The sequence below is a fragment of the Sphingomonas trueperi genome (genome assembly GCF_040545965.1).
GTDB classification, from domain to species: Bacteria; Pseudomonadota; Alphaproteobacteria; order Sphingomonadales; family Sphingomonadaceae; genus Sphingomonas; species Sphingomonas trueperi_C.
Genome location: NZ_JBEPMV010000004.1, coordinates 110194 through 165196, shown reverse-complemented (window position 1 = coordinate 165196; position 55003 = coordinate 110194). Strand labels below are relative to the sequence as shown.

The 55003-nt window shown below is 67.6% G+C and carries 55 protein-coding genes (2 of these 55 running past the window's edge); 29 read left to right on the top strand and 26 right to left on the bottom strand.

Going from position 1 to position 55003, the window contains the following annotated elements:
* The 6 genes from atpD to ABIC35_RS12390 form a co-directional block, all read right to left on the bottom strand.
* A protein-coding gene (gene atpD, locus ABIC35_RS12415; protein WP_121072227.1) for a F0F1 ATP synthase subunit beta crosses the window boundary here: on the bottom strand, window positions 1–1383 show its 5' portion. It extends 90 nt beyond the left edge of the window; 1383 of the gene's 1473 nt are visible here — the first part of the coding sequence; it begins with the start codon at window positions 1381–1383; its stop codon lies beyond the left edge, outside the window.
* A 27-nt stretch (window positions 1384–1410) separates the two neighbouring features.
* Entirely contained in the window at window positions 1411–2286 is an 876-nt protein-coding gene (locus ABIC35_RS12410; protein ID WP_121072225.1) for a F0F1 ATP synthase subunit gamma, read from the bottom strand.
* A gap of 14 nt (window positions 2287–2300) precedes the next feature.
* Complete coding sequence (gene atpA, locus ABIC35_RS12405; protein WP_121072223.1) at window positions 2301–3830, bottom strand: F0F1 ATP synthase subunit alpha; 1530 nt, start codon at window positions 3828–3830, stop codon at window positions 2301–2303.
* A 10-nt stretch (window positions 3831–3840) separates the two neighbouring features.
* Window positions 3841–4395: a F0F1 ATP synthase subunit delta gene (locus ABIC35_RS12400; protein ID WP_121072221.1), complete on the bottom strand. Its 555-nt coding sequence runs from the start codon at window positions 4393–4395 to the stop codon at window positions 3841–3843.
* A gap of 235 nt (window positions 4396–4630) precedes the next feature.
* Entirely contained in the window at window positions 4631–5344 is a 714-nt protein-coding gene (locus tag ABIC35_RS12395) for a PEPxxWA-CTERM sorting domain-containing protein (RefSeq protein WP_121072219.1), read from the bottom strand.
* Window positions 5345–5571: 227 nt separating this feature from the next.
* Complete coding sequence (locus tag ABIC35_RS12390; protein ID WP_121072217.1) at window positions 5572–7074, bottom strand: DEAD/DEAH box helicase; 1503 nt, start codon at window positions 7072–7074, stop codon at window positions 5572–5574.
* A 289-nt stretch (window positions 7075–7363) separates the two neighbouring features.
* Between ABIC35_RS12390 and ABIC35_RS12385 the strand changes: the two genes are divergently transcribed.
* Entirely contained in the window at window positions 7364–7747 is a 384-nt protein-coding gene (locus tag ABIC35_RS12385) for a PilZ domain-containing protein (RefSeq protein ID WP_220667319.1), read from the top strand.
* 520 nt (window positions 7748–8267) lie between these two features.
* Here ABIC35_RS12385 and ABIC35_RS12380 read toward each other — a convergent pair.
* Together ABIC35_RS12380 and ABIC35_RS12375 are read right to left on the bottom strand one after the other, a co-directional pair.
* Window positions 8268–8558 (bottom strand): hypothetical protein, encoded by a 291-nt coding sequence (locus tag ABIC35_RS12380; RefSeq protein WP_121072213.1) that lies wholly within the window; start codon window positions 8556–8558, stop codon window positions 8268–8270.
* A 3-nt stretch (window positions 8559–8561) separates the two neighbouring features.
* A complete protein-coding gene (locus tag ABIC35_RS12375) occupies window positions 8562–8741 on the bottom strand; it encodes a hypothetical protein (protein ID WP_220667318.1) in 180 nt (59 codons plus the stop codon).
* 103 nt (window positions 8742–8844) lie between these two features.
* Here ABIC35_RS12375 and ABIC35_RS12370 point away from each other — a divergent pair, with 103 nt between their 5' ends.
* Together ABIC35_RS12370 and ABIC35_RS12365 are read left to right on the top strand one after the other, a co-directional pair.
* On the top strand, window positions 8845–9024 hold the full coding sequence (locus tag ABIC35_RS12370; RefSeq protein ID WP_141988124.1) for a hypothetical protein: 180 nt from the start codon (window positions 8845–8847) through the stop codon (window positions 9022–9024).
* A gap of 45 nt (window positions 9025–9069) precedes the next feature.
* Window positions 9070–9447, top strand: a complete 378-nt coding sequence (locus ABIC35_RS12365; RefSeq protein ID WP_436286779.1) for a glycine zipper 2TM domain-containing protein — start codon at window positions 9070–9072, stop codon at window positions 9445–9447.
* A gap of 37 nt (window positions 9448–9484) precedes the next feature.
* Here the strand turns inward: ABIC35_RS12365 and ABIC35_RS12360 are convergent, their stop codons facing one another.
* Both ABIC35_RS12360 and ABIC35_RS12355 read right to left on the bottom strand, forming a co-directional pair.
* Entirely contained in the window at window positions 9485–11119 is a 1635-nt protein-coding gene (locus tag ABIC35_RS12360; protein ID WP_121072209.1) for a glycoside hydrolase family 43 protein, read from the bottom strand.
* Window positions 11116–12366, bottom strand: coding sequence for an MFS transporter (locus ABIC35_RS12355; protein WP_121072207.1), 1251 nt, complete (start codon window positions 12364–12366; stop codon window positions 11116–11118). Before ABIC35_RS12355 ends, ABIC35_RS12360 begins: the two co-directional genes overlap by 4 nt.
* A 138-nt stretch (window positions 12367–12504) precedes the next feature.
* Here ABIC35_RS12355 and ada point away from each other — a divergent pair, with 138 nt between their 5' ends.
* On the top strand, window positions 12505–13548 hold the full coding sequence (gene ada / locus ABIC35_RS12350; RefSeq protein WP_121072205.1) for a bifunctional DNA-binding transcriptional regulator/O6-methylguanine-DNA methyltransferase Ada: 1044 nt from the start codon (window positions 12505–12507) through the stop codon (window positions 13546–13548).
* 1 nt (window position 13549) lies between these two features.
* Here ada and ABIC35_RS12345 read toward each other — a convergent pair whose 3' ends face one another.
* The 3 genes from ABIC35_RS12345 to ABIC35_RS12335 all read right to left on the bottom strand — a co-directional run bounded on the left by ABIC35_RS12345 (window position 13550) and on the right by ABIC35_RS12335 (window position 18914).
* Complete coding sequence (locus ABIC35_RS12345; protein ID WP_354278461.1) at window positions 13550–15100, bottom strand: S1C family serine protease; 1551 nt, start codon at window positions 15098–15100, stop codon at window positions 13550–13552.
* Window positions 15101–15156: 56 nt separating this feature from the next.
* Window positions 15157–16662, bottom strand: a complete 1506-nt coding sequence (locus ABIC35_RS12340) for a tetratricopeptide repeat protein (protein WP_354278460.1) — start codon at window positions 16660–16662, stop codon at window positions 15157–15159.
* An 86-nt stretch (window positions 16663–16748) separates the two neighbouring features.
* Window positions 16749–18914 carry a primosomal protein N' gene (locus ABIC35_RS12335; protein ID WP_121072201.1) on the bottom strand — a complete coding sequence of 722 codons (2166 nt, stop codon included), beginning with the start codon at window positions 18912–18914 and terminating at the stop codon, window positions 16749–16751.
* A gap of 77 nt (window positions 18915–18991) precedes the next feature.
* On the opposite strand from ABIC35_RS12335, the gene ABIC35_RS12330 reads away from it, so the two are divergent.
* The 3 genes from ABIC35_RS12330 to fsa all read left to right on the top strand — a co-directional run bounded on the left by ABIC35_RS12330 (window position 18992) and on the right by fsa (window position 20611).
* Window positions 18992–19444 carry a hypothetical protein gene (locus ABIC35_RS12330; protein WP_121078947.1) on the top strand — a complete coding sequence of 151 codons (453 nt, stop codon included), beginning with the start codon at window positions 18992–18994 and terminating at the stop codon, window positions 19442–19444.
* A 63-nt stretch (window positions 19445–19507) separates the two neighbouring features.
* Window positions 19508–19924 carry a hypothetical protein gene (locus ABIC35_RS12325; protein WP_147425804.1) on the top strand — a complete coding sequence of 139 codons (417 nt, stop codon included), beginning with the start codon at window positions 19508–19510 and terminating at the stop codon, window positions 19922–19924.
* Between the two features lie 33 nt (window positions 19925–19957).
* Window positions 19958–20611 carry a fructose-6-phosphate aldolase gene (gene fsa / locus ABIC35_RS12320; RefSeq protein ID WP_121072197.1) on the top strand — a complete coding sequence of 218 codons (654 nt, stop codon included), beginning with the start codon at window positions 19958–19960 and terminating at the stop codon, window positions 20609–20611.
* Between the two features lie 21 nt (window positions 20612–20632).
* Here the strand turns inward: fsa and cas5 are convergent, their stop codons facing one another.
* Window positions 20633–21190, bottom strand: a complete 558-nt coding sequence (cas5, locus tag ABIC35_RS12315) for a CRISPR-associated protein Cas5 (RefSeq protein ID WP_121072195.1) — start codon at window positions 21188–21190, stop codon at window positions 20633–20635.
* Between the two features lie 287 nt (window positions 21191–21477).
* Here cas5 and ABIC35_RS12310 point away from each other — a divergent pair, with 287 nt between their 5' ends.
* A complete protein-coding gene (locus tag ABIC35_RS12310) occupies window positions 21478–22371 on the top strand; it encodes a tyrosine recombinase XerC (RefSeq protein ID WP_121072193.1) in 894 nt (297 codons plus the stop codon).
* A 55-nt stretch (window positions 22372–22426) separates the two neighbouring features.
* Here ABIC35_RS12310 and ABIC35_RS12305 read toward each other — a convergent pair whose 3' ends face one another.
* The 5 genes from ABIC35_RS12305 to ABIC35_RS12285 form a co-directional block, all read right to left on the bottom strand.
* Window positions 22427–24286, bottom strand: coding sequence for a glycoside hydrolase family 2 protein (locus tag ABIC35_RS12305; protein ID WP_354278459.1), 1860 nt, complete (start codon window positions 24284–24286; stop codon window positions 22427–22429).
* Between the two features lie 82 nt (window positions 24287–24368).
* Window positions 24369–25481 carry a cell division protein ZapE gene (zapE, locus tag ABIC35_RS12300; RefSeq protein WP_121072191.1) on the bottom strand — a complete coding sequence of 371 codons (1113 nt, stop codon included), beginning with the start codon at window positions 25479–25481 and terminating at the stop codon, window positions 24369–24371.
* 83 nt (window positions 25482–25564) lie between these two features.
* The gene (locus ABIC35_RS12295) at window positions 25565–26347 is read right to left on the bottom strand and encodes a succinate dehydrogenase iron-sulfur subunit (protein WP_121072189.1); all 783 of its coding nucleotides are present in this window, start codon (window positions 26345–26347) and stop codon (window positions 25565–25567) included.
* A 99-nt stretch (window positions 26348–26446) separates the two neighbouring features.
* Window positions 26447–27022 carry an ATP-dependent Clp protease proteolytic subunit gene (locus ABIC35_RS12290; protein WP_121072187.1) on the bottom strand — a complete coding sequence of 192 codons (576 nt, stop codon included), beginning with the start codon at window positions 27020–27022 and terminating at the stop codon, window positions 26447–26449.
* A gap of 70 nt (window positions 27023–27092) precedes the next feature.
* The gene (locus ABIC35_RS12285; protein WP_121072185.1) at window positions 27093–28067 is read right to left on the bottom strand and encodes a C13 family peptidase; all 975 of its coding nucleotides are present in this window, start codon (window positions 28065–28067) and stop codon (window positions 27093–27095) included.
* A gap of 117 nt (window positions 28068–28184) precedes the next feature.
* On the opposite strand from ABIC35_RS12285, the gene ABIC35_RS12280 reads away from it, so the two are divergent.
* Complete coding sequence (locus tag ABIC35_RS12280) at window positions 28185–29570, top strand: PQQ-dependent sugar dehydrogenase (RefSeq protein ID WP_121072183.1); 1386 nt, start codon at window positions 28185–28187, stop codon at window positions 29568–29570.
* 15 nt (window positions 29571–29585) lie between these two features.
* Here the strand turns inward: ABIC35_RS12280 and ABIC35_RS12275 are convergent, their stop codons facing one another.
* Genes ABIC35_RS12275 through ABIC35_RS12265 form a run of 3 tightly spaced genes read right to left on the bottom strand, consistent with a single transcriptional unit; the run spans window position 29586 to window position 31140 of the window.
* Window positions 29586–29891, bottom strand: coding sequence for a polyhydroxyalkanoic acid system family protein (locus tag ABIC35_RS12275; RefSeq protein WP_183049254.1), 306 nt, complete (start codon window positions 29889–29891; stop codon window positions 29586–29588).
* Window positions 29888–30304, bottom strand: a complete 417-nt coding sequence (locus ABIC35_RS12270) for a VOC family protein (RefSeq protein WP_121072181.1) — start codon at window positions 30302–30304, stop codon at window positions 29888–29890. The genes ABIC35_RS12275 and ABIC35_RS12270 overlap by 4 nt, the downstream gene beginning before the upstream one ends.
* A 38-nt stretch (window positions 30305–30342) precedes the next feature.
* Complete coding sequence (locus ABIC35_RS12265) at window positions 30343–31140, bottom strand: aspartyl/asparaginyl beta-hydroxylase domain-containing protein (RefSeq protein ID WP_220667317.1); 798 nt, start codon at window positions 31138–31140, stop codon at window positions 30343–30345.
* A gap of 184 nt (window positions 31141–31324) precedes the next feature.
* On the opposite strand from ABIC35_RS12265, the gene ABIC35_RS12260 reads away from it, so the two are divergent.
* A complete protein-coding gene (locus ABIC35_RS12260; RefSeq protein ID WP_121072179.1) occupies window positions 31325–34192 on the top strand; it encodes a M16 family metallopeptidase in 2868 nt (955 codons plus the stop codon).
* A gap of 33 nt (window positions 34193–34225) precedes the next feature.
* Here the strand turns inward: ABIC35_RS12260 and ABIC35_RS12255 are convergent, their stop codons facing one another.
* The 3 genes from ABIC35_RS12255 to ABIC35_RS12245 are packed head-to-tail and all read right to left on the bottom strand — an operon-like array spanning window position 34226 to window position 38792.
* The gene (locus ABIC35_RS12255; protein ID WP_121072177.1) at window positions 34226–36010 is read right to left on the bottom strand and encodes an AMP-dependent synthetase/ligase; all 1785 of its coding nucleotides are present in this window, start codon (window positions 36008–36010) and stop codon (window positions 34226–34228) included.
* A gap of 46 nt (window positions 36011–36056) precedes the next feature.
* Window positions 36057–37775, bottom strand: coding sequence for a gamma-glutamyltransferase (ggt, locus tag ABIC35_RS12250; protein WP_183049253.1), 1719 nt, complete (start codon window positions 37773–37775; stop codon window positions 36057–36059).
* A gap of 39 nt (window positions 37776–37814) precedes the next feature.
* Window positions 37815–38792 (bottom strand): quinone-dependent dihydroorotate dehydrogenase, encoded by a 978-nt coding sequence (locus tag ABIC35_RS12245; protein ID WP_354278458.1) that lies wholly within the window; start codon window positions 38790–38792, stop codon window positions 37815–37817.
* Between the two features lie 238 nt (window positions 38793–39030).
* On the opposite strand from ABIC35_RS12245, the gene ABIC35_RS12240 reads away from it, so the two are divergent.
* The 19 genes from ABIC35_RS12240 to ABIC35_RS12150 all read left to right on the top strand — a co-directional run bounded on the left by ABIC35_RS12240 (window position 39031) and on the right by ABIC35_RS12150 (window position 54712).
* Window positions 39031–39963, top strand: coding sequence for an AraC family transcriptional regulator (locus tag ABIC35_RS12240; protein WP_121072173.1), 933 nt, complete (start codon window positions 39031–39033; stop codon window positions 39961–39963).
* Between the two features lie 43 nt (window positions 39964–40006).
* Window positions 40007–40519, top strand: a complete 513-nt coding sequence (locus tag ABIC35_RS12235) for an SUF system Fe-S cluster assembly regulator (protein ID WP_121072171.1) — start codon at window positions 40007–40009, stop codon at window positions 40517–40519.
* Window positions 40519–41982, top strand: a complete 1464-nt coding sequence (gene sufB / locus ABIC35_RS12230; protein ID WP_121072169.1) for a Fe-S cluster assembly protein SufB — start codon at window positions 40519–40521, stop codon at window positions 41980–41982. Before ABIC35_RS12235 ends, sufB begins: the two co-directional genes overlap by 1 nt.
* A 91-nt stretch (window positions 41983–42073) precedes the next feature.
* Window positions 42074–42493, top strand: a complete 420-nt coding sequence (locus tag ABIC35_RS12225; RefSeq protein ID WP_121072167.1) for a hypothetical protein — start codon at window positions 42074–42076, stop codon at window positions 42491–42493.
* 5 nt (window positions 42494–42498) lie between these two features.
* The gene (gene sufC, locus ABIC35_RS12220) at window positions 42499–43242 is read left to right on the top strand and encodes a Fe-S cluster assembly ATPase SufC (RefSeq protein ID WP_121072165.1); all 744 of its coding nucleotides are present in this window, start codon (window positions 42499–42501) and stop codon (window positions 43240–43242) included.
* Complete coding sequence (locus ABIC35_RS12215) at window positions 43239–44321, top strand: SufD family Fe-S cluster assembly protein (RefSeq protein WP_183049252.1); 1083 nt, start codon at window positions 43239–43241, stop codon at window positions 44319–44321. Before sufC ends, ABIC35_RS12215 begins: the two co-directional genes overlap by 4 nt.
* A 2-nt stretch (window positions 44322–44323) precedes the next feature.
* Entirely contained in the window at window positions 44324–45529 is a 1206-nt protein-coding gene (locus tag ABIC35_RS12210; RefSeq protein WP_436286782.1) for a cysteine desulfurase, read from the top strand.
* A complete protein-coding gene (locus tag ABIC35_RS12205) occupies window positions 45526–45996 on the top strand; it encodes an SUF system Fe-S cluster assembly protein (RefSeq protein ID WP_121072159.1) in 471 nt (156 codons plus the stop codon). The genes ABIC35_RS12210 and ABIC35_RS12205 overlap by 4 nt, the downstream gene beginning before the upstream one ends.
* 139 nt (window positions 45997–46135) lie before the next feature.
* Window positions 46136–46495, top strand: a complete 360-nt coding sequence (locus tag ABIC35_RS12200; protein ID WP_121072156.1) for a HesB/IscA family protein — start codon at window positions 46136–46138, stop codon at window positions 46493–46495.
* Between the two features lie 28 nt (window positions 46496–46523).
* On the top strand, window positions 46524–47495 hold the full coding sequence (gene trhO, locus ABIC35_RS12195) for an oxygen-dependent tRNA uridine(34) hydroxylase TrhO (protein ID WP_121072154.1): 972 nt from the start codon (window positions 46524–46526) through the stop codon (window positions 47493–47495).
* Window positions 47496–47573: 78 nt separating this feature from the next.
* Window positions 47574–48149, top strand: coding sequence for a NifU family protein (locus tag ABIC35_RS12190; protein ID WP_121072152.1), 576 nt, complete (start codon window positions 47574–47576; stop codon window positions 48147–48149).
* 46 nt (window positions 48150–48195) lie between these two features.
* Window positions 48196–48789, top strand: coding sequence for a malonic semialdehyde reductase (locus ABIC35_RS12185; protein WP_121072150.1), 594 nt, complete (start codon window positions 48196–48198; stop codon window positions 48787–48789).
* Between the two features lie 32 nt (window positions 48790–48821).
* Entirely contained in the window at window positions 48822–49463 is a 642-nt protein-coding gene (gene tsaB / locus ABIC35_RS12180) for a tRNA (adenosine(37)-N6)-threonylcarbamoyltransferase complex dimerization subunit type 1 TsaB (protein WP_121072148.1), read from the top strand.
* Window positions 49460–49936 (top strand): ribosomal protein S18-alanine N-acetyltransferase, encoded by a 477-nt coding sequence (gene rimI, locus ABIC35_RS12175; RefSeq protein WP_121072146.1) that lies wholly within the window; start codon window positions 49460–49462, stop codon window positions 49934–49936. The genes tsaB and rimI overlap by 4 nt, the downstream gene beginning before the upstream one ends.
* Before the next feature lie 110 nt (window positions 49937–50046).
* The gene (locus ABIC35_RS12170) at window positions 50047–50463 is read left to right on the top strand and encodes a MucR family transcriptional regulator (protein ID WP_064310290.1); all 417 of its coding nucleotides are present in this window, start codon (window positions 50047–50049) and stop codon (window positions 50461–50463) included.
* Between the two features lie 135 nt (window positions 50464–50598).
* Window positions 50599–51021, top strand: a complete 423-nt coding sequence (locus ABIC35_RS12165; protein WP_066724328.1) for a Fur family transcriptional regulator — start codon at window positions 50599–50601, stop codon at window positions 51019–51021.
* Window positions 50999–51892: a lysophospholipid acyltransferase family protein gene (locus tag ABIC35_RS12160; RefSeq protein WP_436286778.1), complete on the top strand. Its 894-nt coding sequence runs from the start codon at window positions 50999–51001 to the stop codon at window positions 51890–51892. The genes ABIC35_RS12165 and ABIC35_RS12160 overlap by 23 nt, the downstream gene beginning before the upstream one ends.
* A gap of 106 nt (window positions 51893–51998) precedes the next feature.
* Window positions 51999–53309: a tRNA (N6-isopentenyl adenosine(37)-C2)-methylthiotransferase MiaB gene (miaB, locus tag ABIC35_RS12155; protein ID WP_121072144.1), complete on the top strand. Its 1311-nt coding sequence runs from the start codon at window positions 51999–52001 to the stop codon at window positions 53307–53309.
* Between the two features lie 53 nt (window positions 53310–53362).
* Complete coding sequence (locus tag ABIC35_RS12150; protein WP_121072142.1) at window positions 53363–54712, top strand: alginate export family protein; 1350 nt, start codon at window positions 53363–53365, stop codon at window positions 54710–54712.
* 37 nt (window positions 54713–54749) lie between these two features.
* Here the strand turns inward: ABIC35_RS12150 and ABIC35_RS12145 are convergent, their stop codons facing one another.
* A protein-coding gene (locus ABIC35_RS12145) for a PEPxxWA-CTERM sorting domain-containing protein (RefSeq protein ID WP_354278457.1) crosses the window boundary here: on the bottom strand, window positions 54750–55003 show its 3' end. 352 nt of this gene lie beyond the right edge of the window; 254 of the gene's 606 nt are visible here — the last part of the coding sequence; its start codon lies off the right edge, out of view; its stop codon occupies window positions 54750–54752.

The following is a 55003-nucleotide window of genomic DNA, read 5'->3' as shown; positions in this document are numbered from 1 at the left end:
CTCGCCGTCGACCACCGCCTTGAACGAGCGCACCGTGTCTTCCAGCTGCACGAAGGCGCCCGGAATGCCGGTGAACACTTCGGCGACGTGGAACGGCTGGCTGAGGAAGCGCTGGATCTTGCGGGCGCGGGCGACGGTCAGCTTATCCTCTTCGGAAAGCTCGTCCATGCCCAGGATCGCGATGATGTCCTGCAGCGACTTGTACTTCTGCAGGATGGCCTGCACCGCACGTGCCGTCTCGTAATGCTCCTGGCCGACGACGCGCGGCTCGAGCACGCGGCTGGTCGAGTCGAGCGGATCCACCGCCGGGTAGATGCCCAGCTCGGAGATGGCGCGGTTGAGCACGGTCGTCGCGTCCAAGTGGGCGAACGAGGTTGCCGGCGCCGGATCGGTAAGATCGTCGGCGGGCACGTACACGGCCTGCACCGAGGTGATCGACCCCTTGGTGGTGGAGGTGATGCGCTCCTGCAGCGCGCCCATGTCGGTCGACAGGGTCGGCTGATAGCCCACTGCCGACGGAATGCGGCCGAGCAGTGCCGACACTTCCGCGCCCGCCTGGGTGAAGCGGAAGATGTTGTCGACGAAGAACAGCACGTCCTGGCCTTCGACGTCGCGGAAGTACTCAGCGATCGTCAGGCCCGACAGCGCGACGCGGGCACGGGCGCCCGGCGGCTCGTTCATCTGGCCATAAACGAGCGCGACCTTCGAGCCCTCGGTGATGGCGTTGCCGTCGGCGTCCTTGGCGATAACGCCGGCGTCGAGGAACTCGTGATAGAGATCGTTGCCCTCACGGGTACGCTCGCCCACGCCTGCGAACACCGAGGTGCCGCCATGGCCCTTCGCGATGTTGTTGATCAGCTCCTGGATGAGCACGGTCTTGCCCACGCCGGCGCCGCCGAACAGGCCGATCTTGCCGCCCTTCGCGTACGGCGCGAGCAGATCGATCACCTTGATGCCGGTGACGAGAATCGCGCTGTCGGTCGACTGGTCGATGAACTCAGGCGCCTTGGCGTGGATCGGCGCGCGCAGATCGGTGCTGACCGGACCACGCTCGTCGATCGGCTCGCCGACGACGTTGAGGATGCGGCCGAGCGTCGCCGGGCCGACCGGAACCTGGATCTGGTTGCCGGTGTCGGTCACGGTCTGGCCGCGGGTCAGGCCCTCGGTGGCGTCCATCGCGATCGTGCGGACGGTGTTCTCGCCCAGATGCTGTGCGACTTCGAGAACCAGGCGGTTGCCGTTGTTCTGGGTCTCCAGCGCCGAAAGGATCGCCGGCAGGTTGTTCTCGAACGTCACGTCGACGACCGCGCCGATCACCTGGCTGATGCGGCCGACATTGTTGGTGCCCGTGGTCGGGGTCGTGTCTACAGCGGCGGTTGCCATTGTTGCTTTCCTTGCTTCGTGCAGCTTTTAGAGCGCTTCGGCGCCCGAAATGATTTCCACCAGCTCGGTCGTGATCGCGGCCTGGCGGGAACGGTTATACTGGATCGTCAGACGATTGATCAGGTCGCCGGCGTTGCGCGTGGCGTTGTCCATCGCGGTCATCGACGCGCCCTGCTCGCTGGCCTGGTTCTCCAGCAGCGCCTTGAAGATCTGCACCGTCAGGTTGCGCGGCAGCAGATCGGCGAGGATCGTCTCTTCGTCCGGCTCGTACTCGACCGAAGCACCCGCACTCGCCACCGTCGTCTCCGGCACCGAGACCGGGATCAGCTGCTGCTCGGTCGGCACCTGGGCCAGCGCCGAGCGGAAGTGCGAGTAGAACAGCGTCGCCACGTCGAACTCGCCCGCGAAGAAGCGGTCGGTCACGTCCTTGGCGATCACACGCGCCTCGTCATAGCCCGGCGTCCGCACGGCAGTCGTGTCGAACTGGCCGACGATCATGCCGGGGAAGGTGCGGGCGATCACCGCGCGGCCCTTGCGGCCGACGAGGTAGAACTTCACCGTCTTGCCCTCGGCGATCAGCGTGCGCGCCTTGAGGATCGCCGCCTTGACGATGTTGGCGTTGAACGCGCCCGACAGCCCCTTGTCGCCATTGGCGATGATGAGCAGCTGCGTGTCCGCCTTGCCGGTGCTGGCGAGGAGACGCGGCGCATTGTCGCTGGCCCCCACCTTGCTGGCGAGGCTGGCGACCACGCCCTCAAGGCGCTGGGCATAGGGACGCGCGGCTTCTGCGGCGGCTTGCGCCTTCCGCAGCTTTGCCGCCGCGACCATCTGCTTGGCCTTGGTGATCTTCTGGGTCGACTTGACCGAGGCGATCCGGCCCTTGAGTTCCTTGAGGTTGGCCATCCGGCGGCAGTCCCTTAGGCGAAGGTCTTGGTGAAGGCGTCGAGCACGGCCTTCACCTTGTCCCGCGTACCGTTCTCGAAGGCCTTGGTGTCGCGGATCTCGGCGAGCACCTCGGCATGCTGCGAACGGAAGTGCGCGAGCATCGCGGCTTCGAAGCGGACCACGTCCTTGACCGCGACATTGTCGAGGTAGCCGTTGGTGCCGGCGAAGATCGAGATGGTCTGCTCTTCGAACGACAGCGGGCTGAACTGCGGCTGCTTGAGCAGCTCGGTCAGGCGCGCACCCCGGTTCAGCAGCTTCTGGGTCGAGGCGTCGAGGTCCGAACCGAACTGCGCGAACGCGGCCATTTCGCGATACTGGGCCAGCTCGAGCTTGATCGAGCCCGACACCTTCTTCATCGCCTTGGTCTGCGCGGCAGAACCCACGCGCGACACCGACAGACCCACGTTGATGGCCGGACGGATGCCCTGGTAGAACAGGTTCGTCTCGAGGAAGATCTGGCCGTCGGTGATCGAGATCACGTTGGTCGGGATGTAGGCCGACACGTCGCCCGCCTGGGTCTCGATGATCGGCAGCGCGGTCAGCGAGCCGTTGCCGTTGGCGTCGTTCATCTTCGCGGCGCGCTCGAGCAGGCGGCTGTGGAGATAGAACACGTCGCCCGGATAGGCTTCGCGGCCCGGCGGACGGCGGAGCAGCAGCGACATCTGACGATAGGCAACGGCCTGCTTCGAAAGATCGTCATACACGATCACGGCGTGCATGCCGTTGTCGCGGAAGAACTCGCCCATCGCGCAGCCCGTGTAGGGCGCGAGGAACTGCAGCGGGGCCGGCTCCGACGCGGTCGCGGCAACGACGATCGAATACTCCATCGCGCCATTCTCTTCGAGCTGGCGGACGATCTGCGCGACGGTCGAGCGCTTCTGGCCGACGGCGACGTAGATGCAGTAGAGCTTCTTGCCTTCGTCGCCCGAGCTGTTCGGGCCCTTCTGGTTGATGAAGGTGTCGATCGCGACGGCGGTCTTGCCGGTCTGGCGATCGCCGATGATCAGCTCGCGCTGGCCACGGCCGATCGGCACCAGTGCGTCGATCGCCTTGAGGCCGGTCTGCACGGGCTCGTGCACCGACTTGCGCGGGATGATGCCCGGCGCCTTCACTTCGACGCGGCGACGCTCGGTGTACTCGATCGGGCCCTTGCCATCGATCGGGTTGCCCAGGCCGTCGACGACGCGGCCGAGCAGGCCCTTGCCGACGGGGACGTCCACGATCGTGCCGGTGCGCTTGACGGTGTCGCCTTCCTTGATCTCGGCGTCCGAGCCGAAGATCACGACGCCGACGTTATCGGCCTCGAGGTTGAGCGCCATGCCCTGCACGCCATTGGCGAATTCGACCATCTCACCGGCCTGGACATTGTCCAGCCCGTGGATGCGCGCGATGCCGTCGCCGACGGACAGCACCTGGCCGATTTCCGAAACCTGCGCTTCGGTGCCGAAATTGGCGATCTGGTCCTTGATGACCTTCGAGATTTCTGCGGCGCGGATATCCATCTTCTTGCCTTCAGCCTTTCATCGCGTGCGCGAGGGAGTTCAGTCGGGTCTTGATCGACGAATCGATCATCTGGCTGCCGATCTTCACGACCAGGCCGCCGAGCAGCGAGGGGTCCACCGACAGGTCGACCGAGACCTCGCGGCCGATACGGGTGCGAAGCTGCTGCTTGAGCGCGTCGACCTGTTCGGCATTGAGCGGGTGTGCCGAGGTCACTTCCGCGGTCGTCTCGCCGCGGTGGCTGGTGGCCAGCGCGCGGAAGGTGCGGATGATCGCCGGCAGCTGCGCCAGACGGTGGTTCTCGGCGAGCACGCCGAGGAACTTGGTCGTCGTCGCATCCAGGCCCATCACGCCCGCCGCAGCCGCGACGGCCTTGCCGGCGTCCTTGCGGCCGATCAACGGGCTGGTGGTGAGCGCCTTGAACTCGGGCGATTCGTCGAGCGCCGCCCGCACGGTCGCAAGGCTCGCTTCGACGGCCTCGATGGCCTTGGCGTCACGTGCCAGCTCGAAGAGCGCGGTTGCGTAGCGTCCGCTTAGGCTGGCCTGAATACCGCCGGAATTCTCCACGCGATTCGTTTCCTCTCGGAGGGTCGGAAGTGACCCCATGCACAAAAGGGGGGCGACGCAAACTGCGCCCCCGATGGGTTGCCGGGCTGCTAGCATCGCGCTTGGCCGTATGCAACCCGAGTCGCCGAAACGTCACAGGCTGGTTTCATGTTTGCGTTTCGACGTGTCTGGAAGCGCCCAAGAAAAAGGGCAGGCGATGGCCTCGCCTGCCCCGAAATCATGGGATTAGCCGGCCTCAGGCGACTCGCAGCGCCGCCGCACGCTTGCGCCGGAACATGCCGCCGACCAGCGCGAAGCCGCCGATCATCGTCGCCCAGCTGGCCGGCTCGGGCACGGCGCTGAGGAACACCTGGCTCTGCTGGTCCTTGGAGAAGAGCAACTGCAGCTTGTGGCCGGCGATCGCGGTCCAGCCGCCGGTGGTGATCTGGGTCAAGTAGCTGTTGGCGAGCGCACGGGCATCATCGCTGTTGCCGCCGACGGTGTAGAACTGGCCGCTGGTGGTGTCGTAGTTGCCGCCATGCTCTTCGAGGATCTCCCACACCGCCAGCTGGGTGGCGGCGGAAATCGTCTTGCGGGCGAGCAGGTCCTGTTCGTTGCCGAGCAGCACCTCCGAATGGGTGAGCAGGGTGAGCAGCTGCTGCTGGCGGGTGACGTCGCCGAGCACGGCGGAGATGCCGGTGCGCTCGAAGCTGCCGGTGCCGATCGCGGTGAAGGCGTCGGCGCAATAGGTGAGGAACTCCACCGTCTTGCCGTTCTCGGTGCCGGTAAAGCGGAAGCGGCTCATGCCCGGCCAGTTGCCGACGAAGCCGGTGGGGGTGTAGACCATCTGGTCCGCGGCGAGATAGCCGGGATCGTCGTCATAGCCGGTGATCACCACCGTCGCATGGGCGGCTGCCGGCACCACCGCGCCGAGCGCCAGGGCTGCGGCCATCAGGGCATTGCGCATCATCGTCTGTTCCCACCTGTTGTGGGGACGAGCGCTAGCGGGCGCGCGGGGGGCGGGGCTAGCTTATTGAAACTGGTGAATGACCGGCTTTGGCACAGCCGTGCCGGGTTGGGACGGGTGCGGCGCGTCCCGGCTCCTAAACGCGAAAGACCGCGCCTTTCGGCGCGGCCCCTCCACCACGCGGCTGCGCCGCGCGGTCCCCCTCCCCGTGCCGGGGAGGAGTTTAGGTGTCAGCGCGAGCGACCCGCGCCGCCGCCCTGGCCGCGATTGCCGCCGCCGGGGCGACCCTGGCCGCTGCCGGCCGGACGCGCGTTGAACTTGCGCTTCGGCGCACCCGGACCGCGACCGGCGCCAGCACCCGCACCGGCGTGGCCGGCACCTTCCGCGCGACGCGGCTGGTCGCTGCGCGGACCGCCCTCGGCGCGGCGCGGCTCGCCGCTACGCGGTGCATCGCTGCGCGGACCGCCGCGACCGCGACCGCCCGGCTGGCCGTCGCCACGACGACCCGACGCGTGCTGCATCGCGCGGCCGTTGCGGCCGTTCTGCTCGTCGCGGCTTGCCGGCATCGGCGAACGAGTCGACTTGATCTTGTCGGCCTCGGCCATGAAGTTCTCCGGCAGCGGCTGCACGGTGAGTTTCTGGCGGGTCAGTCGCTCAATGTCCTTCAGGTACGGACGCTCGTCATCGGCGCAGTAGCTGATCGCGATGCCGTCGGCGCCGGCGCGCGCGGTGCGGCCGATGCGGTGGACATATTGCTCCGGCACATTCGGCAGCTCGAAGTTGAACACGTGGCTGACGCCCGACACGTCGATGCCGCGCGCGGCGATGTCGGTCGCGACCATCAGCTTGACCTTGCCCGAGCGGAACTCGCCCAGGGCGCGCTCACGCTGGGGCTGGCTCTTGTTGCCATGGATCGCGTTGGCGGCGATGCCGTTGCCGGCGAGCAGCCGCACGACGCGGTCGGCACCATGCTTGGTGCGGGTGAAGATCAGCGCGCGATCGATGTCGGGGTTGCGCAGCTGGATCGTCAGCAGCGCCTGCTTCTCGGCCTGCGTCACATAGGTGACGAACTGCTCGACACGCTCGGCGGTGGTGGCGACCGGGGTCACCTTCACTTCGACCGGATTGTGAATGAACTGGCTGGCCAGCTCGCGGATCGTCTTCGGCATGGTCGCCGAGAAGAACAGCGACTGGCGCTTGGTCGGCAGCTCCTTCACGATGCGGCGCAGCGCATGGATGAAGCCGAGGTCGAGCATCTGGTCGGCTTCGTCGAGCACCAGGATCTCGATGCCCAGCAGGATCAGGAAATGCTGATCGAGCAGGTCAACGAGGCGGCCCGGCGTGGCGACGAGGATGTCGACGCCGCGCGCCAGATCGGTCTTGTTCTTGTGGACCGAAGTGCCGCCGAACACGGTGGCGATGCGCAGGCCGGTGCCGCTGGCATAATGCTTGGCATTGTCGGCGATCTGGGCGGCGAGTTCCCGCGTCGGCGCGAGGACGAGCATGCGGCAGCCGCGCGGCTGCGGACGCTTGGCGCTGGCGATCAGGCGATCGATCGAGGGGAGCATGAACGCCGCGGTCTTGCCGGTGCCGGTCTGGGCGATGCCGAGCAGGTCGCGGCCTTCGAGCAGCGCGGGGATCGACTGCGCCTGGATCGGCGTCGCGTCGGTATAGCCCTTGGCGGCGAGCGCAGCCAGGACGGTCTCGGAAAGGCCGAGTTCTTTGAATTGCATGGTAGTACCTTATAGATGCGGCCGGCGCGCACGCATCTTCAAAGGGCGCACGCGAAGGCGGGGTCAACAAGTGACGCCCCGCGTGATTTGGGAAGCCGATAAGCGACGAAGCAGAGCCTAGCGGAGCAGGTCCCCGTCTGGGGCGCGCCGCCGATCACGCTGCATATAAATGCCTCGTCGTGAAGGTGCATATGGCAGTGATGCTGCGCCGCGTCAAGAAGCGTGTGGGCGTTGGTCAGGCGTTAACCCCGTTTGTCGTAGAGGCGGAGCTTCCGGGGCAAGGGAACAGGTGCTGGTGCTCGTCGCGAGGCTGGAAGTTTGGGGAAGCATGGACGCGCGCGGCGCGGTGCGCTTCCTGGTGTATCGGGAAACCACCGTGCGCGGCATGGACGGCCGTCCGTTCGACGCGGTGGTCGAGAATTTCTCGCGTACCGGCTTCCTGTTCAACGCCGAGGTGGCGCTGCCCGAGGGCACGCTGATCTGGATCGGCATGTCCGGCGCCGGCGCGCGTGAGGCGCGGGTGGTGTGGCGCGAGGACACCCGCCACGGCTGCGAATTCCTGATGCCGCTCAGCCAGCGCGACCTGCAGCATGCGTTCCGCAGCCGGGAGCGGATGGTGGAGGATCTGGAGGCGCGGCTGCGGCGGGCGAGCATGTTGCGCGAGGGAGAGTAGGGGGCTGGGTCGTCGAGGTTGAGCATCCAGAGGGCGCGCTCCTCTATGTCGTAGCCGTCGAGGAGCCACGCGCCTATAACCCGAACGCAAGAGTTAAACGTCACCTTTTGAGCGTGCACCAAGCTTTGTCGCCGAGCGCCAATGGAGAATATGATGCTTCATGCTGGAGCGTGCGATTTTTGCAGTCAGCAAGGCTGGCTAGGATTCTACCTTTGCGGTGACCACGAAACCATCGTCCTTCTCTGCGACGAGTGCGAGACCGTGTATTTGTCTCCGGAGGATAGCGATAGAGGGAGTCGCGCGCGAGTATCGGATACCCTGCCATATATCGTTGAGCCGATTAATGTCCCCATCGCGGGCGGACGCGATGCGACAAACGCTGAGGTGACGGCGAGAGGGTGGGGCGCTCGTATAGAGGGGTATACCGGCACCACCTCGTCGGAATTATAGTTTTTGGGGCGCGATGCCGCGCCTAGGTGCGCTTTAGCGGTCGTCAAATATCTGGGTCAGTTCGAGACTTTTAGAAGTAATCTGACATCACGAAAAGGTACGTCGAAAGCGCCCCCGCATCATCGGAGAGATCCGCAATCATCCGCACATCGCCCCACTTGCTGATGGCATACGCCCAGTCGGCCTCTAGCGACTGCTCGGGCGGGACCGAAATGTCCTTGGCGCGAAAGAAGAACCAGCAGTTGGGCGCTTCTGCATGCTCCTCGCGAAGATATGCCTCGCGATCCCCGGCGAGGCTCCGCAGGCACGCGCGAGCGAGCGTCTCGGCAAGAACGCGCGCAGAGGCGATGTCGATAGCCATGATCTAGCTTATAGTGGGATCCGCCTCAAACGCCCGCTCGCGATACGCGAACCAATCGAAATCCGCCGCCGTCCCCGTGCTGCCCCTGTCTTGGCAGGCCATGCCGATGAACGCGCCGATGAAGTTGGGCAGGCCGCGCGGCGCCTCGCCGCAAGTGCGCCTCGCGCCTCGCCATGATGGCAACCTCGGCGTCCCTTGCGACAAAATGCGACAATTCAACCGTGGTTAATTCAGAAACCCGACATGCGCTGTCGTGTTCTTTCTCGCTCTCACAATGGAGGACGAGATGACCATCAAGCATATCGGATCGATCGGCGCCATGTTCGCCGCCGCCATGATCGTGTCGGCACCGGCCGACGCCGCACCCCGCCACTATGGCAAGAAGCAGGTCTGCAAGGTCGAAGTCCGCGGCCATGGCCATCACAAGAAGCGCGTGCGCGTCTGTCACTGGGTTCGCCACCGCTGATCGCGGGTAGTTTCCAGATCACGACATAGAGGGAGATCCCGCGACATGAAGAATATGATCACATCGACCGTCAAAGCCCTGGCCTGTGCAGGCCTTATCGCCTCGGCGAGCGCACCGGCAGTCGCTGCACAGCACGATCAGCGCTGGCACGGCGAGCAGAAGAACTGGGATCCGGCCCGATCCTATCGCGACACCAATAGGTCGCCGCGACGGCTTTCCCGAAACGACCGCATCTATCGCGGCCGCGACGGCAGGACCTATTGCAAGCGCTCCGACGGCACGACCGGCCTGGTGATCGGCGGCGTCGCGGGCGGCGTGCTCGGGAACGTCGTCGGCGGCGGGACGCTGGGGACGCTGCTCGGCGCAGGCGGCGGCGCGCTGCTCGGCCGCCAGATCGACAAGGGCAACGTCAAGTGTAAGTGAGCCGTGGGAGGCGCTACGGCGCCTCCCGCCTCCAGGCCTAGCCGGTCGTCGGGTCCGGCGAAAACGCCCGCTCCCGATACGCAAACCAATCGAAATCCGCCGGTGTGCCCATGCCGCCCATGTCCTGGCAGGCCATGCCGATGAAGGCGCCGGTGAAGTTGGGCAGGCCGGGGGCGCTCGCCTCGTCGGAGAGGATCGAGGCGTCGAACAGTTCGGGGAGCCAGTGCCAGGCCTCCGCCCCCGCCATCCGCCAGCCGAAGCGCAGCCGCTCGTAATCCACTTCGCAGCGGAGCTCGACCGGCCCCGCCGGCAGCGGGATCGGCGCGGTGAAGGCGTCGCCCTGCGGCGCGTCGGGCAGCGCTGTCATCACGCGGAGATGGCGGCCCACCTCCTCGTCGTGGCTGACATGGAGATAGTGGAACTTGGTGCTGTTGTAATAGACGACCAGCCCCGCTGCCTGCTGGAAATCCTGCGGTTCGAAGTCGAGCACACAGCGGGTCGAGGTGCAGAAGGCCTGGAGCCGCCGCGCGACCAGCGCCTGGGTGAACACGCTGCCGATCGTCTCGCGCCCGAACAGGCGGAGATGGCCGGGTCGCGCGGTGAGGCTGAAGATCCGGTTGGGCTCGGGGGTGCGCAGCCATTGCAGGTCGATCGGCAGCGTGGCCGAATCGAAGTCGTGGCGCTCCTCGGTCGGCCGGGCGGGCGAGGGCGTGTTGCTGAGCGCGGGCACTTCCAGCTCGGGCAGGCCGCGGCCGTCGCGGGTGTAGAGCCAGCCATCCTCGGCCCAGCGCATCGGCTGGATCGCAGTCTCGCGGCCGAGCACGCAGCGCCCGCGACTCGGCAGCGGGCGCCCGCACAGATAGGCGAGCCAGGGTTCGCCCTCGGCGGTGTGGACCAGATCGGCATGGCCGGCGCGCGCCAGCACCGCATCGGGGCGGGTTCGGCTGGAGAGGATATAGGTGTCCGGATGCAGCTCGTACGGTCCGGTGATCGCCCGCGACCGCGCCATGGTGACGGCATGGTTCCAGCCGGTGCCGCCCTCGGCGGTGAGCAGGTAATAGAACTCCCCGCGGCGATAGAGGTGCGGCGCCTCGGTCAGCCCGAGTGCGGTGCCGGGGAAGATGTTGGTGCGCGCGCCGACCAGCTTCTCTGTCGCCGGATCATATTCCTGCAGCACGATTCCGGCGAAGCGGTTGCGGCCGGGGCGATGGTCCCAGAGCTGGTTCACCACCCATTTGCGGCCGTCGTCGTCATGGAACATCGAGGGGTCGAACCCGCTCGAATTGAGGTGGATCGGATCGGACCAGGTGCCGTCGATGGTGTCGCAGGTGACGAGGTAATTGTGGAAGTCGCGCAGCGATGCGCCCGAGGCGCCGCCCATCGTCGTGCGGCCATAGCGCTTCACGTCGGTGTAGAGCAGGTGGAAGCGCGTGCCGTCATGGGTGAGGCAGGGCGCCCACACCCCGCAGCTGTCCGGATCGCCGCGCATGTCGAGCTGTGACGCGCGCACCAGCGGCCGGGCGACCAGCGTCCAGTTGGCGAGGTCGCGGCTGTGGTGGATCTGCACGCCGGGGAACCACTCGAAGGTCGAGGTCGCGATGAAATAGTCGTCGCCGACGCGGCAGATCGACGGATCGGGGTTGAAGCCGGGAAGGATCGGATTGCGGATCATCGGGGCGCCTTGACGAGGGTCCAGAGAAGAAGGGCGGCGACGAGGTCGAGCAGCCCGAGGGCGATGAAGAAGGGGCCGTAGCCGAGCGAGGCGACCAGCCCGCCGATCAGCAGCGTGAAAATGAGGATGCTGCCATTGGCGAAGGTGCCGGCAAGGCCGGCGACGGTGCCGAGCTCGTTGCGCGGGAACAGGTCGGTCGCCATGGTGATGACGGTGACCGAGAGGGTCTGGTGCGCGAACCCGCCGAGGCAGAGCAAAGCGACGGCCGCCCACGCATTCTCGACGCTGGCGACGAACACCATGCCGGTCATCAGCAGCGCGCCGAAGGTGAAGGTCCAGCGCCGCGCGTTGATCAGGCTGATGCCCCGACGCTGGAGGAACAGCGCCAGCGCGGGTCCGAACATGCAGCCCAGGTCCGCGGCGATGAAGGGGAGGAAGGCGGAGACGGCGATCTCGCCCAGGTTGAAGCCGCGAACCTTCACCAGATAGAGCGGCATCCAGAAGGTGAGCGTCCCCCAAGTCGGGTCGGCGAGGAAGCGCGGAAGGGCGATGCCCCAGAAGTTGCGCTGGGTGAGCAGGCGGAGCGGCGAGGGGCGTTCGGCGCGTTCCTGGATATGGGCTTCCTGGCCGCTGAGGATCAGGTCGCGTTCCTGCTCCGAGATGCTCGGATGGGTCTGCGGCGTGCGATAATTGACCAGCCACAGCAGCGCCCATAGCAACGCCAGCACGCCGGTGACGACGAAGGCCGCGCGCCAGTTCCACAAGGCGATCGATCCCGCCACCAACGGCGCCGCCAGCGCCGCGCCGGCCGAGGCGCCGAGATTGTAGATGCCGCCGGCGAAACCGCGCTCGCGCGCCGGGAACCACTCCGAGACGACCTTGAGGCCCCCGGTATGCGAGGTGCCCTCGGCAAAGCCCAGCATCCCGCGCAGCGCGAACAGCCATTGCCAGCTGAACGCTAGGCCATGCGCCATGCTCAGCAGCCCCCAGCCCGCGGCGAACAGCGCCATGCCCGAGCGCAGGCCGACCACGTCGAGGATATAGCCGACCACCGGCTGCAGCATGATGCCGCCCTGGAAGGCGGCGGTGATGTAGGAATATTGCTGCTCGTTGATGTGGAGATCGACCATGAAGCTCGGCGCGGCGACCGCCAGCGTGCTCCGCGTCAGATAGTTGAGCATCGTGCCCAGCATGACGATGCCGATGATCCACCAGCGCAGCGCGCTCGTGCGGTGCCAGAAGGACATGCACTCTCCAAACTTCCGCGCCGACACGCGTGTTAACGTTAACGTTGCCAGCAAAGCGCGCCGACTGCAAGAGCCGGGGCGGCTTTGCGCGCAAGCGACGGGATGCCGCAACTACGCCAATGGGCGTATAGCGAGTGCATGACCGATGCCGCTGCCCTGCACGATGCCCGCTGGAACGCCTTCGCCGCGCGCGACCGGGCGCAGGATGGCCGCTTCGTCGTCGCGGTGACCACCACCGGAATCTACTGCAAGCCGAGCTGCCCGGCGCGGCGGCCGCGGCCGGAGAATGTCCGCTTCTTCGATGCGGGATCGGATGCGGCGGCTGCGGGCTTCCGCGCGTGCCTGCGCTGCAAGCCGGACGAGGCGGCGCGCGATGCCACTGCCGTAGCGCGTGCCACCGCGCTGCTCGATGCGGCGGAGGAGACGATCGGGCTCGAGGCGCTGGCCGCGGCGGTCGGCTATGCGCCGCACCATTTCAACCGGCTGTTCAAACGCGCGACGGGCGTGACCCCCGCCGCCTATGCCCGCGGCCTGCGCGCCCGGCGGGCGGCGGCGGCACTCGACGAGGAGGACAGCGTGACCCAGGCGATCTATGCCGCCGGCTATTCGGCCCCCAGCCGCTTCTATGCCGAGGCAGGCGCGCGGCTCGGCATGGTGCCGAGCGCCTGGCGCGCGGGCGGGGCGGGGGTGACGATCCGCTGGACGCTTGCCGACACCAGCCTCGGCCCGCTGCTCATCGCCGCGACCGACAAGGGCCTGTGCCGCATTGCCTTCGACGAGGATGCGGACATGCTCGCCCGCCGCTTCCCCGCCGCGACGGTGGTGCCCGGCGACGCCGACTTCGCCGCGCTGGCGGCCGAGGTGGTGGCGCTGGTCGAGGACCCCAATCGCCAGCGCGACCTGCCGCTCGACGTGCAGGGCACCGCCTTCCAGGAGGCGGTGTGGCAGGCGCTGCGCACGATCCCGCCGGGCGAGACGCGCAGCTATGCCGAACTCGCGGCGATGGCCGGCAACCCTGGCGCCGTCCGCGCGGCGGGCACGGCGTGTGGGGCGAACCCGGTCGCGCTCGCCATCCCCTGCCACCGCGCCCAGCGGGGCGACGGCAGCATGGGCGGCTATGCCTATGGGCTGGAGCGCAAGCGCACGCTGCGATCGCGCGAAGGCGTGCGCGAGCGGAAGTAGCCTACTGCGCCCCGCCCGGCGCGCAGTGATAGACCAGCTTCTCGTTATAGGCCGGCGGCAGCGTCGCGCGCATCAGTTGCTGGAGGCTGGCGAGGCTCGCGCGCTTGGCTTGGTCGGCGGTGCACTGGTTGACCGGCACCACCGGCTTCACGTCGCGCACCTTCTGCATGTCCGCCGCCGAGAGGAAATAGCGCGTGTCGGTGAGCGTGCTGCTGTCCGGATCGAACTCGCGCACCGTCACCGTCTGCTCGTCGGCGGGGACGAGCACGCGCTGCCAGCGGCGGCCGGATTCGGCGTACTGCGTGCCGCCGTCGATGCAGCCGTCCGGCCCGACATTCAACTTCACCGCTTCGCCGGGCGAGACGGTGATCCGGCTGCGATCGGGCTGGAGCGTGCAGACCAGCGGGCCCTCCGCCGCATCCGCGGGCAGCTTGGCCTCGGCGGTCTGGTTGCCCTCGCCCGGCGCGGCGATGCTCGCCTCGTCGAAACTTGGGCGCAGCACGAACAAGGCGACCGCACCGAGCAGCAGCGCGCCGCCGCCCACCGCGGTCCAGATGCCCGGGCGCTGCTGGTCGCGCGAGAGCAGCAGCCCCGCCGCACCCAGTGCCAGCGCGCCGAACACCAGCAGCACCGCGGCACCCGCCATATAGGTTTCGCGCGCGGACTCGTTGGCCGCCCGCGCCTTGTCGATCGCCGCTTCGCGCGCACGTGCGGCGGCGGATTCGGCTTGCGCATTGCGGTTGGCGATGTCGGCGCGGTCCTTCTCCTCGGCGGCCTTGTCGAGCGCATTGCGCTGCTCGACGCTGATGCACGGCGCCGCGATCGAGACGAAGGGCTGCTTGGCCTGGGTGAGGAAGGCGGTCAGTTCGGGGTACGAGATCGCGAAGGCAAAGGTCGAATCGCCTCCCTCGCTGTTGGTGATCGCCGAGTTGACGCCGAGCACCCGTCCGCACGCATCGAGCAGCGGCCCGCCCGAATTGCCGCGCGCGATGTTGGCGGTGTGGAGCAGCACCGAAATGCCCTCCAGCGTCCGCGTGCCGGCAAAGCCGCCCTGCGAGCGCACCGGCGATTGCGGGGTAATGAAGTCGGCGGCAGAGCGCGCCGTGGCGACGTCGACATTGCCCGGATAGCCGAGCGCGAACAGCGTTTCGCCATCGGTCACCGCGCCGCTCGATAGCGCGAGCGTCGGCAGCTTGGCGCCGCTGAACTCGATCAGCGCCAGGTCGCGCTTGGTATCGATCGCGATCAGCTTGCCCTGGAAGGACTTGCTGCCTTCGGACGGTACCACCCCGATCACCACGTTGCCGGGATAGCGCGAGGCGAGTTCGACGACATGCGCGTTGGTGACAACCCGGTTGGGCGCGACCGCGAAGCCGCTGCCATGGCCGAAGCCGACCACTTCGTCGTCGGCCACCGCGATGGTGACGATCCGCACCACGCCGCGCCCTGCCGCCGAGATGTCGTCGGCATGCGCCGGCACAGTCCAGGCGAGCAGCATCGCCACCAGCATGATCACCTGCCGCATGCGCGGAAACACCCCGGTTCTAGCCATGGCCCGCGCTTTCGGCGAAAAGTGCCGCGGGTTCAAGCGGCGCCGCGCCAACGCCGCTACTTCGCGCCGGCAGCCGCCGGTGCTGCAAAGACACCCGCCCGGATCTGCGCGTCAATCTTATCGATCATTCGGGAAGCCGCCGCGCCAGCGCCGGAGGCATGCGGATCATAGGTGAGCACCAGCAACATCGCCCGCGCCTCGGCCAGCTTCTTCTCGCCGACCAGCATGCCCGCGACCTGCATGCGCAGTCCCCGATCCTGCGGCGCGAGCGCATAGGCGTGCATCAGCCCCTTCCGAGCGGCCTCGGGGGGCCATTGGCGGCGATCGGCATAGCTGCGGTACAGCAGGATCAGCGGCCGCGGATCCTCGGGATCCAGCTGGCCGGCACGGTCGATCATGCGGCGAATTTCGGCCCAGGTCTCGGGCGTGTCGTCCTTCGCCGCCTCGGCGATCGCCATCTGTGCCATCGCGCGATAGCAATGCGCCTCGACATGGTCCGGATCCGCGGCGATGGCGCGGTCTGCAACTGCGAGCGCGGCGGCATAGTCGCCGGCGTCATAGGCGGCCTCCGCCAGCACGCGCTGGACCTCGGGATCGTCGGGAAAGCGCGCGGCGATCGTCTTCGCGTCGGCAAAGAGGCCCGGGGCAGTCTTGTCGTCGACGCCGGCGTCCAGGCGGATCCGCACCGGCAGGATTGCGGCCTCGCCCGGCCGCAGCGGACGGATGGTCACGGGTGGGATGACGAGGTTTTCCGCCCGGATGCGGAAGCCGCTGATCCTCGGCTGCTGGAGAAAGCGTTCCAGCTCCTTGTTCAGCGCATCCAGGTCGCCGAACGCGACCGCCGCTGCCTCGGGCGACGTTCGCTCCTTGGTGATTGCATCGAGATAGGCGCTCAGCTGGCCCCTGCGGCTCGGCTCGAAGCTCAGATAATGGACTAGCGCCCAGCCCCGCCCATAGAGCGCCTCGCGCTGATCGGCGCGCAGCCTGCCCGCTGCGCCCGCGAGGATCTGCCGGATCGGCAGCGGGTCGGCCGTCTGCAATCCGCGCGTGCGGTAGAGCGGCGCGGCGCCGAACCGCAGGTTGCCCGCGCGATCGAAGCTGGCGGTGGCATGGAACTCGGCCCAGCCTTCGGACACCCAGGACGGAAAGGCGGCATCCGACCAGGTGGTCGCCAGGAAGTGATGGGCATATTCATGCTGCAGCACCTGTTGCGAGCCGAGCGCGAGCGGGCCCTCGCCGAACAGGTCACCCGGTACGAATGCCACCGAGGCGCCGGCACGCGGGATGTAGAAACCGGCGACGTTGGCGGTACCGGCAAGGGCGGCGACGCGCCCCTTGGTGCCGACGAAATAGACCGTCAGCCGCCCGGCCTTGCCCAGCGAGGATTCCAGGATGCCGCGCGACAGGCGCAGCGCCTTGTCGAACTTCTCCAGCCGTTCGGCATTGCGCCGCAACGCCGCTTCGGAGGCGTTGGCATAGACGATGAAATGCGCCGTCTCGGCGACCCGCCAGTCGGCATGGGAAGGTCGCGCGGCGAGAACCGCCAGGAACAACGCCAGCAAGGCAAAGCACCGCATCCACGGTCCCCCGTCGCCCCCGGCCGCCACGATATCGTGCGGCGGGGCGATGGCAAACCGAATCGGCGTGCTCAGACGAAGCTATAGGGGTCCACGTCGACCGCGACCCGCACGCGCGGGCTCCAGCTGAGCCCGCCCAGCCAGTCGCGGAGCACGTCCTGCACGTCGAAGCTCCGCTTGGCGTGGACGAGCAGGCGGAAGCGGTGCCGCCCGCGCAGCATCGCCAGCGGCGCGGGGGCGGGGCCGTAGACGTGCATCTCGGCCAGTTCGGGCGCCGAGCGGCCGATCATCCGCGCGGTTTCCTCCGCCGCCGCCTTGTCCTCCGAGGAGACGATGATCGCGGCATAGCGGCCGAAGGGCGGGGCATCTGCCTCTCGTCGCGCCTCGGTCTCGGCGGCGTAGAAGGCCTCGGCATCGCCCGAGACCAGTGCCCGCATCACCTGCGCCTCGGGCGCATGGGTCTGGATAAACACCGTGCCCGGCTTCTCGCCGCGCCCGGCGCGCCCCGAGACCTGCATGATCTGCTGGAAGGTGCGCTCGGAGGCGCGCAAATCACCGCCGTCGAGCCCGAGATCGGCATCGACCACGCCGACCAAGGTCAGGTTGGGAAAGTGATAGCCCTTGGTGACCAGCTGGGTGCCGACGACGATGTCGATCGCGCCATGCTCCATCCGCGACACGAACTCGGCCGCCTTGGCCGGGGACCAGAGCGTGTCCGACGTCACGATGGCGGTGCGTGCCTCGGGCCACAATGCCGCCACCTCGTCTGCGATGCGCTCGACGCCCGGGCCGCAGGCGACCAGCGTGTCGTCGGACTTGCATTCGGGGCACATGCTCGGCGTCGGCATGGTGTGGCCGCAATGGTGGCAGGAGAGGCGGTGAAGCAGCCGGTGCTCGACCATCCAGGCCGTGCAGTTCGGGCACTGGAAACGGTGGCCGCAATGCCGGCACAGCGTCAGCGGCGCATAGCCGCGCCGGTTGAGGAACAGCAGCGACTGTTCGCCGCGCTTGAGCGTTTCCTCGATCGCCGCGACCAGCCGGGGTGCCAGCCAGCGGCCGCGCTCCGGGGGCTCGCGGATCAGGTCGATGGGCTCGATCTTCGGGAGTTCGGCGGCACCGTAGCGGCCGGGCAGCTTGAGTTCGGCATAGCGGCCGACCTCGACCTGGTGGCGCGTCTCGATCGCCGGGGTGGCCGAGGCGAGCACCACCGGGCAGCGCTCGAACATGCCGCGCATCACCGCCACGTCGCGGGCGTGGTAATGCACGCCCTCTTCCTGCTTGAAGCTGGTCTCGTGCGCCTCGTCGACGACGATCAGGCCGAGCTTGGGGTAGGGCAGGAACAAGGCTGAGCGCGCGCCCACCGTCACCATCGCCTCGCCGCCGGCGATCGCGCGCCAGGCGCGGCGGCGCTCGGAGCTGCGCAGGCCCGAATGCCACGCTACCGGCTCGCAGCCGAAGCGGCCGGCGAAGCGGGTGAGGAAAGGTTCGGTCAGCGCGATTTCGGGGAGCAGTACGAGGGTCTGCTTGCCGGCCTCGATCGTGGCGGCGACCGCCTCGAAATAGACTTCGGTCTTTCCCGATCCGGTGACGCCGTCGAGCAGGAAGGGCTGGAAGGCGGCGGTCTCCACCGCGGTACGCAGGCCGCCCGCCACCGCCGCCTGAGCGGGATTGAGCTCGGGGGGCGCGAAGGCGGGGTCGGGGAGCGGGTAGGGGGCCTGGGTGTCGACCGTCACCGCTTCGATCGCGCCGGTCTTCACCAGCCCGCGAATCACCGCGTCGGAGACTTCGGCGATGGCCGCCAGCTCGCGCACCAGCCCCTGGCGTTCGCCGATCCGCTCCAGCGCCTGCGCGCGCTGCGGCGTCAAGCGATCAGGGATTACGCCGGTAGCGCGATATTCGGTGATCGTCGGCGCCGCCTCGAATGCCGCCGAGGTGCGCAGGGTCATCGCCAGCACCGAGGAGGGCGGGGCGAGATAATAGTCCGCGGTCCATTCGATCAGCCGCCGGACGGGCGCGGGGATCGGGGGTGCGTCGGCGACGGCGAGGATCGCGCGGAGGCGATTATCCCCGATTTCGTCGGTAGGTAGCCGTTCGGGCTCCCATACGACGCCGGCGAACTGGCGCGGGCCGATCGGCACGATGACGATGCTGCCGGGCTCGACCGTCATGCCGTGCGGCACGCGATAGTCGAGCGGCCCCAGAGCCGGATGGAGGACGAGAATGCGCGCGCGGGACATGATCGGCCCCTCATATGGGCATTTTCGGCGGAACGGGAATCCCGTATCGCCGGTTCGTCGTCCAAGGAGACCTGCCGATGCTGTTGCTCGCCCTGCTGCTCGCCCAGACTGCGCCCGCCCAGGCGACCACCGCGTGCAAGACGCCCGACGCCAGCCTGCCGGTCGCGCTTGCCGGCTGGAGCACCCCCGGCGACGAGCTGGTGACGGACAAGGCGGTGTCGCTGGCGACGGTGGATGCGTCGACGCTCAAGGGGCTGCCCAAGGGCGCCAAGCCGGGCCGCGCGGCGACGATCGAATTCCGCATCGCCAAGGCGGGCACCTATGGCATCGCGCTCGACCAGCCGGGCTGGATCGACGTGGTGCCGGGCGCGGCAGGCGGCGCGCCGCTGACGTCGGTGGCGCATGGGCATGGGCCGGACTGCTCGACGATCCGCAAGATCGTCCGCTTCGAGCTGGCGCCGGGGACCTACCGCGCGTTCGCCAGCGGTCTGCAGCAGACCAAGGCCAAGCTGATGCTGGTGCCGAGCTGAATCGGCTTGTTCTTTAGGTGGAACGAATATAGAACAGCGACTCGCTGAACAGGGGAGTCGGCGATGCTGATACTGATAGCTGGACTGGCCATGACGGTGCCGCAGTGCACCGATCTTCCGCGATCCTTGTCGGGCTGGGAACGCAGCGCCGACGGTCTCGATACCCGCCACGCAACGACGATTGCCGCGAAGAACGGCGCGGCGGAAACCCAGGTGACGATCCGCAAGGCGGGCACCTTCGGCATCGCCGCGGACCAGCCCGGCTGGATCGACGTGGCCAGGGGCAGCGGCCCGCCCTTGCGCATGGCCTCCCGCGCGCCGGGTGTCACATGCGCGAAGATCGAAAAGATCGTGTACTACCGCCTCGAACCCGGCACCTACCGCGTCACCGTGGGCAAGCTCCAGAAGCCGCAGGTGAAGCTGATGCTGGTCTATGGCAACCGCGCACAGGGGTTTGCCCGGCGCGGCCGGGTCGGCTAGGCGGGCGGGAACGCTCCACTGGAAGGTTCTGCCATGAAGTTCTTCGCCGACACCGCCATCATCGACGACATCCGCGACTTGGCCGATGCCGGGCTGCTCGACGGCGTCACCACCAACCCGTCGCTGATCGCCAAGTCGGGCCGCAACTTTCTCGAAGTGGTGGCGGAGATCTGCGGGATCGTCGAGGGGCCGGTCTCGGCCGAGGTCGTCGCGCTCGATTTCGAAGGGATGATGCGCGAGGCGGAAATCGTCCGGAAGATCGCCGACAATGTCGCGGTCAAGCTGCCGCTGACGATCGACGGCCTCAAGGCGTGCAAGGCGCTGACCGACGACGGCACGATGGTCAACGTGACCCTCTGCTTCTCGGCCAACCAGGCGCTGCTGGCGGCCAAGGCGGGCGCGACCTTCATCTCGCCCTTCGTCGGCCGCCACGACGATATCGGCTTCGACGGCATGGACCTGATCGAAGACATCCGGCTGATCTACGATAATTATGATTTCGGCACCGAGATCCTGGTCGCCAGTGTCCGCCACCCGATCCACGTGCTGCAGGCCGCCAAGATCGGCGCCGACGTGATGACCGCGCCGCCGGCGGTGATCAAGCAGCTGGTCAAGCACCCGCTGACCGACAAGGGCATCGAGTCGTTCATGGCCGACTGGGCGAAGACCGGCCAGACGATCGCGTGAAATCCGGCGCGCTGGCGGCGATCAGCTCGCCAGCGCGCTGCTGCCCAATGACGGGACCGCAATCCGGCCGTCTTCCATGATCGCTCGAAAGTACTGCATGTGCGGGCGGGGGCCTTCGTCCAGATCGAGCGCGAGCCAGCCGAGATCGCAGGATCCGGGGTGCACGCTGGATGGCGCGGAACGATCATCCTCCTGTTCCACCAGATCGATCTGCGCCGGATATTCGGGTAATCCCAGAAATGGTATGGCCGCATATTGTTTCCGCCGCGCGCCCCGTAAGAACATCTTGGTGAATTGCGCCGCGTTGGCGTCCGCCTCGACCGAGAAATGGCCATCGATCAGGTAATGGGCCTCGGCGAGCACCAGCCTTCGGTTCGGCAAATGCTCTTCGATGAACCGAATTGGATTTAGTACCTGGATGGCGTCGATGTGCCATCGCATGGAGCTACGCCAGTAGATGGCATTGAAAATAGCGCGGGCGTGAAATGGCGGTATCACATCATAGCTGATTTGATCCCGTCGGAATTCAGGCCGAGGGAAGCACGCGCGAGGCCCTTGTACGCGCAAGCGGAACGGCATCTGTTCTCCCCTAGACCCTCCAATGTTCTATACATGTTCGTATCACATGTGACAAGCATCACACCTCCAGAATGAAGACTTCCTTCAGCGCCGTTCGGGGGTGGCGAGTGGTACTGCGCTGCTGCTGCTCGCCGCTTCGGCGAGTCTTTTTTGAGGAGTCCTCGGCATGTTCGGGTTGAACCAGATCTCTCTGGAGATCCGCTTTGCGCGTCTCGCATTCAAGCTCGTCCTTTCGATGACGGGGCGCTCCCGTGGATGAGCGGCGAGAAGGATGCTAGCGATAGGCCATGACCGACCTGCCCCTGCCGCGCCGGTTCGCCGAGCATCTCGGTCGCGACCGGCGACGCTCGGCGCACACGATCCGCGCCTATGAGGCCACTGCCATCCGGCTGCTCGGCTTTCTCCAAGGACATTGGGGCGGTCCCGTCGCGCAGGACGCGCTGGCCAAGCTTGGCGCCGCCGATCTTCGTGCGTACCTCGCTCACCGACGGGGCGAGGGGCTGTCCAACGCCTCCGCCGCGCGCGAGCTTTCCGCCGTCCGCGCCTTCCTGAAATTCGCTGGCGGCGACGATGCGCAGCTGCCGCGCCTGCGCGGCCCGAAGGTGAAGAAGGGCTTGCCGCGCCCGATCGCGCCGCACGAGGCGGTGGCGCTCGCCGAATGGGCGTCGGACGAAGCCAGCGAGCCCTGGATCGCCGCGCGCGACTGGGCGGTGCTGCTGCTGCTGTACGGCGCGGGCCTGCGCATCGGCGAGGCGGTGGCGCTGACCGGCGCGGCCTTGCCGCTCGGCGCCACGCTCCGCGTCACCGGCAAGCGCGACAAGACGCGCGATGTGCCGTTGCTGCCCGAGGTGCGCACCGCGATCGAGGCCTATGTAGAGGCCTGCCCCTGGAGCACCAGCCGCGACCTGCCGCTGTTCCGCGGGGCAAAGGGCGGGCCGCTGCCGCCGGGGGCGATCCGCAAGGCGGTGCGTTCGGCACGGACCAGCCTGGGGCTGTCCGATCGTACCACGCCGCATGCGTTGCGCCACAGTTTCGCGACGCATCTGCTGGGTCGGGGCGCGGACTTGCGCGCGCTGCAGGAACTGCTCGGCCATGCGAGCCTGAGTTCGACCCAGGTCTATACCGGGGTGGATGCGGCGCATCTGCTCGACGTCTACCGCGCCGCCCACCCGCGCGCCTGATTGGGAAGGGAGGAGGCAGGCTGGAGCGGGGCGCACCCGCTCCAGCCCGAACCCGTCAGCGCTTGGCCGAGTCGGCGGCTTCGCGCTTGGCATAGTCGCCGGCGAGCACGTCGAAGGCGAGCTTGTGTTCGCCGGTCTCGGAGATCAGCCCCTTGCGGTTCCAGCCCTGCTGGTAGATCGGGTGCTGGCGCCGCGGCGAGCGGAAGTCCTTGAGGATCCAGGGGCTCATCCCGCGCAGGAACGGCACCTTGGCGGCCATGGCGAGCGTCGCGCGGTAATAGGCCGCCTGATATTCCTCGCTATATTTGTGCGGGCTGGCGACCGGATCGTGATAGCCGGCGCGCGCATCCGCCCCGAATTCGGAGAAGATCAGCGGCTTGTTGGCCGGCCCGCGCCATTCCTGGCTGGCCAGGTCCTCGAGCGCGTCGTCGGTGTACCAGCCGTTATAGGTGTTGATCGCCATGACATCGAGATCCGCGGCAAGCGGATCGTCGATCTTCATGATCTTGTTGCCCTCACGTCCGCTGAGCAGCGCGGCGGTGACCAGGCGGCTCGAATCGAGAGCGCGGACGTCGCCGATCATCGTGCGCAGGAAGGCGTTGCGCGCATCATTGGTCGGCGTCTCGTTTGCGACGCTCCACAGCACGATTGCCGCGCGGTTGCGGTCGCGGTGGATGTTTTCGGACAGGATGCGGCGGGCATCGGCCAGCGTGTCCGGGTTGTTCCAGTTGACCAGCCAGTAGAGCGGGATCTCGCTCCACACCAGCAGGCCCATCTCGTCGGCGAGGCGGGTGGTCAGCTCGCTGTGCGGATAGTGGGCGAGGCGCACGAAATTGCCGTGCAGGCCGTATTTGATCTCGCTCAGCAGCGCGCGGGCGGCGGCGGGCGTCATCGCGCGCACCGGGTTCGCGCCCAGCTCTTCCTCGTGCATCGAGATGCCGCGCAGGAAGATCGGCTTGCCGTTGAGCAGGATGTCGGTGCCCTTTACCGCGATGGTGCGGAAGCCCATCCGGTCGGCGAAGTGATCGGCGCCGGCATCGATGCTGATGTCGTAGAGCTTGGGGTTCTCGGGCGACCAGCGGACGAGATTGCGGGGCACCGGCAGCGTCGCTTCCCACTTGCCTTCGCCATTGGTCTTGCCGTCGAGCGTCGCGCCGAGCGTGGGGATACGGAACTTGAGCGCGGTGTTCGCCGCCTTCGGCCCTTCGAGCTTCACCGAGACTGCGATATGGCTGCCGTCCGGCGTCAGGCGCACGAAGGCATCGTCGACATAGGTGTCGGGCACCGTCACCAGCGTGATGCTGCGGGTGATGCCGCCATAGGTTTCCCAGTCGGTCACCGGCGGCGGCACGTCGTTAGCGGTGCGCACCGAATCAACGCCGATGGTGATCTGGTTGCGGCCCGGCCGCAGCAGCTTGGTCACCTCGAAGGCGAAGGGCGTGTAGCCGCCGCGATGCTCGCCCAACGGCTTGCCGTTGAGATAGACGTACGAGCGGTACTCGGCCGCGCCGATGCGCAGGAACACGCGGTTGCCGGGCTTGGGTGCGGTCGTGGGGAACTCGCGCTGGTACCAGACCAGGCCCTGGTACAGCCGCATCTCGGGCGAATGGCCGATCCACGATCCGGGCAGGCTCACCACCGGCGATAGCTGCATGTCTTGCTCGAAGAAGGTGCGCGGCTTGGCCTGCATCACGTCGGCCGCGATCACGTCGGCGGCGCGGTTGGTGCGCGCGTTCGGGGGTTCACCGTGGAAGCCCGCGAGGCCGTCGCGATACGGATCGATCGACCAGTGCCACGGGCCGTCCAGGCTCTGCTGCTGACGAAGGTCCGCCGCGACGAGCACGGGCTGCGCCCAGGCCGAGGATATGTTGAGAACCGCGAGCCCCATGGCCGCGAGCAGGCGCAAAGGCCGCATCATTGTCTCCCTGTTCCTCCGGTAAATCCCGGAGCCCGTTGTTATTTTAGAATCGGGAGAGTGGACTTACAACGTGGTCTGATCAATCGGCTCCGTGACCCTTGGCGAGATAGTCATCCGATTGCATCTCGAGCAGGCGCGAGACGGTGCGCTCGAATTCGAACCGCCCGTCGCCGCTTTCGTAGAGATGCTCGGGTACCGCATCGGCGGCGGCGAGCAGCTTCACCTTGTGCTCGTACAGCGCGTCGACCAGCGTGACGAAGCGCGCCGCCTCGTTGCGGTTCTCCGGCCCCAGCTTGGGGATGCCGACGAGGATGACGGTGTGAAAGCGCCGTGCGATCGCGAGATAGTCGGGTGCTCCCCGTGCTTCGCCGCACAGCCGCTTGAACGAGAAGACCGCGACGCCCTTCACACATTTGGGCACATGGATCTGCCGACCGCCGGGAATCGGCACCTCGCAGGTGGGCACGCGGGTGCGATCCTCCACCGGATAGTCGGTAAGGCGGAAAAAGGCGGCGGAGAGTGTCGCGGTCGCCTCGGGTCCATTGGGCACCAACCAGGTATCGACGCTGCCCAAGCGGTCGCGGCGGTAATCGACCGGGCCGTTGAGCGCGAGCACATCCATCCGCTCGCCGATCAGGTCGATAAAGGGCAGGAACAGCTGGCGGTTGAGCCCGTCCTTGTAGAGGTCCTTGGGCGGCCGGTTCGAGGTGGCGACGACGGTGAGGCCGTGCGCCATCATCGCGGTGAACAGCCGCGAGAGGATCATCGCATCGGGCGGGTTGTTCACCACCAGCTCGTCAAAGGCGAGCAGCCGGGTGTCGCTGGCCAGGGCATCGGCAACGGCGACCACCGGATCGGCAGTATCCTTCTGCCGCTCGACGTTCAGCCGCTCGTGCACCTCCAGCATGAATTCGTGGAAGTGGACGCGGCGCTTCCGGCGGATGTCGAGGCTGTCGAAGAACAGGTCCATCAGCATCGACTTGCCGCGACCGACATCGCCCCACAGGTACAGCCCGCGCGGGACCGGCGGCTTGCGGCCGGTGAGTTTCCACAAGACGCTGCCCTTGCGCGGTGCGGCCTGCAGCTCCTCGGCCAGCGCATCGAGCCGGGCGGCGGCCGCCTCCTGCTCGCGATCGGGGCGAAGCTCGCCAGCGGAGACGAGGGCGCGGTAACGATCGAGAACGCGGGTCATGGGGCAGGTCTACCAACGAAAACGAGCTGCCGGGCCAAGGGCCAGGCAGCTCGGCGTCTCTCAAAATCGTGAAGAAAAGGCGCTCAGAGCACGCGCTCGGCCGCCAGCTTCTTCACTTCGGCGATCGCCTTGGCCGGGTTCAGACCCTTGGGGCAGGCGTTCGCGCAGTTCATGATCGTATGGCAGCGATACAGGCGGAACGGATCCTCGAGCTGGTCGAGCCGCTCGCCGGTCATCTCGTCGCGCGAGTCGGCCAGCCAGCGATACGCCTGGAGCAGGATCGCCGGGCCGAGGAACTTGTCGCTGTTCCACCAATAGCTCGGGCACGAGGTCGAGCAGCAGGCGCACAGGATGCACTCGTACAGGCCGTCGAGCTTCTCGCGGTCCTTCGGGCTCTGCAGCCGCTCCTTGCCCGAAGGCGTGGTGGTGACGGTCTGCAGCCAGGGCTTGATCGAGGCATACTGCGCGTAGAAGTGCGTGAAATCGGGGACCAGGTCCTTGATCACGTCCATGTGTGGCAGCGGGGTGATCTGCACCTCGCCCTTGATGTCCTCGATCGCGGTGGTGCAGGCGAGGCCGTTCTTGCCGCCGATGTTCATCGAGCAGGAGCCGCAGATGCCCTCGCGGCACGAGCGGCGGAAGGTCAGCGACGAATCCTGCTCGCCCTTGATCTTGATCAGCGCGTCGAGAACCATCGGGCCGCAATCGTCGAGGTCCACCTCGAACGTATCGTAGCGCGGGTTCTCGCCCGAATCCGGATCGTAGCGGTAGATCTTGAACTTCTTCACCCGGGTGGCTTCGGGGCTTGCCTTGTGCTCCTGGCCCTTGGTGATACGGCTGTTCTTGGGCAGGCGGAATTCGGCCATTCCTGAAACTTCCTCTTTCGCTTCGGCGCGACGCGTCGGTTTTGCGGCGCGGGCTATGCCTTTCGCGGGCGCAGCGCAAGTGTCCTTTGGGCTGGGCCCTCAGATCACGTCGAGCACGAGCCCCAGTTCGCGGGCCTCTTCGGCCTCGATATACCAGTTATAGGGCGCGCGGCGGCGGAGCTCCTCGAAATCGACGCTGGAGCCGGCGACCAGCGCCTGGAAGCCTTCTTCCTCGATCGCGATCGAATGTTCGATTTCGGCGAGCTTGGCCTTGAGGATCGCCGGCAGCATGCGCAGCGGGCCGGACAGTTCCAGCGAAGACTGCATCTGCCGCTCGTGCAGCATCAGCCGCGTGCCGCGGGTGAGGAAACGCTTGTCGACCGGGAAGCCCGACATGAAGGTGGCGCCCGCCGAATAGACCGCGACCTTCCCGAGGAACAGCAGCTCGCGCCCCGTGGTTTCGTGGAGCAACCGGAGTTCGTCGGCCATCAGCCGCGCGACTTCGGGGTCGCCGCCGAGCGTGGAGAGGGTGACGACCAGCGGGCCGTCGCTCGGCGCGGCGAGCAGCTGGTCGCGGAAATTCTGGTACATCGAATCGTCCACCGTGCCCTGCAGCCGGACATGCGGGGTGGCGAGCAGCGGGTAGCGCTGGAGCAGACTCTGGGAATCGGACATGCGCGGCCAACCGGCGAGAGGCGGGGGAGTTCCGCGCCAAAGTCCCCTCCCTCAGGCAGGGGGAGTAGGTCTACGGCTTTAGCGCATCAGTCGCCGGTGCGCCCACCGGCGCGGTGGTCGTTTGCGGCATCCGCGCCTCCAGCGGTGCGAGCCACGCGCCCACCCCGTCGCCGATCGTCACCTGCGGCATCGAAGGATCGAGCCGCCCCGCCCGCTCCCAGCCGATGATCGTCTTGCGCGCCTCGGCGGCCGCGTCCGCCAGCGGCTGGGGCTTGCGCAGCGCATGGTTGACCAGCGCATCGCCGAAGAAGGTCCAGTCATTCTCCGCCCTGCAGCCGAAGGAGGAACGCGTCGCCGAGGCGGCGGTAAGGATGGCGGTGGTGTCGCTCATCAGTCGCTTGACGAACGCGCCCGAATAGCAGGCAGAGAGCAGCAGCAGCCGATTGCGGATGCCGAGCCCGTCGAGAAGCGCAGCCAGCCGGGCCGGCGGCAGTACGCCAAAGCCCTGATCGCCGTCATGATAGGCGATGCCCGCATCGGGGGCGCCATGCGCGGTAACGTAGAGGATCAGCACGTCCTCGTTGCGGTCCATCAGCTCGGCGACGCGGGCGAGCGCCAGCGTCAGCGCGGTGAGGCTGGCGGAGGGGAGCGTGGCGCCGCCGCGCCCGTCCGACCCGGCCAGCACCAGCGTGCGGCCCTCGGCATCGTAGCGACGGGTGAGCACCCGGCCGCTCTCGCGCGCCTCGCGGGCGAACACCGGATCGCTGTCGAGCGCGACGCTCAGCACATAGGCATCGACCACGCCCTTGCGCTCGGGCTGGAGCGCGGCAAGCGCCGCGCCCAACCGCCGCTGGTCCGCCAGCATCGCGCGGGGCTCCCGCCCCCGCTGCAGCTCGGGGCCGCCCTCCAGCCCGTCGATGCCGTCGTCGCCGGAAACGAGGCCGGGCCATTCGGTGTGATGCTCGGGCGGCTGTTGCTGCGCGAAAGCGGGAGGGGCGCTGGACAAGGCCAGCATCACGGCAGACGCACGCAACCAGAACCGCATTCGGGCCGATCCCCCCGGAACAGGTGAACCGACACTCTTGCCCGCGCTCGCGCTAAGTCAAGCGCCGCCCGCAGAATCGCATTGGATTCGCGCGCGTCGCCCCCTATCGCTGGCGCCATGCTCAAGCGCCTCCTGATCGCCCTCGCCATCCTGATCGTCGCCGGCGGTGCCGCCTGGTACTGGCTCGGCCGCCCGGACATCGCCACGCTGCCCGAAATCGCCGTCACCGGCCGCGAGCCTGAAATCAGCGCCCCGCGCTATCAGAACATCCCCACGACGGGCGTCGCCAAGGCGGTCGGCTGGCCAGCGGGTGCCACACCCAAGGCCGCGGCGGGTCTCAAGGTGCAGGCATTCGCCGACAAGCTCGATCACCCGCGCTGGCTGTATCAACTGCCCAATGGCGACATCCTGGTGGCGGAGAGCAACTCGCCGCCGCGCGACAAGGGCGGGATCACCGGCTGGGTGATGGGCATCCTAATGAACAAGGCGGGCGCGGGCGGCGCCTCGGCCAACCGCATCACCCTGCTGCGCGACAGCGACGGCGACGGCGTGGCGGATATGCGCACGGTCTTCCTCACCGGACTCAATTCGCCGAGCGGCATGACGCTCGCCAACGGCGCGCTCTACGTGGCCAACACCGATTCGCTGGTCCGCTATCCCTATCTGGAGGGGCAGACCAAGATCACCGCCAAGCCGGAGAAGATCCTGTCGCTGCCCGGCGGCGGCAATCATTGGGCACGCAACGTGGTGGCCTCGCTCGACGGCAAGCACCTCTATGTCAGCATCGGCTCCTCGTCGAACATCGCCGAGGACGGGTTGGAAGCCGAGGGCCCGATCTACAGCGCGGGCAGTCCCGGCCAGATGGCGGCAGCTGCCGCGCAGCCGACCAACCGCGCGGTGATCCTCGAAGTCGATCCCGCGACCAAGACCAGCCGGATCTTCGCCTGGGGCATCCGCAACGCCAACGGCATGGCGTTCGAGCCCAAGACGCAGGCGCTGTGGGCGGTGGTCAACGAGCGCGACATGCTCGGTTCGGACATGCCGCCGGACTATATGAGCCGGGTCGATCTCGGCGCCTTTTTCGGCTGGCCCTGGCAATATTGGGGCGGATACGAGGACAAGCGCGTCGAGCCCGGCCGCCCGGACCTGCGCGAATATGTCCGCCGTCCCGACTTTGCGCTGGGCGCGCACACCGCGCCGCTGGGCCTGACCTTCGCGGATGGCGCGCGACTGGGCGGTGCCTATGCGAACGGTGCGTTCGTCGGGCTGCACGGTTCGTGGAACCGCCAGCCGCCGTCGGGCTACAAGGTCGTGTTCGTGCCGTTCGGCGACAACGGCTTCCCGGCCAAGGGCGCCAAGCTGCAGGACGTGCTGACCGGCTTCCTCAACGCCAAGGGCGAGGCGCAGGGCCGCCCGGTCGCGGTGATCACCGGTGCGGGCGGCGCGCTGCTCGTGGCGGACGATGTTGGCAACATGGTCTGGCGGGTGAGCGCGGCGCGCTGACCCGTTCAGGGGCCCTCAGGCGAGCAGCCGGGGGCCTTCCTTGGCCAGCATCTCGCGGATCTTGCCCGCGAACAGCGCGAGCATGCCGGGCAGGGCGATCTCGGCATGGACCTGCGCATCCTGCACGTCGAGCCGGCTGACCACCTGCTGGCCCATGGCCGCGACGGTGAAGTGGAGGCTGTCGCCCTCCCAGCGATGCTCGACGGTGGCGCCGCCGGGGATCTTGTCGGCGAGCCGGCCGATCTTCGAATCGATCCGCGCCCGGGCGCCCTCGCGGCCGAGCTGGTGGGGAATGTCGACGCTGATCGTCTGGGGGATCATTTTGCAAATACCATGGCGTCATCGGCGAACGCCTTGAATTCCAGCGCGTTCCCGCTGGGGTCGCGGAAGAACATGGTCGCCTGCTCGCCCACCTGGCCCTGGAAGCGAATATGCGGCGCGATGCCGAAGGCGACGCCGGCGGCTTCCAGCCTGGCGGCGAGCGCGTGCCAGTCGTCCATCGTCAGCACCACGCCGAAATGCGGCACGGGCACGTCATGGCCGTCGACCGGATTCGTGGTCGCGACCGGCTTCGCGGCGGGATCAAGGTGCGCGACGATCTGATGGCCGAACAGGTCGAAGTCGATCCAATGCTCCGACGAGCGCCCCTCGGGGCAGCCGAGCAGATCGCCGTAAAAGGCGCGCGCGGCGGCGAGGTCGTGGACCGGAAAGGCGAGATGGAAGGGGCGTGGCATGGGCTTGGCTTAGCCGCCTGCCGCTGTCCCGACAACGCTCAGGCGTCGGCGATGCTCTCGCCACGATGCCACCGCCGCAGATTCGCTCGCGCCTCCTGCACGAAGGCCGAGCGGCGCAGAACGCCGAGCAGCGTATCGGCGATCCAGCGACCGGGATTGCGCAAGGGCCGGCGGAACTGGATCAGCAGCACGATGCGGGTATGCGCGCTGTCGTTCCACACCTCATGGTCATAGGTGTCGTCGAACACGAGGGTCTCGCCTTCGGCCCAGCGCACGGTGCGGCTGCCGATCCGCATGCGGACATCACCGTCGCGCGGCACGACCAGCCCGAGATGGCAGGTGATCAGCCCCTTGGTGACGCCGCGATGCGCCGGGATGTGCGTGCCGGGCGCGAGGATCGAGAACATCGCGCTGTTGAGGCCGGGCACCTGCTCGATCAGCCGCGAGGTGTGCGGGCAGCGCGCGAGATTCTCGTCAACCCGGTAGCCATAGCCGCACAGGAACAGGCTGCGCCATTTGCCGAGCGGCGCAATCGCGCGGTGATCGGGGGAGATAGCGGCGAGCGACGGCGCGCCCGGCTGGGTGCCGATCGCTGCCAGCGCCTCGTCGCGGATCGCTTGCCAGTCCGCCCGCAGCGCCGCGGTCCAGGGAAAGGCGCGCATGTCGAGCACCGGGGTGTTGGGCACCAGCGACGAGGCGGCGATCAGTCGATCGAAGGTACCGCGCAGATGCTTGCCCCAGCGCAGCAGCAGCGGGCGGGGGCGCGGGCGAGACTCGGGGAGAAGGGCAATGTCGCCCATCCGCCCGATCGGCGCCTCGCTGGTGGCAATGTCCACGCGCAACTTCCCCGCAGCTTCCACGTTACGCCCGCAGTTCGGTGCTGCAACGCAACAATCTATCCTTTGGGTCTAGGCCGTCACTTGGGTCCAAAACATGGCGGGTCCATGGATTCTTGTGGCGTACATCCGGCAGAAAGGTTGCCGGTGGCATGCCGCGCCACTCGCCTCTAGAAAGGGCTTCATGTTCTCACGTCCGCGCATGCCGCGCTTCGCCCTGCTTCTCCTCGCACTCGCTGCCCCGTCGCTGCCCACCCCGGTGCTGGCGCAAGGCCGGCCCGAGGGCGTCCAGACCGCCGAGGATCCCTGGCTCTACAAGGGCAGCGACCTCGTCCATGACGACAAGTGGAAGTTCGGGCGGCTTTCCAACGGCGTGCGCTATGCGGTGCGCAAGAACGGCGTGCCGCCGGGGCAGATCTCGATCCGGGTGCGCATCGATGCGGGCTCGCTGATGGAGCGCGATTCGGAACGCGGTTTTGCCCATCTGCTCGAACATCTCAGCTTCCGCGGCTCGACCTATGTGCCCGACGGCGACTCGAAGCGGATCTGGCAGCGGCTGGGCGTGACCTTCGGCTCGGACAGCAACGCCGCGACGACCTTCATCAGCACGACCTACAAGCTCGATCTGCCCAATGCGACGCCGCAGGGCCTGGACGAGAGCTTCAAGATCCTCTCGGGCATGATGGCCAACCCGGCGATCACCCAACAGTCGCTCACCGCCGAGCGCCCGGTAGTCCTGGCGGAGGGACGCGAGCAGCCCGCGCCGCAGAAGCGGATGCAGGATGCGCTCTATCAGCTGATCTTCGCCGGCCAGCTGCTCGCCGATCGCGAGCCGATCGGCACGGTCGAGGCGCTCAACGCCGCCACGCCGGCGAGCGTGCAGGCCTTCCACGATCGCTGGTACCGCCCCGAACGCGCCACGGTGATCGCGATCGGCGACGTCGATCCGGCGGTGCTCGAGGCGATGATCAGCAAATATTTCGCGAGCTGGCAGGGCAAGGGCGAGGCGCCCAAGACCCCTGATTTCGGCAAGCCCGAGGCCGACCACCCGATCGCCGCCAGCATCGTCGAGCCCGCGCTGCAGCCGGTGGCGCTGATGGCGATCGTGCGGCCCTGGACGGTCTATGCCGACACGGTGATCTTCAACCAGAAGCGCATGATCGACATGGTGGCGATCCGCATCCTCAACCGCCGGCTCGAATCGCGAGCGCGCTCGGGGGCGTCGTTCATCGGCGCCGGGGCGGATCTCGACGATATCGCACGTTCGGCCAATGTGACGACGCTCACCGTGCTGCCGACGGGCGACGATTGGGAAAGCGCGCTGCGCGACGTCCGCGCCACCGCTGCCGAGCTGATGGCCGCGCCGCCCAGCCAGGCCGAGATCGACCGCGAGCTCGGCGAGATCGACGCGGTGATGCGCAATCGCATCTCCACCGCACCCGTCGAGTCTGCGGTGTCGCTGGCGGACGACCTCGTCCAGGCGGTCGACATCAACGAGACGGTGACGACGCCCGAGGCCTCCTACGCGATCTTCAAGGGCGCGATCGCGGCGCGCATGTTCACGCCGGCGGCCGTCCAGGCCTCGGCCAAGAAGGTGTTCGAGGGCACCGCCACGCGCGCGCTGGTCAACACCCATGCGCCCGATCCCGACGTGGTCCGCAAGGTGACGGCTGCGCTGCAGGCGGACGTGAAGGCGGCGGTGATGAAGCGCCGCTCGCTCAACGTGAAGTTCGATCAGCTGCCGCGCATCGGCGCACCGGGCAAGGTGGTGGAGCGCAAGCGGATCGACCCCGATCTGGCGATCGACGAGGTCACCTATGCCAATGGCGTCAAGCTGCTGATGCGCGAGGACACGTCCGAAACCGGCAAGGTGTGGGTCAACATCCGCTTTGGCCGCGGCCTGCGCGCGCTGCCGGGCGACAAGCGCGTGCCGGGCTGGGCGGGCAAGACCGCGCTGATGGCCAGCGGCATCGGCAAGTTCGGCCAGGAGGAACTCGACGCGCTGACCGGCAACCGCCAGATCGGCCTTGGCTTCGACATCGAGGAGGACGCCTTCGTCTTCCAGGCGCAGACCAACAAGCAGGACCTCGCCGACCAGCTCCGTCTGTTCGCGACCAAGCTGGCAGCACCCGGCTGGGATCCCAACCCGATCACCCGCGCCAAGGCGGCGACGCTGGCCTCCTATGCCGGCCTCTCGGCCTCGCCCGACGCGGTGCTCGGCCGCGACCTCGACGCGCTGCTTCACGACGGTGATCCGCGCTGGGGCGTGCCGAGCCGCGAGGAAGTGTCGGCGCTCACCCCGCAGGCGTTCCGCGCCTTGTGGGAGCCGCTGCTCCAGACCGGCCCGATCGAGGTCGAGATCTTCGGCGACATGAACGCCGAGGCGACGGTGCAGGCGGTGGCGGCGAGCTTCGGCGCGCTCAAGCCACGCGCCGAGGGCAAGGAAAGCGGCGCCCCGGTGCGCTTCCCGGCGCATGTCACGACGCCCGTGGTGCGCACGCACACCGGTGCGGTGGACCAGGCCGCGGCGGTGATCGCCTGGCCGACCGGCGGCGGCAGCGCCGGCCTCGCCGAGAGCCGCAAGCTCGAGATCCTGACTGCGGTGTTCCGCGACCGGCTGATCGAGCAGCTGCGCATCCAGGCGGGGGTGAGCTATTCGCCCAATGTGATGAGCGACTGGCCGCTGGGCCTGTCGACCGGCGGCAAGCTCGCCGCGCTGGGCATGGTGCCGCCGGACAAGACCGACTTCTTCTTCAAGCTCGCCCGCGACATCGCGGCGGACCTGGTGGCGAAGCCGATCGACGCTGATGAGCTCAACCGCGCGCTCACCCCGCTCAAGCAGCAGCTGCTGCGCATGTCGAGCGGCAACATGTTCTGGATGAACCTCGTCGAGGGCGGCACCCAGGATCCGGCGCGGATCGCGGGCATGCGCAGCCTGGCCAAGGATTACGCAGCGACGACGCCGGCCGAGCTGCAGGCACTGGCCGCCAAATATCTGCGGCCCGACAAGGACTGGACCATGGTGGTGCTGCCGGAAAAGGCGGCGAAGTAAGGTTTGGATCCTCCCCCTTGTGGGGAGGATCTATCAGTACAGCCCGTCCAGCCGTTCCGCGTAAACCGCCTTCAGCACATGGCGCCGGATCTTCATGCTCGGCGTCAGCTGCTCGTTCTCGATGGTGAAGGGCTGATCGGCGAGGATGAACTTGCGCACCCGCTCGATCACCGAGAGATCCCGGTTCACCCGTTCCACCGCCGCGCCGATCGTCGCTTTGAAGTCGGCGTCCCGTGAGAGGTCGCGGAACTTGCACGGCGTCGCAGTCTTCGCGCAAAACTCCTGCACCCATTCGGGATCGGGGACGATCACCGCGGTCATGTAGGGGCGCTTGTCGCCATAGATCATCGCCTGCAGGATCTCGGGCTGAAGCGTCAGCATGCCCTCGATCTTCTGGGGCGAGACATTGTCCCCCTTATCGTTGACGATGATGTCCTTCTTGCGATCGGTGATCTTGATGCGACCTTGGGCGTCGATCTCGCCGATGTCGCCGGTGTGGAGCCAGCCGTTCTTGAGCACGCGTTCGGTCTCGGCCTCGTTGCGCCAATAGCCGTGCATCACCAGCTCGCCGCGCACCAGGATCTCGCCGTCCTCGGCGATCTTCACCTCTACGCCGTCGAGCGGCGGGCCGACCGTGTCCATCTTGAGCCCGGCCTTGGGCCGGTTGCACGAGATTACCGGAGCGGCTTCGGTTTGGCCATAGCCCTGCAGGAAGGTGAGGCCTAGCGACTGGAAGAAGATGCCGACTTCCGGATTGAGCGGCGCCCCGCCCGAAACCAGCGCCTTGATCCGCCCCCCGAAACGCTTGGCGAGTTTCGGCCGCAACGTGGCATTGAGCAGCAGGTTCATCGGCGCATCGGCGATGCCCGATTTGCCCACGGCCTTGCGGGCGCCGATCGCCACGGCCCTTTCGAGCAGGAAGCTGGCGACGCTGCCCTGCTTCTCCACTTGCTTGGCGATCCGGGTGCGCAGCACCTCGAACAGGCGCGGCACCACCACCATGATGGTGGGGCGCACTTCCTCGATGTTCGAGGCGAGCTTCTCGAGGCCCTCGGCATAATAGATCTGCCCGCCCAGCGCGATCGGGAAGAACTGGCCGCCGGTATGCTCATAGGCGTGGGAAAGGGGGAGGAAGGAGAGGAACACCTCGTCCGCCCAGCCGAAATCCTCGGAAATGATCGCGGTGCAGCCCTGACAATTATGCAGGATCGCACCGTGATGCTGCATCACCCCGCGCGGCGATCCGCCGGTGCCGCTGGTGTAGATGATGCAGGCAAGATCCTCGCGCTTGAACGTGGCGTGCGCGGCGGCGGTGGCGGCGTCGGTGGAATGCGCGGCGATCAGTTCGCGGAAGTCGTGGAATTCCAGGCTGCCGTGCTGCGCCAGGCGGACGTCGTCGATGCCGATCACGATGCGCCCGGCGGAGGAGCGCAGCATCGCCGGCAGCAGCGTCTTGGCGAGCTTGGTATTGGAGACGATCACCGCGCAAGCGCCCGAATTCTCCAGGATGTGCTGGTGATCGCGCTCGGTATTGGTGGTGTAGGTGGGCACGGTCACGCAGCCCGCCGCCATGACCGCGAGGTCGCTGATGCAGAATTCGGGGCGGTTCTCGGAGACGAGCATCACCCGGTCGCCGGGCTTCAGCCCCAGCGCCTTGAGCGCGGTGGCGAGGCTCGCCACCTGCCGCGCCGCCTCGGCCCAGCTGGTCGGGTGCCAGGTGCCCCCGGCCTTGTGGCAGAGGAACGGCGCGTCGCCCTTCTCCGCCGCCCGCGTGAAGAACATCGCCACCAGATTATCGAAACGTTCGAGCTTGCGCATTCTCTCTCCCCAGCGAGCGCCGCCTGTTACCTGCGTGCGTCCCGCGTCATTCCGACGGGCGGTTGGGCCTGGCGCCCACCCGCTGTATAACCGTTACCGCGCCGTTCTGATCCATCGCCACGCCTTCGCTGCGCGGATCGGCGGCACCTACCCAGCGGCCGCGCACGCGCTCGATCGCATTAGCCTTGAGGCCCATCGGCGCGGTGCGGACGTCCTCGCCCAGCGCGCGCAGCGCCGGCAGCATGGCGTCGAGCTGGGTGCCCTGCTCGGCAGTGGCGGTCTTGCCCGGCGCATAGAGCAGCCCGAGGCCGATCGCGTCCTGCGCGGAGAGCTTCCAGTCGACAACGCCGACGATCGCCTTCGCCACCTGCGCGATGATCGTGGAGCCGCCCGCAGCACCCACCGCAAGGCGAACCTTGCCGTCGGGGCCGAACACGATCGTCGGCGCCATCGAGCTGCGCGGGCGCTTTCCGCCTTCGACCCGGTTGGCGACCAGATACCCATCCTTCACCGGCACGATGTCGAAATCGGTCAGCTGGTTGTTGAGGATCATGCCGTCGACAGTGAGGCCAGAGCCGAACGGGCCTTCCACGGTGGTGGTGACTTCGACGACATTGCCCGCACCGTCGGTCACCGCGAGGTCGGTGGTGCCGGCGACTTCCTGCACCTTGGCCAGCACCCGCTTCGGCGCACCCGGCGGCGTCCCGGCGGCGATGCGGGTCATCGTCCTGGCGGGGTCGATCAATTTCGAGCGGCTGGCAATATAGCGGCGGTCGAGCAGGCCCTTCAGCGGTACCGAGACGAAGTCCGGATCGCCGAGATACAGGTCTCGATCGGCATAGGCGAGCCGCGAGCTTTCGGCGAACAGGTGCCAGGCGGTGGCCGAGTCCTTGCCGAGCTTGGTCATATCGAAGCGTTCGAGCTGCGCCAGGATCATCAGCACGGTGATGCCGCCCGAGGAGGGCGGGCCCATGGAACACACCTTGTAGCCGCGATAGCGCCCGCACAGCACCGGCCGGGCCTTGGCATCGTACGCCGCGAGGTCGCCGGTGGTCATCTTCGAGGGATTGCGCGCCGCGCCGTTAACCGTGGCTACCAGCTTGGCCGCTTGCGGACCGACATAGAAGCTGTCGGGCCCCTGGCTCGCGATGCGCTCGAGCAGCGCGGCCTGCTCCGGGTTGCGCACGGTGGTGCCCGCCGGCAGCGGCTTGCCGTCGGCGCCGAAGAACAGCGCGCGATAGGCTGGATCGACATGGCCCGCGAACTGGGTCAGCGAATTGTTCATCCGCGGGCTCAGCACGAAGCCGTCGCGGGCAAGGCGGATGGCGGGGGCGAACAGCCTGGCCCAGGGCAGCTTGCCCGACTGGCGATGCGCCAGCGCCATTGCCCGGACGGCTCCCGGCACGCCGACGCTGCGCCCGCCCGGCACCGCGGCGAAATGGCTGAGCGGCTGGCCGTCGGCGCCATAGAACCAATGGTCGTCGGCCGCCATCGGCGCGGTTTCGCGGCCGTCCACCGTGGTCATCGCCTTGGTCTTGGCGTCGTACAGCACCAGGAAGCTGCCGCCGCCGAGCCCCGAGCTCTGCGGCTCGACCACGCCCAGCGCCAGCATCGTCGCGATCGCCGCATCGGTGGCGCTGCCGCCCTCGCGCAGGATTTCGACGCCCGCTGCCGCCGCACGCGGATCGGCCGCGCTCACCATGCCCTGCGCATGGGCAAGCAGCGGCGTGAACAGCAGGAGGAGTAGCGCGACCGTTTTTCTCATGGGCCTAGGCGTAGCGCGCTTTGCCCCGGAGGCAAACCGTCAGGCGAATGCCCTGGCGATGCTGCGTGCCAGACCGGGCCCGTGATAGACCAATGCCGAATAGACCTGCACCAGCACCGCGCCCGCATCGATGCGGCGCTTCGCCTCGTCCGGCCCGTCGATGCCGCCCGCCGAAATCAGCGGCAGCTGCCCTGCGGAGATCGCGCGCGTTTCGATGAGTTTGGCGCGGGCAAGGTCCTTGAGTGGCTTGCCCGACAGCCCACCCGCCTCGTGCGCCCGGTGCGACGCGAGCGGCGGACGCGAGATGGTCGTGTTCGAGACGATCAGCGCATCGACATGGTTGTCGATGGCCGCCCGCACCACGCCCTCCAGCCCGGCGCGGTCCAGATCGGGCGCGATTTTCAGGAAGAGCGGGGTGCTGCCGCGCGCAGCATGCGCCGCCGCCAGCAACTCATCGAGCGCGGGGCGGGATTGCAGGTCGCGCAATCCCGGCGTGTTGGGCGAGCTGACGTTGATCGTGACATAGTCGGCGTGCGGCGCTGCCTTGCCGACGCCGATCGCATAGTCGGCGACCCGATCGGCCGAGTCCTTGTTGGCGCCGACGTTGATGCCGAGCACGCCCGGCCCCCATTGCAACCCGGCGATCCGCGCGAGGGCCGCATCGATGCCGCCATTGTTGAAGCCCATGCGGTTGATGACCGCCTCGTCTTCGGCGAGTCGGAAGAGGCGGGGGCGTGGATTGCCCGGCTGCGGCTGCGGGGTCAGCGTGCCTACCTCGACCGCGCCGAAACCCAGCCCGAACAGGCCGGCAATCGCCTCGGCATCCTTGTCGAGCCCGGCCGCAACGCCGACGACGTTCGGAAATGTCACGCCAGCGATCGTCACCGGATGTACGCGTTCAGGGCCGCGCGCAAACGGTGTGCCCGCCTTTCCCCAGACAGCGAGCGCGCGAATCGCGGCGCGATGCGCCTGCTCGGCGTCGAGCGAAAAGATCGCCTTGCGAAGAATCTTGCCCATGAAAGCGCTCATGCATCGCAAGGCAAACGTCGTCAAAGGCTGGAATGTCGATTCCGTACAATACCGGGCGTCCCGAATCGGGTAGAGCATCCCTGCGACCCGAGGGGTTCCGCTTAACGGGGGGAACCCTTTCCTTTGGGCCCGGCCGGGCAACCGGCCGGGCCTCTTTTCCGTTGCGCTTTTTGCGCAGCCATGCTCCAGCTGTGCGACGAACCGAAGCACAGGGGAACAGCTTCGCATGCGTGGCACCGAAGAGGGCCAGGTTGCAATTGCCGCGCGCACCAGCGCCGGGGCACGCCCGCCTTTCGACATTCGCTTTCAACCGTCCGGCGGGCGGCTGATACCGCATGTCGAGAGCTTTTATCTCGCTTATATCGACGCACCGTGCATCGAGGGCGTCGAGCGCGTCGATCTCGGCCAATGGCGCTTCTGCCTGGAGGGGCAGGGCACCGTCCGCTTCCCCGACGAGCACAACGAGACAACGCTGCCGGTCATGGTCAACGGCCCCGGCACCGCGCACTGGACCTATCGAATCGAGGGGCCCTTCCGCTGTTTTGGCATCTCCCTGCGCGGCATCGGCTGGCGCACGTTGGTCGGCCGTCCGGCGGACCAAGTGGCCGATCGGCTGGTGGATGGCGGCGAGATCTTCGGGGCGGAGGTCCACGCGCTGCACGCGCAGCTCCGCGACCTCGACACGCTGGAGGAGATGGTGGTCGCGGTCGAGCCCTTCCTGCTGCGGCGGATCGATGCCGCCCGACGCGTCCCCAAGGCGCATATCGCCTTTCTCCGCATCGTCCGCGAATGGGCGGCATCGGGCGATCCGACGATCGATGCGCTGTACGACGCGATGGAAGCCGAGACCGGCATGGGGCAGCGCCAGGTCCAGCGGCTGTGCAAGGAATATTATGCCGGGCCCCCCAACCATCTGCGGCGCAAGTTCCGCGCGATCGGCGCGGCGATGCGCATCCACCAGGGCGCGCCGCTCGCCGAGGTGATGGCGCCGTTCGCCGACCAGTCGCACATGATCAACGAGATCAAGCATTTCACCGGCCAGACCCCGGGCTCGCTGCGCGACGGCATCGATCCGGTGCTTGCCGCGACGCTCGAGCACGAGAAGTTCCACTTTCTCCCCGATGTGATCCCCGAGACAGTTGACCTCAGCGGTCGCTAGGCCCACATGCCCAATCGGATCAACTTTGTCCGATTGGGAGTCGATGCGTCTTTCGAGCCTTGCCGACTATGCCGTGGTGATGCTGGCCGCTGCTGCGCGCCACTGCGGTGCGTCGTGCCGGCTCAACGCGACGCTGCTGGCGAGCGAGACCGGCCTGCCGCTGCCGACCGTACAGAAGCTGGTGAGCAAGCTTTCCGCCGCCGGCCTGATCGAAAGCGCGCGCGGCACCGGCGGCGGCTTCCGGCTCGCCCGCCCGCCCGCGGCGATCAGCCTTGCCGAGATCGTTGAGGCGATCGAGGGGCCGATCGCGCTGACCGTGTGCGTCGACTCGGCGCGGCATGATTGCGCCGTCGAGGGCAACTGCCGGGTGAAGCCGCATTGGGGTGTGGTGAGCGGCGCGGTGCGCTCAGCGCTCGCCCAGGTCAGCCTCGCCAGCCTCAGCAATCCCCCGGCGCTTGCGGGGCTCGCCGCACCGGTGCATGGGCACGCGCCTTCCGCTTCCGACCTTTCTTCTCCTTCTCCGGTGCTCGCCGGGGAAAGCCAGGTATCTTTCTGATGGCCACCAAGAATGCCGAGGCGCTCGCCGCCGCGAACAAGAAGTATGAATGGGGCTTCGCCTCCGACGTCGAACAGGAGTTCGCGCCCAAGGGGCTGAGCGAGGATACCGTCCGCTACATCTCGGCGAAGAAGAACGAGCCCGAATGGATGCTCGACTGGCGCTTGAAGGCCTTCCGCCTGTGGCAGACGCTGGAGGCGCCGGACTGGGCCAAGCTCGATGTGCCGCCGATCGACTATCAGGACGCGTATTATTACGCCGAGCCGAAGCAGAAGAAGACGATCACCAGCCTCGACGAGCTCGATCCGGAAATCCGCCGGACCTATGAGAAGCTCGGCATCCCGATCGAGGAGCAGAAGGTGCTCGCCGGCGTCGAGGGCGCGCGCAAGATCGCCGTCGACGCGGTGTTCGACTCGGTGTCGGTCGCCACGACCTTCCGCGCCGAGCTGAAGGCGGCGGGCGTGATCTTCCTCTCGATCAGCGAGGCGATCCGCGAATATCCCGAGCTGGTCCAGAAGTGGCTCGGCAAGGTGGTGCCGCAGCGCGACAATTATTTCGCCACGCTCAACAGCGCGGTCTTCTCCGACGGCACCTTCGTCTATGTGCCGGAGGGCGTGCGCTGCCCGATGGAGCTCTCCACCTATTTCCGCATCAATGCGGAGAATACCGGCCAGTTCGAGCGCACGCTGATCGTCGCCGACAAGGGCGCGTACGTCTCCTATCTCGAAGGCTGCACCGCGCCGATGCGCGACGAGAACCAGCTGCATGCCGCGGTGGTGGAGCTGGTCGCGCTCGACGATGCCGAGATCAAATACTCCACGGTTCAGAACTGGTATCCGGGCGACGAGAACGGCAAGGGCGGCATCTACAATTTCGTCACCAAGCGCGCGCTGTGCCAGGGCCGCAACTCCAAGGTGAGCTGGACCCAGGTCGAGACCGGCTCGGCGATCACCTGGAAGTATCCGAGCTGCGTGCTCGCGGGCGAGAACTCGGTCGGCGAATTCTATTCGGTGGCGGTGACCAACAATCGCCAGCAGGCCGATACCGGCACCAAGATGATCCATCTCGGCAAGGGCAGCCGCTCGACCATCGTGTCGAAGGGCATCTCAGCCGGTCGCAGCGACAACACCTATCGCGGGCTGGTCCGCGTGGCGGCGAGCGCGGAGAATGTCCGCAACTTCACCCAGTGCGATTCGCTGCTGCTCGGCGACCAGTGCGGTGCGCATACCGTGCCGTATATCGAGGTGAAGAACCCGAGCGCGCAGATCGAGCATGAGGCGACGACCAGCAAGATCAGCGACGACCAGCTGTTCTATGCGCTCCAGCGCGGGCTGGACCAGGAAGCGGCGGTGGCGCTGATCGTCAACGGCTTCGCGCGCGAGGTGCTGCAGCAGCTGCCGATGGAGTTCGCGGTGGAGGCGCAGAAGCTGCTCGGCATCTCGCTCGAAGGTTCGGTCGGGTGATCCGCCCCGCTGCCTCCGCTCAGCCTGCGCTCATGTCGGCTGACGTATCGACGACGCAGGGCCGCGTTCCGGGCCCGCAGGAGTATCGTGCATGTTGAACGCCCTTCTTGCCGCAGCCTTCGCCCTCCAGGGCGGCGTCGCGATCGACAGCGCGGCGCAGTTCGGTGCGGCGACCAACCATGCGCGCTGCATCGTCCGCGCGATCGGCACCGCGCCGGCGGACGCGGGTGCGCGCTCGGCCAAGGTCGCGGGTGCGATCAAGCAGTGCCGCGACTTTCTCGATTCCGATTTCCAGGCCGGCCGCCTGCTGCTCAACGATCGGCCCTATCAGCCGAGCGCGTGGCACAAGCTGACCCCGGTGCTCGACGCGATCGAAGCCGACATCAAGGCCAGCGTCACCGCGCCCAAACAGTACAAGATCATGTGGAAGCTGCCCGATGGCTCCCTGGTCGATGCCTATGACGCGGGCGCCAAGCCCAAGACCCTCTCTCTCGTGACCGTGGCGATCTGAACCCCATGCTGAACATCCAGAACCTGCACGCCGAAGTCGACGGCAAGGAAATCCTCAAGGGCCTGACCCTGTCGCTGAACGCGGGCGAAGTGCACGCGATCATGGGGCCGAACGGCGCCGGCAAGTCGACGCTGGGCTATGTCCTCGGTGGCCGTAACGGCTATGAAGCGACCAGCGGCAGCGTCACCTTCGACGGGCAGGATCTGCTGGAATTGGAGCCCCACGAACGTGCCGCTGCCGGCCTCTTCCTCGGCTTCCAGTATCCCGTCGAGATCCCCGGCGTGTCCAACGTCCAGTTCCTGCGCGAGGCGGCCAACGCCCAGCGCCGCAACCGCGGCGAGGCGCCGCTCTCGGGTGCCGAGTTCCTCAAGCTGGCGCGCGCCCAGGCGGCAGCGCTCGGCATGGACGCAGAGATGCTCAAGCGACCGGTGAACGTCGGCTTCTCGGGCGGCGAGAAGAAGCGCAACGAGATGGTGCAGATGGGGATCCTCAACCCCAAGCTCGCGATTCTCGACGAGACCGACAGCGGCCTCGACATCGACGCGCTGAAGGCGGTGGGCGAGGGCATCAACCGCATCATGCGCGCGCCCGACAAGGCGGTGCTGCTGATTACCCATTATCAGCGCCTGCTCGATTATGTGCAGCCGGACTTCGTCCATGTGCTCGCAGCCGGCCGGATCGTCCGCTCGGGCGGCCCCGAACTCGCGCTGGAGCTGGAGCGCGAAGGCTACGGAGCGCTGGCGGCGTGACAATGCTCGATCTTCCCACGAAGAAGGCGGAGGCATGGCGCTGGTCCGACATGGACACACTGCGCGCCGCGGCCGAGAGTCCGCAGGCACCGGCGGGTGTCGATCCGGCAAGCCTGTTCCTCGACATCGACGGCCCGCGGCTGTGCTTTATCGACGGCGTGTTCCAGCCCGCGCATAGCCGCCCGGGTCCCGTGGAAGTCACCCGCCAGATCGCCGCGACGGACCATCCGCTCGGCAGCCTGGCGATCGGCGAGGGCTGGGCGCTGCACCTCGGCCCCGAGCATGCCGCGACCTGCATCCAGATCGTCCACATCGGCACCGGCGGCGAGAATCATGTGCCCGCGCGCATCCTGCTGGCCGACGACGCCGTCGCATCGGTGGTCGAGACCTTCGCCGGCACCGGCTGGGCGAACCGGTTGACCGCGATCGCGCTCGGCAAGGGTGCGCGGTTGATGCGCTCGGTACGGCTGGTGCAGACCGGCGGGTTCGTCTCGATCCGCGACGAGGCGGAGATCGGCGAGGCGGCGAGCCTCGTGTCGATCTTCCTCGGCGCCGGCGGCATGGGCAGCCGGATCGACGGCGCGCTGACGCTCACCGGCAAGGGCGCCTTTGCCGAAATGGGCGGCGCGCTGCTCACCAGCGGCACGCAGCGGCAGGAAGCCGCGGTCGCGGTGCGCCACGAGCAGATCGAAGGCACATCGCGCCAGATCTGGCGCGCGGTCGCGGCCGACCAGTCGGTGGCGAGCCTCGCCGCGCGGGTGGAAGTCGCGCGCGGCGCGCAGCAGACGGACGGCGAACAGTCGCTGCGCGGGTTGCTGCTCCAGCGTACCGCGACGGTGAACCTCAAGCCCGAACTCGAAATCTTCGCGGACGACGTGAAGTGCGCGCATGGCGCCACCGTCGGCGAGCTCGATCGCAACGCGCTCTTCTACCTGCAGAGCCGGGGCATCGAGGAACCGCAGGCCAAGGCGCTGCTGACCCACGCCTTCGTCGCGGATGCGCTGGCGCGGATCGGCGAGGAGTCGGTGCGCGATGTCTTCGCGGCGGATGCGGCGGCTTGGCTGGAGGCGGCGCTGTGAGCGTGCTGACCACCGCCGCCCCGCTCGATGTCCTCGCGGACTTCCCTGCGATCCCCGCCGGCTGGGCCTATCTCGACACCGCCGCGACCTCGCAAAAGCCCCGCCCAGTGCTCGACGCGATCGCGCGCGGCTATGGCGAGACCTATGCCACCGTGCATCGCGGCGTGTACCAGCGCTCGGCCGACATGACGCTCGCCTTCGAGGCGGCGCGCGCGCGGGTGGCGAAGTTCATCGGCGGGAAGTCCGAGGAAGTCGTATTCGTCCGCGGCGCGACCGAGGGGATCAACCTCGTCGCCCAGTGCTACGCCGCCACCCAGCTCAAGGCAGGCGATCGCATTCTGCTTTCGGCGCTGGAGCATCATTCGAACATCGTGCCGTGGCAGATGGCCGCCGAGAAGATCGGCGCGCAAATCGACGTGGTGCCGCTCACCGAAGATCACCGCATCAACCTCGACGCGATGGCTGCGATGCTGACCGACCGGCACAAGCTGGTCGCGCTCGCCCATGTCTCGAACGTGCTCGGCTCGGTGCTCGATGTCCGCCGCGCGACCGAACTGGCGCACGGCGTCGGCGCCAAGATCCTGATCGACGGCTGTCAGGCGGTCGCCCGGCTGCCGGTGAACGTCGCCGAGCTCGGCTGTGACTTCTACGTCTTCTCCGGCCACAAGCTCTACGGCCCGACCGGCATCGGCGTGCTGTGGGGGCGCTACGACCTGCTCGACGCCATGCCCCCTTATCAGGGCGGCGGATCGATGATTGATCGCGTCAGCTTCGCCAAGACCACCTACGCCCCGCCGCCGGGCCGCTTCGAGGCGGGGACTCCGCATATCGTCGGCGTAGTCGGACTGCATGCGGCGATCGATTATGTCGACGGCATCGGGATGGACCGCATTCATGCGCACGAGACCGCGCTGGTCACCGAGACGCGCGCCGCGCTCGCGGGCATCAACAGCGTGCGGCTGTACGGGCCGGCCGACAGCGCCGGCATCGTCAGCTTCGCGGTGGAGGGCGTGCATCCGCACGACGTCGCGACGATCCTCGACGAGGGCAATGTTGCGATCCGCGCCGGGCATCACTGCGCGCAGCCGCTGATGGAGTTGCTGGAGGTTCCCGCCACCGCGCGGGCGAGCTTCGGCGTGTATAACGGGCCGGCGGACGTCGCCGCGCTCGTCAAGGGTATCGAACGAGTGACGAGGATCTTCGGATGAACGAAGAACGCAGGATCGTGGTGGAAGAGGTCGAGGCCGTCGAGGCACCGCCCAAGGCGCGCGTCGACGAGGCCGTCGCCGAGCCCGCCGCCGAGCGGCAGCGCGACTATCTCTCCGGTTTCCTCTCGCAGAAGCCCGTCGAGCCTGGCGCCGGCGAGCCAGGTGGGCCGCTGTACGAGGCAGTGATCGATGCGCTCAAGGAGATCTACGACCCGGAAATCCCGGTCAATCTCTACGACCTCGGGCTGATCTACGGCGTCGACATCACCGCCAATGGCCATGCCGCGATCACCATGACGTTGACCACGCCGCATTGTCCGGTGGCGGAATCGATGCCGGGCGAGGTCGAGCTTCGCGTGAGCGCGGTGCCGGGCATCGCGACGGCCGACGTCAATCTCGTCTGGGATCCGCCCTGGGACCCGCAGAAGATGAGCGACGAGGCCAAGCTGGAACTGGGGATGCTGTAATTCTAGCCCCCTCCCGCGTGCGGGAGGGGGTTGGGGGTGGGCCCCCGGCACCCAATATCCGGAGCGCTCGCGGAGAGCGGGCGCCCACCCCTCGGTCCCCTCCCGCACGCGGGAGGGGAAGAAGGTTAGAAGACAGACGATGACCACCGCGACCACTTCCCGCCAGCGCCCCGCCGCGCTGCTCCTCACCCCCGCCGCCGAGGCGCGCATCGCCGCGTTGATGGCGAAGGCGCCGGAAGGCACGGTCGGCGTCAAGCTCTCCACCCCACGGCGCGGCTGCTCGGGGCTCGCTTACTCGGTGGATTATGTCGCGGAGGCCAAGCCGCTGGACGAAAAGATCGAGACGCCCGGCGGCACCTTCTTCGTCGACGGCGCCTCGGTGCTCTACCTGATCGGCTCGACGATGGACTGGGTGGAGGACGATTTCACCGCCGGCTTCGTGTTCACCAACCCCAATGCCAAGGGCACCTGCGGCTGCGGCGAAAGCTTCATGGTCTAATTGCGCCGGCTGGAGTAGATCCGCCGAAATGACTGAAGCTGCGGACACTGCCGCGCTGCCGATCTGCGTGGCGGCGCTCTACCAATTCACTCGATTCGACGATCCGGCGGCGCTGCAGGGGCCGCTGGCCAAGCTCTGCTGCGCGCGGGGCGTGAAGGGCACGCTGCTGCTCGCCCGCGAGGGGATCAACGGCACGATCGCGGGCAGCGACGACGCCATCGCCGCTGTCGTCGCGCACGTCCGTGCGCTGCCGGGTTGTGCTGAGGCCGATGTGAAATATTCCCGCGCCGCCGAGCAGCCCTTTTACCGGATGAAGGTGCGCCTCAAGCGCGAGATCGTGACGATGGGCCAGCCGGACATCGATCCGCTCGCCAGCGTCGGCACCTATGTCGCGCCCGAGGACTGGAACGCCCTGATCGCCGATCCGAACACGATTCTGATCGACACGCGCAACGATTACGAGGTTGCCGCCGGTACCTTCCGCGGCGCGATCGACCCGCACACCAAGAGCTTCCGCGACTTCCCAGACTGGTTCCGCGCGCACCGCGAGGACCTGCTGGGCAAGGGCGAGACGCCGCCCAAGGTCGCGATGTTCTGCACCGGCGGCATCCGCTGCGAAAAGTCGACCGCATTCCTCAAGTCCGAGGGCATCGAGGATGTGTTCCACCTCAAGGGCGGCATCCTCAACTATCTGGAGAAGGTGCCCGAGGCGCAGAGCCTGTGGGACGGCGAATGCTTCGTGTTCGACCAGCGGGTGACGGTGGGCCACGGCCTGGCGCCCGGTAGTTACAAACTCTGCCATGCCTGCCGCCGCCCGGTCAGCGCCGACGACCGCCGCTCGCCGCGCTATGAGGCGGGGGTGAGCTGCGCCGCCTGCTATGACGAGCGTACCGACGAAGACCGCGAACGCTACCGTGAACGCCACCGCCAGGAGCGCCTGGCGGCGACCCGCGGCGAGCCGCATGTCGGCAAGGTCTATCCCGCCGACCCCGACGCCTGAGCGGAACTTCAGCGCCGGCAACACAGGGTTTCCCGCGCGCCGCTTGATCCGGCGCAAGGACGCGCCCATGTGGGCGGCATGCTGATCGAGACCGAAGCAACACCGAATCCCGCCACGCTCAAGTTCCTGCCCGGCAGGATCGTGATGGAGGCGGGCACCCGCGACTTCGCGAGCCCCGAAGAGGCGGAGGCCTCGCCGCTCGCCACCGCGCTGTTCTCGCTGGGGGACGTTACCGGCGTGTTCTTCGGCCGCGACTTCATCTCGGTGACCGCCGCGCCGGGCGTCGAGTGGCTGAGCCTCAAGCCCGACGTGCTCGGCATCCTGCTCGATCATTTCTCGGCCAACATGCCGCTCTTCCTGCAAGGCTCGGCAGCCGGCTTCAGCGTACCGCCGGAGAGCGCCGATTTCGGCGACAACCCCGAGGACGCCGACATCGTCGCGCAGATCCGCGAGCTGATCGACACGCGCATCCGCCCTGCGGTCGCCAATGACGGCGGCGACATCGTCTATCGCGGGTTCAACGAGGGCAAGGTGTTCCTCCAGATGCAGGGCGCCTGCTCGGGCTGCCCTTCGTCCACCGCGACGCTGAAGAACGGCATTGAGCAACTGCTGAAGTATTACGTCCCCGAAGTCACCGAGGTGCGCGCGATCTGATCGCGCACCCGCTTCCCGCCTCTCCAGCACGAAAGGACCGCAGGCCATGGGCCAGCCGCTGAACGACGTCGCCCTCGATACGATCTTCCGCACTGCGCGGAGCTTCAACGGTTACACCGATACGCCGGTGACCCATGCCGATATCGAGGCGATCTACGACCTGCTCAAGATGGGTCCGACGTCGATGAACCAGCAGTCGGCGCGGTTCGTGTGGGTGACGAGCCAGGAAGCCAAGGACAAGCTCGCCAGCCTGTCGAGCGGCAGCAATGCCGAGAAGATCCGCAAGGCGCCGGCCAGCGTGATCATCGGTTATGACGTGAACTTCACCGAATATCTGCCCGAATTCTTCCCGCATGCGCCGGAAGCAAAGAACTGGTTCCCGACCGAAGAGTCGCGCCAGCCGCACGCCTTCCGCAACTCGTCGCTGCAGGGCGCCTATTTCATCATCGCCGCGCGCGCGCTGGGCTTCGACACCGGCCCGATGTCGGGATTCGACAATGCCAAGGTCGACGAAGCCTTCTTCGCCGACCAGCCGGGCGTGAAGTCGAACTTCATCTCGACGCTGGGCGTCGGCGATCCGTCGAGCGTCCATGCGCGACTGCCGCGTCCGGCGTTCGACAAGTTCAACCGGGTGATTTGACCTGCACCCAATTCTTTGGCTAGCGCGGGGCGATGGCTGAAGCCCCGCGACTGCTCGTGATCGAAACCGCCACTGCCGCCTGTTCGGTGGCCTTGCTGGCGGATGGTGTCGTTCTTGCCGAGCGGCACGAACTGGTCGGCCGCGGCCATGCCGAGCGGCTGATCCCGATGATCGGCGAACTGCCCGGCGGCGGCCGCGCCGATGCGATCCTGGTCGATGTCGGTCCCGGCAGCTTCACCGGGGTGCGCGTGGGGCTCGCCGCCGCGCGGGGCCTCGCAATCGGCTGGGGCGTGCCGGTGCACGGCTATTCCTCGCTCGCCCTGATCGCCGCCGCCGGGTTCGCCGGCGATCCCGCGCTGGACCGGCTGTCGGTGGTGCTCGAAGGCGGCCACGGCGAAGTATTCGTACAGCATTTCGCGACACCGCTGATCGACACCGCGCCGCTCGCCTCGCTGCAGCCCGAGGCCGCGTTCGCCGCGCTCGACGGCCGCCCAGCGTTCGGCAGCGGGATCCGTCGTCTCGCTGCGCTGGCCGACGGGCTGGACCTGCGCGAGGTACTGCCCCGTGCGGCGGACGCGGTGCTGCTGCCGCCCGACTTCGCCACGCTGCCGCCGCGCCCGCTCTATGGCCGCGGTCCCGATGCCAAGACGCTCGCCGAGCGGGGCCTCGCATGAGCGCCGCGCCGCACGCGATCGAACTGCGGGAGGGAGGGGTGCACGACCTGATCTCGGTCAACCGGATCATGCAGTCGGCCTTCGATCCCGAATTCGGCGAGGCCTGGACCCAGTCGCAATGCGTGGGGATGATGGCGCTTTCGGGCGTGTGGCTCGTCGTCGCGAGCATCGGGGGGCGCGACGTCGGCTTCGCGATGGCGCGGGCGATGCTCGACGAGGCCGAACTGTTGTTGCTGGCGACCAGTCCCGGGGCGCGGGGACTTGGCGTGGGTGGAGCGTTGTTGCGCGCGGTGATCGCGGAGTCGCGCAATCGCGGTGCGACCAAGCTCCATCTCGAAGTCCGCGCAGGCAATGAAGCGATCCACCTCTATCACCGTGAGGGTTTCGAGAAGATCGGCGAACGACGCGGCTATTATCGCGGTACTAGCGGTCTGGCTCTCGATGCTCTCACTTTGGCACGTCCGCTAGCGTAAAAATTACAACCATTGCGACGTTGATCTCTTGCCAATCACGAAGCTTCGCACGATAGGACGCTGCAGGCGACATCCAGAATAGTCGCCATGAACGGGTCGAAAGGAATATCATGGAAGCTTCATCTGAAATTCAGGAAACCCTGATCGCGCTGACCGCCGATATTGTCGCTGCGCATGTCAGCAACAACAGCGTCGCCGTGTCGGACCTGCCGCAGCTCATCCAGAACGTGCACGGCGCGCTCACCGGTCTAGGCACCGTGCAGCCGGAGCCGGAAGTGAAGCAGGAGCCGGCGGTTTCGGTGCGCGCTTCGGTGAAGCCCGACTATATCGTCTGCCTCGAAGACGGTAAGAAGCTGAAGATGCTGAAGCGTCACCTGATGACCCACTATCAGATGACCCCGGAACAGTATCGCGCCAAGTGGAACCTGCCGGCCGACTATCCGATGGTCGCCCCCAACTATGCCGAGCAGCGCCGCAGCCTGGCGAAGAAGATCGGCCTCGGCACCAAGCGTCGCAAGACCCGCTGAGCCAACGTCCCCAAGGACAAGGCTTGAAGCGCCGGCCCGGACCCCGTCCGCGGCCGGCGTTTTCGCATCTGCTCGATCAGCATGAGCGAGCCGCTTGCCCTTTTCCGATGACGTCAATGGCGCTACAGCGGTGTCATGGTTCGCAAGATTGATCTCGAAGCGCTCTGCCACGAAAAGGGCCTGCGCATCACCGAACAGCGCAAGGTGATCGCGCGCGTGCTTTCCGACGCCGACGACCATCCCGATGTGGAAAAGGTCTATGAGCGCGCTGCCGCGATCGATCCCGGCATCTCGATCGCCACCGTCTATCGCACGGTGCGGCTGTTCGAAGAGGCCGGCATTCTCGACCGTCATGACTTCGGCGACGGTCGCGCGCGCTACGAGCCGGCGCCCGAGGCGCATCACGATCACCTGATCGACGTCGAGAGCGGCAAGGTGATCGAGTTCGTCGATCCCGAGCTGGAGCTGCTGCAGAAGCAGATTGCCGAGCGCCTCGGCTTCCGTCTCGTCGACCACCGCATGGAACTCTACGGGGTTGCGCTCGAGCGCAAGAACTGAGCGCGCCCGGCGCCGCCGCGAGGAAGCGACCCAGGGACTGTCGACCCGGCTGACCGGGGCGGAGCAGGTGCGCCTGTGGTTCCGCATCGCGCGGTTGGCGCTGGCGCTGCTGGTGCACGTGCCGCTCCACTATCTGTTTCGACTGGTGCGGCTGCCCTCCCCTTGGCCGCGGCTGTTCCTGGCGAGCGCGGCGCGGATCGCCGGCGCCAAGGTGAAGCGTGTCGGCACGCCGCTGAAACGCGACGTGTTCTACGTCTCCAACCATCTCAGCTGGATCGACATCCTCGCGCTCGGCGGGGCGAGCGGCACGGCGTTCGTCGCCAAGGCGGAGATCGGCGCCTCGCCGCTGGTCGGCTGGCTCGCGAGCCTCAACCGCACCGTGTACGTGAAGCGCGAGAACCGTATGGGTGTCGCCGAGCAGATCAACCAGCTGCGCGAGGCGCTGGCCGAGACCTGGGCGGTCACCATCTTCCCCGAGGGCACGACGACCGACGGCAAGTCGCTGCTGCCGTTCAAGACGCCGATGCTGCGCGTGCTGGAGCCGCCGCCGCCGGGGGTGATGGTGCAGCCGGTGATGCTCGATTACGGCGCGGCGGGCGAGGACATCGCCTGGATCGGGCAGGAGCGCGGCCTCAACAACGCCAAGCGCGTGCTGGCGCGCAAGCAGCGCTTCCGGCTGCGGGTGCATTTCCTCGAACCGTTCGACCCGCGCGACTTCCCCGGCCGCAAGGCGATCGCGGCAGAGAGCCGGCGGCGGATCGAGCAAGCGATGGTCCGCACGCTCGGGCATCCGCTGCGGCCGTTCCGCTTCGCCGACGATCCGATCGGCTACAAGGCGCCGGTGCAGGGTGCGTCTGCGCCGTCCTCATAAGCCGTCATCCCGCCGAAAGCCGGGATGACGGTGGTAGCGCGGTCCTTTCGCAAACGCGGGCAAGGCCTGTTTTTCGCCGCCTTTCCCGCGTATAGGCGCGCCGATCATGACCACCCCCAAGACCTATCACGTCAAGTCGTACGGCTGCCAGATGAACGTCTATGACGGCGAGCGCATGGGCGAGCTGATGGCCGCCCAGGGCCTCGTCGCCGCGGAAGCCGACCAGGCCGACCTCGTCGTCCTCAACACCTGTCACATCCGCGAAAGGGCGACCGAAAAGGTCTATTCGGAGATCGGCCGGCTCAAGCTGCGCGAGGCGGGCAAGCCGATGATTGCGGTCGCCGGCTGCGTCGCGCAGGCCGAGGGCGAGGAGATCGCCCGCCGCGCCAAGGTGGACGTGGTGGTCGGCCCGCAGGCCTATCACAACCTCCCGGCGCTGGTGGACAAGGCCGCCAAGGGCGAGCTCGGCCTCGACACCGACATGCCGATCGCCAGCAAGTTCGGCAAGCTGCCCACCCGCCGCAAGGTGGGCGCAAGCGCGTTCCTCACCGTGCAGGAGGGGTGCGACAAGTTCTGCACCTATTGCGTGGTGCCCTATACCCGTGGCGCCGAAGTGAGCCGGCCCTACGCGTCGATCGTCGATGAGGCCAAGGCGCTGGTCGATGCTGGCGCGCGCGAGATCACGCTGCTCGGCCAGAACGTCAACGCTTGGGGCGATGACGACGGCCGAGGGCTGCACGATCTTATCGTGGCGCTCGACCGGATCGAGGGGCTGGCACGGATTCGCTATACCACCAGCCATCCGAACGACATGGCCGAAGGGCTGATCGAGGCGCATGCCTCGGTGCCCAAGCTGATGCCGTTCCTGCACCTGCCCGTGCAGGCGGGCAGCGACCGCATCCTCAAGGCGATGAACCGCAGCCACACGCGCGATTCCTATCTCCGCATCATCGAGCGCGTTCGGGCCGCGCGGCCGGACATCGCGCTGTCGGGCGACTTCATCGTCGCTTTCCCCGGCGAGACCGAGGCCGAGTTCGAGGAAACGCTGCAGCTGGTCGATGCGGTGGGCTACGCCCAGTGCTTCAGCTTCAAATATTCGCCGCGCCCGGGCACCCCGGCGGCTGATCTGGTCGACCAGTATCTGCCGGAGGCGGTGGCCGACGAGCGGCTCCAGCGGCTTCAGGCGGCGCTCGGCCGCCATTCGCAGGCGTTCAACGAGGCCAGTGTGGGCAAGCGCTGCGCGGTGTTGATCGAACGGGTGGGGCGCCGTCCCGGCCAGCTGATCGGCAAGTCGCCCTGGCTGCAGTCGGTGCACTTGGAGACGAACGCCAGGATCGGCGACCTGATCGAGGTCGAACTGGTCAGCGCCGGCCCCAATTCGCTGGCCGGGCGGGAGCTGCTCACGGTTTCGGGATGACCCGCCGCGCCGATCTGGCCTAGGGGTGCTGTCTCGGATCCGGGGGAATCAGAATGTTCAGGCGCGTGGGGGCGTTCGCGATGCTGGCATGCGGGGCGGCACGTGCCGCCAACGCGCAGGGCATGCTGCCGCCCTCCAGCGAAGGCCTGACCTTCGCTGCCAGCGAGCGCGTCCGCTACGAGGCGATCGACGGGCAGGCGCGGGCCGGCTTCAACGAGAGCGACCAGCTCGTCAATTTCCGTACGACGCTGCTCGCGCGCTACCAGCACGGCCCGGTGAGCGTCGTCGGCGAATTGTGGGACAGTCGCATCTATAACGGCAACCGCGGTTCGCCGGTGACGACGGGCGAGGTCAACACGCTGGAGCCGGTGCAGGCCTATGTGCAGCTCGATCTCGGCGCGGCTCTGGGGCGCGGATCGAAGCTAAAGCTGCAGGCCGGGCGCTTCATGCTCAACCTGGGCTCTCGGCGGCTGGTCGCGGCCGACGATTATCGCAACACCACCAACGGCTATACCGGCGTGCGGGCCGACTGGAGCAGCGGGCGCTGGGCGGCGACCGCGATCTACACCATGCCGCAGCGCCGGCGGCCCGACGATCTCGATTCGCTGCTGTCGAACGCGCCGGCGATTGATCGCGAGGGCTCGGCGCTGGTGCTCTGGGGCGGGCTGATCAGTCGCGCGCGCACCATCGGCCAGGCGCTGGTCGAGACGAGTTACTTCCACCTCGGGGAGCACGACACCCCCGGTCGCCCAACGCGGGATCGATCCCTAGACACCGCCGCCATCCGCATCGTGCGCGATCCAGCGCCGGCCGGACTCGACTATGAAGTCGAGGCGATCGGCCAGACCGGCTCGCAATCGGTGAGCCTGGTGGCGGGTGCCGCGCGCCAATCGGTGCGGGCGTGGTTCGTCCATGGGCGGGTCGGCTATAGCTGGAAGGGCGATTGGAAACCGCGCCTGATGGCCGAGTTCGACTATGCGAGCGGCGACGCACCCGGCGGGCGCTATGGTCGCTTCGACACGCTGTTCGGCATGCGCCGCGCCGATCTGGCGCCGGCAGGGCTCTACAACGCTATCGCGCGCAGCAATGTCGTCGCGCCGTCGCTTCAGGCCGAGGCGGCGCCCGATGCGCGGACCGAGTTGATGCTGAGCTACCGACCGATGTGGCTGGCGGCGCGCACCGACAGTTTCTCCAGCACCGGCGTGCGCGATGCGATCGGGCGCTCCGGCGACTTTGCCGGACACCAGCTCGACGGGCGGGTGCGCTACCGGCTGAGCAAGGCAGTGCGGCTGGAGGCCGATGCCGTGCTGCTCGCCAAGGGCCGCTTCCTGCGCGATGCGCCGAACGCCCCGCCGGGGCGCTGGACGAAATACGGCGCGCTCAATCTGATGATCGCCCTCTAGCGGGGACCGGCGTCGCGGTCCCGGCCCGATCGGGGTCTCAGGCCAGCGCTGCGGGGCGCTTGCGGCGGGTGCGGATCGCGCCGCCGGCAAGGCCGAAGCCGCCGATCAGCATCGCCCAGGCGGCCGGCTCGGGCACCGCGCCGCCGGTGGTGCCGGTGAGGCGGATGCCGAGATTCTGCTCGCGCAGGCGGCGCCAATTGCCTTCGCTGCCGTGGAGATAGGCGACCAGCGGGTTCGACGCGCCGCCGGGCATGTAGCTCTTCGACTCGTCGGTTGCCGAGAAGACGACGA

What these genes read in the sequence shown, in the direction of transcription:
- ABIC35_RS12410 (WP_121072225.1), bottom strand. Translation starts at nt 2,286, where the DNA reads ATGGCCAACCTCAAGGAACTCAAGGGCCGGATCGCCTCGGTCAAGTCG.
- atpA (WP_121072223.1), bottom strand. Translation starts at nt 3,830, where the DNA reads ATGGATATCCGCGCCGCAGAAATCTCGAAGGTCATCAAGGACCAGATC.
- ABIC35_RS12395 (WP_121072219.1), bottom strand. Translation starts at nt 5,344, where the DNA reads ATGATGCGCAATGCCCTGATGGCCGCAGCCCTGGCGCTCGGCGCGGTG.
- ABIC35_RS12390 (WP_121072217.1), bottom strand. Translation starts at nt 7,074, where the DNA reads ATGCAATTCAAAGAACTCGGCCTTTCCGAGACCGTCCTGGCTGCGCTC.
- ABIC35_RS12380 (WP_121072213.1), bottom strand. Translation starts at nt 8,558, where the DNA reads ATGGCTATCGACATCGCCTCTGCGCGCGTTCTTGCCGAGACGCTCGCT.
- ABIC35_RS12370 (WP_141988124.1), top strand. Translation starts at nt 8,845, where the DNA reads ATGACCATCAAGCATATCGGATCGATCGGCGCCATGTTCGCCGCCGCC.
- ABIC35_RS12365 (WP_436286779.1), top strand. Translation starts at nt 9,070, where the DNA reads ATGAAGAATATGATCACATCGACCGTCAAAGCCCTGGCCTGTGCAGGC.
- ABIC35_RS12360 (WP_121072209.1), bottom strand. Translation starts at nt 11,119, where the DNA reads ATGATCCGCAATCCGATCCTTCCCGGCTTCAACCCCGATCCGTCGATC.
- ABIC35_RS12355 (WP_121072207.1), bottom strand. Translation starts at nt 12,366, where the DNA reads ATGTCCTTCTGGCACCGCACGAGCGCGCTGCGCTGGTGGATCATCGGC.
- ada (WP_121072205.1), top strand. Translation starts at nt 12,505, where the DNA reads ATGACCGATGCCGCTGCCCTGCACGATGCCCGCTGGAACGCCTTCGCC.
- ABIC35_RS12345 (WP_354278461.1), bottom strand. Translation starts at nt 15,100, where the DNA reads ATGGCTAGAACCGGGGTGTTTCCGCGCATGCGGCAGGTGATCATGCTG.
- ABIC35_RS12335 (WP_121072201.1), bottom strand. Translation starts at nt 18,914, where the DNA reads ATGTCCCGCGCGCGCATTCTCGTCCTCCATCCGGCTCTGGGGCCGCTC.
- ABIC35_RS12330 (WP_121078947.1), top strand. Translation starts at nt 18,992, where the DNA reads ATGCTGTTGCTCGCCCTGCTGCTCGCCCAGACTGCGCCCGCCCAGGCG.
- ABIC35_RS12325 (WP_147425804.1), top strand. Translation starts at nt 19,508, where the DNA reads ATGCTGATACTGATAGCTGGACTGGCCATGACGGTGCCGCAGTGCACC.
- fsa (WP_121072197.1), top strand. Translation starts at nt 19,958, where the DNA reads ATGAAGTTCTTCGCCGACACCGCCATCATCGACGACATCCGCGACTTG.
- cas5 (WP_121072195.1), bottom strand. Translation starts at nt 21,190, where the DNA reads ATGCCGTTCCGCTTGCGCGTACAAGGGCCTCGCGCGTGCTTCCCTCGG.
- ABIC35_RS12310 (WP_121072193.1), top strand. Translation starts at nt 21,478, where the DNA reads ATGACCGACCTGCCCCTGCCGCGCCGGTTCGCCGAGCATCTCGGTCGC.
- ABIC35_RS12305 (WP_354278459.1), bottom strand. Translation starts at nt 24,286, where the DNA reads ATGCGGCCTTTGCGCCTGCTCGCGGCCATGGGGCTCGCGGTTCTCAAC.
- zapE (WP_121072191.1), bottom strand. Translation starts at nt 25,481, where the DNA reads ATGACCCGCGTTCTCGATCGTTACCGCGCCCTCGTCTCCGCTGGCGAG.
- ABIC35_RS12295 (WP_121072189.1), bottom strand. Translation starts at nt 26,347, where the DNA reads ATGGCCGAATTCCGCCTGCCCAAGAACAGCCGTATCACCAAGGGCCAG.
- ABIC35_RS12290 (WP_121072187.1), bottom strand. Translation starts at nt 27,022, where the DNA reads ATGTCCGATTCCCAGAGTCTGCTCCAGCGCTACCCGCTGCTCGCCACC.
- ABIC35_RS12285 (WP_121072185.1), bottom strand. Translation starts at nt 28,067, where the DNA reads ATGCGGTTCTGGTTGCGTGCGTCTGCCGTGATGCTGGCCTTGTCCAGC.
- ABIC35_RS12280 (WP_121072183.1), top strand. Translation starts at nt 28,185, where the DNA reads ATGCTCAAGCGCCTCCTGATCGCCCTCGCCATCCTGATCGTCGCCGGC.
- ABIC35_RS12275 (WP_183049254.1), bottom strand. Translation starts at nt 29,891, where the DNA reads ATGATCCCCCAGACGATCAGCGTCGACATTCCCCACCAGCTCGGCCGC.
- ABIC35_RS12270 (WP_121072181.1), bottom strand. Translation starts at nt 30,304, where the DNA reads ATGCCACGCCCCTTCCATCTCGCCTTTCCGGTCCACGACCTCGCCGCC.
- ABIC35_RS12260 (WP_121072179.1), top strand. Translation starts at nt 31,325, where the DNA reads ATGTTCTCACGTCCGCGCATGCCGCGCTTCGCCCTGCTTCTCCTCGCA.
- ABIC35_RS12255 (WP_121072177.1), bottom strand. Translation starts at nt 36,010, where the DNA reads ATGCGCAAGCTCGAACGTTTCGATAATCTGGTGGCGATGTTCTTCACG.
- ggt (WP_183049253.1), bottom strand. Translation starts at nt 37,775, where the DNA reads ATGAGAAAAACGGTCGCGCTACTCCTCCTGCTGTTCACGCCGCTGCTT.
- ABIC35_RS12245 (WP_354278458.1), bottom strand. Translation starts at nt 38,792, where the DNA reads ATGGGCAAGATTCTTCGCAAGGCGATCTTTTCGCTCGACGCCGAGCAG.
- ABIC35_RS12240 (WP_121072173.1), top strand. Translation starts at nt 39,031, where the DNA reads ATGCGTGGCACCGAAGAGGGCCAGGTTGCAATTGCCGCGCGCACCAGC.
- ABIC35_RS12235 (WP_121072171.1), top strand. Translation starts at nt 40,007, where the DNA reads ATGCGTCTTTCGAGCCTTGCCGACTATGCCGTGGTGATGCTGGCCGCT.
- sufB (WP_121072169.1), top strand. Translation starts at nt 40,519, where the DNA reads ATGGCCACCAAGAATGCCGAGGCGCTCGCCGCCGCGAACAAGAAGTAT.
- ABIC35_RS12225 (WP_121072167.1), top strand. Translation starts at nt 42,074, where the DNA reads ATGTTGAACGCCCTTCTTGCCGCAGCCTTCGCCCTCCAGGGCGGCGTC.
- sufC (WP_121072165.1), top strand. Translation starts at nt 42,499, where the DNA reads ATGCTGAACATCCAGAACCTGCACGCCGAAGTCGACGGCAAGGAAATC.
- ABIC35_RS12205 (WP_121072159.1), top strand. Translation starts at nt 45,526, where the DNA reads ATGAACGAAGAACGCAGGATCGTGGTGGAAGAGGTCGAGGCCGTCGAG.
- ABIC35_RS12200 (WP_121072156.1), top strand. Translation starts at nt 46,136, where the DNA reads ATGACCACCGCGACCACTTCCCGCCAGCGCCCCGCCGCGCTGCTCCTC.
- trhO (WP_121072154.1), top strand. Translation starts at nt 46,524, where the DNA reads ATGACTGAAGCTGCGGACACTGCCGCGCTGCCGATCTGCGTGGCGGCG.
- ABIC35_RS12190 (WP_121072152.1), top strand. Translation starts at nt 47,574, where the DNA reads ATGCTGATCGAGACCGAAGCAACACCGAATCCCGCCACGCTCAAGTTC.
- ABIC35_RS12185 (WP_121072150.1), top strand. Translation starts at nt 48,196, where the DNA reads ATGGGCCAGCCGCTGAACGACGTCGCCCTCGATACGATCTTCCGCACT.
- tsaB (WP_121072148.1), top strand. Translation starts at nt 48,822, where the DNA reads ATGGCTGAAGCCCCGCGACTGCTCGTGATCGAAACCGCCACTGCCGCC.
- rimI (WP_121072146.1), top strand. Translation starts at nt 49,460, where the DNA reads ATGAGCGCCGCGCCGCACGCGATCGAACTGCGGGAGGGAGGGGTGCAC.
- ABIC35_RS12170 (WP_064310290.1), top strand. Translation starts at nt 50,047, where the DNA reads ATGGAAGCTTCATCTGAAATTCAGGAAACCCTGATCGCGCTGACCGCC.
- ABIC35_RS12165 (WP_066724328.1), top strand. Translation starts at nt 50,599, where the DNA reads ATGGTTCGCAAGATTGATCTCGAAGCGCTCTGCCACGAAAAGGGCCTG.
- miaB (WP_121072144.1), top strand. Translation starts at nt 51,999, where the DNA reads ATGACCACCCCCAAGACCTATCACGTCAAGTCGTACGGCTGCCAGATG.
- ABIC35_RS12150 (WP_121072142.1), top strand. Translation starts at nt 53,363, where the DNA reads ATGTTCAGGCGCGTGGGGGCGTTCGCGATGCTGGCATGCGGGGCGGCA.